This is a genomic window from Marinobacter sp., assembly GCF_048269445.1.
In the GTDB taxonomy this organism is placed as follows: domain Bacteria; phylum Pseudomonadota; class Gammaproteobacteria; order Pseudomonadales; family Oleiphilaceae; genus Marinobacter.
This window is the reverse complement of the sequence record NZ_JBLXIQ010000006.1, coordinates 170637-225487: the sequence shown is the minus strand read 5'-3', so window position 1 is coordinate 225487 and position 54851 is coordinate 170637. Positions and strand designations below refer to the sequence as shown.

Annotated in this window: 58 protein-coding genes (2 of these 58 cut by a window edge); 16 read left to right on the top strand and 42 right to left on the bottom strand. The window is 57.7% G+C overall.

Annotation, left to right across the window (positions count from 1 at the left end):
• Positions 1-85, bottom strand: partial view of a conjugal transfer protein TraF gene (gene traF / locus ACN0XM_RS14375; RefSeq protein WP_417567630.1) — the beginning only. Its footprint begins 1172 nt before the window's first position; only the first 85 of its 1257 coding nucleotides appear in the window; it begins with the start codon at positions 83-85; its stop codon lies beyond the left edge, outside the window.
• Positions 86-334: 249 nt separating this feature from the next.
• Between traF and ACN0XM_RS14370 the strand changes: the two genes are divergently transcribed.
• Both ACN0XM_RS14370 and ACN0XM_RS14365 read left to right on the top strand, forming a co-directional pair.
• Positions 335-883, top strand: coding sequence for an LPP20 family lipoprotein (locus tag ACN0XM_RS14370; protein ID WP_417567629.1), 549 nt, complete (start codon positions 335-337; stop codon positions 881-883).
• Between the two features lie 9 nt (positions 884-892).
• Positions 893-2119: a flagellar assembly protein T N-terminal domain-containing protein gene (locus ACN0XM_RS14365; protein WP_417567628.1), complete on the top strand. Its 1227-nt coding sequence runs from the start codon at positions 893-895 to the stop codon at positions 2117-2119.
• Between the two features lie 11 nt (positions 2120-2130).
• Here ACN0XM_RS14365 and ACN0XM_RS14360 read toward each other — a convergent pair whose 3' ends face one another.
• The 8 genes from ACN0XM_RS14360 to yegQ all read right to left on the bottom strand — a co-directional run bounded on the left by ACN0XM_RS14360 (position 2131) and on the right by yegQ (position 10216).
• Entirely contained in the window at positions 2131-2601 is a 471-nt protein-coding gene (locus tag ACN0XM_RS14360) for a SufE family protein (RefSeq protein ID WP_417567627.1), read from the bottom strand.
• The gene (gene sufT / locus ACN0XM_RS14355) at positions 2602-3144 is read right to left on the bottom strand and encodes a putative Fe-S cluster assembly protein SufT (protein ID WP_417567626.1); all 543 of its coding nucleotides are present in this window, start codon (positions 3142-3144) and stop codon (positions 2602-2604) included.
• A gap of 60 nt (positions 3145-3204) precedes the next feature.
• On the bottom strand, positions 3205-3558 hold the full coding sequence (locus ACN0XM_RS14350; protein ID WP_099617451.1) for a HesB/IscA family protein: 354 nt from the start codon (positions 3556-3558) through the stop codon (positions 3205-3207).
• 13 nt (positions 3559-3571) lie between these two features.
• The gene (locus ACN0XM_RS14345; RefSeq protein WP_417567625.1) at positions 3572-4825 is read right to left on the bottom strand and encodes an aminotransferase class V-fold PLP-dependent enzyme; all 1254 of its coding nucleotides are present in this window, start codon (positions 4823-4825) and stop codon (positions 3572-3574) included.
• Between the two features lie 6 nt (positions 4826-4831).
• Positions 4832-6118, bottom strand: a complete 1287-nt coding sequence (gene sufD, locus ACN0XM_RS14340; RefSeq protein WP_417567624.1) for a Fe-S cluster assembly protein SufD — start codon at positions 6116-6118, stop codon at positions 4832-4834.
• 14 nt (positions 6119-6132) lie between these two features.
• Positions 6133-6906, bottom strand: a complete 774-nt coding sequence (gene sufC, locus ACN0XM_RS14335) for a Fe-S cluster assembly ATPase SufC (protein WP_417567623.1) — start codon at positions 6904-6906, stop codon at positions 6133-6135.
• A gap of 63 nt (positions 6907-6969) precedes the next feature.
• Entirely contained in the window at positions 6970-8418 is a 1449-nt protein-coding gene (gene sufB / locus ACN0XM_RS14330; RefSeq protein ID WP_417567622.1) for a Fe-S cluster assembly protein SufB, read from the bottom strand.
• A 478-nt stretch (positions 8419-8896) separates the two neighbouring features.
• Positions 8897-10216: a tRNA 5-hydroxyuridine modification protein YegQ gene (gene yegQ, locus ACN0XM_RS14325; protein WP_417567621.1), complete on the bottom strand. Its 1320-nt coding sequence runs from the start codon at positions 10214-10216 to the stop codon at positions 8897-8899.
• A gap of 157 nt (positions 10217-10373) precedes the next feature.
• Between yegQ and ACN0XM_RS14320 the strand changes: the two genes are divergently transcribed.
• Positions 10374-10730, top strand: a complete 357-nt coding sequence (locus ACN0XM_RS14320) for a helix-turn-helix transcriptional regulator (RefSeq protein WP_417567620.1) — start codon at positions 10374-10376, stop codon at positions 10728-10730.
• Here the strand turns inward: ACN0XM_RS14320 and fabB are convergent, their stop codons facing one another.
• Both fabB and fabA read right to left on the bottom strand, forming a co-directional pair.
• Positions 10731-11948, bottom strand: coding sequence for a beta-ketoacyl-ACP synthase I (gene fabB, locus ACN0XM_RS14315; RefSeq protein WP_417567619.1), 1218 nt, complete (start codon positions 11946-11948; stop codon positions 10731-10733).
• 11 nt (positions 11949-11959) lie between these two features.
• Complete coding sequence (gene fabA / locus ACN0XM_RS14310) at positions 11960-12469, bottom strand: bifunctional 3-hydroxydecanoyl-ACP dehydratase/trans-2-decenoyl-ACP isomerase (RefSeq protein ID WP_417567618.1); 510 nt, start codon at positions 12467-12469, stop codon at positions 11960-11962.
• A 347-nt stretch (positions 12470-12816) separates the two neighbouring features.
• Here fabA and ACN0XM_RS14305 point away from each other — a divergent pair, with 347 nt between their 5' ends.
• Complete coding sequence (locus ACN0XM_RS14305; RefSeq protein WP_417567617.1) at positions 12817-13332, top strand: SRPBCC family protein; 516 nt, start codon at positions 12817-12819, stop codon at positions 13330-13332.
• 60 nt (positions 13333-13392) lie between these two features.
• Here ACN0XM_RS14305 and ACN0XM_RS14300 read toward each other — a convergent pair whose 3' ends face one another.
• Complete coding sequence (locus ACN0XM_RS14300) at positions 13393-14577, bottom strand: NnrS family protein (protein WP_417567616.1); 1185 nt, start codon at positions 14575-14577, stop codon at positions 13393-13395.
• Positions 14578-14703: 126 nt separating this feature from the next.
• On the opposite strand from ACN0XM_RS14300, the gene ACN0XM_RS14295 reads away from it, so the two are divergent.
• Entirely contained in the window at positions 14704-15081 is a 378-nt protein-coding gene (locus tag ACN0XM_RS14295; protein WP_417567615.1) for a SirB2 family protein, read from the top strand.
• Between the two features lie 16 nt (positions 15082-15097).
• On the opposite strand, the gene ACN0XM_RS14290 is transcribed toward ACN0XM_RS14295, so the two are convergent.
• Complete coding sequence (locus ACN0XM_RS14290; protein ID WP_417567614.1) at positions 15098-15925, bottom strand: ion transporter; 828 nt, start codon at positions 15923-15925, stop codon at positions 15098-15100.
• Positions 15926-16046: 121 nt separating this feature from the next.
• The gene (locus tag ACN0XM_RS14285) at positions 16047-17369 is read right to left on the bottom strand and encodes an MFS transporter (protein WP_417567613.1); all 1323 of its coding nucleotides are present in this window, start codon (positions 17367-17369) and stop codon (positions 16047-16049) included.
• 298 nt (positions 17370-17667) lie between these two features.
• On the opposite strand from ACN0XM_RS14285, the gene ACN0XM_RS14280 reads away from it, so the two are divergent.
• Together ACN0XM_RS14280 and ACN0XM_RS14275 are read left to right on the top strand one after the other, a co-directional pair.
• Positions 17668-18129 (top strand): universal stress protein, encoded by a 462-nt coding sequence (locus ACN0XM_RS14280; RefSeq protein WP_417567612.1) that lies wholly within the window; start codon positions 17668-17670, stop codon positions 18127-18129.
• A 46-nt stretch (positions 18130-18175) separates the two neighbouring features.
• Positions 18176-19678, top strand: a complete 1503-nt coding sequence (locus tag ACN0XM_RS14275; RefSeq protein ID WP_417567611.1) for an MFS transporter — start codon at positions 18176-18178, stop codon at positions 19676-19678.
• A gap of 81 nt (positions 19679-19759) precedes the next feature.
• Here ACN0XM_RS14275 and ACN0XM_RS14270 read toward each other — a convergent pair whose 3' ends face one another.
• From ACN0XM_RS14270 to ACN0XM_RS14260, 3 genes are all read right to left on the bottom strand, one after another.
• Entirely contained in the window at positions 19760-20176 is a 417-nt protein-coding gene (locus tag ACN0XM_RS14270; RefSeq protein WP_417567610.1) for a globin, read from the bottom strand.
• 160 nt (positions 20177-20336) lie between these two features.
• Complete coding sequence (locus ACN0XM_RS14265) at positions 20337-21929, bottom strand: antiporter (RefSeq protein WP_417567609.1); 1593 nt, start codon at positions 21927-21929, stop codon at positions 20337-20339.
• Positions 21930-22187: 258 nt separating this feature from the next.
• Positions 22188-23345: an NnrS family protein gene (locus ACN0XM_RS14260; protein ID WP_417567608.1), complete on the bottom strand. Its 1158-nt coding sequence runs from the start codon at positions 23343-23345 to the stop codon at positions 22188-22190.
• Positions 23346-23418: 73 nt separating this feature from the next.
• On the opposite strand from ACN0XM_RS14260, the gene ACN0XM_RS14255 reads away from it, so the two are divergent.
• Positions 23419-23982, top strand: a complete 564-nt coding sequence (locus ACN0XM_RS14255) for a Yip1 family protein (RefSeq protein WP_417567607.1) — start codon at positions 23419-23421, stop codon at positions 23980-23982.
• Here the strand turns inward: ACN0XM_RS14255 and trhA are convergent, their stop codons facing one another.
• A complete protein-coding gene (gene trhA, locus ACN0XM_RS14250; RefSeq protein ID WP_417567606.1) occupies positions 23983-24645 on the bottom strand; it encodes a PAQR family membrane homeostasis protein TrhA in 663 nt (220 codons plus the stop codon).
• A gap of 192 nt (positions 24646-24837) precedes the next feature.
• On the opposite strand from trhA, the gene wrbA reads away from it, so the two are divergent.
• On the top strand, positions 24838-25437 hold the full coding sequence (wrbA, locus tag ACN0XM_RS14245) for an NAD(P)H:quinone oxidoreductase (protein ID WP_417567605.1): 600 nt from the start codon (positions 24838-24840) through the stop codon (positions 25435-25437).
• Positions 25438-25532: 95 nt separating this feature from the next.
• Here the strand turns inward: wrbA and ACN0XM_RS14240 are convergent, their stop codons facing one another.
• The 9 genes from ACN0XM_RS14240 to ACN0XM_RS14200 all read right to left on the bottom strand — a co-directional run bounded on the left by ACN0XM_RS14240 (position 25533) and on the right by ACN0XM_RS14200 (position 33682).
• Positions 25533-26240, bottom strand: a complete 708-nt coding sequence (locus ACN0XM_RS14240; RefSeq protein ID WP_417567604.1) for a Crp/Fnr family transcriptional regulator — start codon at positions 26238-26240, stop codon at positions 25533-25535.
• A gap of 146 nt (positions 26241-26386) precedes the next feature.
• Positions 26387-27883 carry a cytochrome D1 domain-containing protein gene (locus ACN0XM_RS14235; RefSeq protein ID WP_417567603.1) on the bottom strand — a complete coding sequence of 499 codons (1497 nt, stop codon included), beginning with the start codon at positions 27881-27883 and terminating at the stop codon, positions 26387-26389.
• On the bottom strand, positions 27880-28743 hold the full coding sequence (gene cobA / locus ACN0XM_RS14230; protein ID WP_417567602.1) for a uroporphyrinogen-III C-methyltransferase: 864 nt from the start codon (positions 28741-28743) through the stop codon (positions 27880-27882). The genes ACN0XM_RS14235 and cobA overlap by 4 nt, the downstream gene beginning before the upstream one ends.
• Before the next feature lie 11 nt (positions 28744-28754).
• A complete protein-coding gene (gene nirJ / locus ACN0XM_RS14225; RefSeq protein WP_417567601.1) occupies positions 28755-29951 on the bottom strand; it encodes a heme d1 biosynthesis radical SAM protein NirJ in 1197 nt (398 codons plus the stop codon).
• A gap of 13 nt (positions 29952-29964) precedes the next feature.
• A complete protein-coding gene (locus tag ACN0XM_RS14220; protein WP_417567600.1) occupies positions 29965-30480 on the bottom strand; it encodes an Lrp/AsnC family transcriptional regulator in 516 nt (171 codons plus the stop codon).
• Positions 30455-30937, bottom strand: a complete 483-nt coding sequence (locus ACN0XM_RS14215; RefSeq protein ID WP_417567599.1) for an Lrp/AsnC family transcriptional regulator — start codon at positions 30935-30937, stop codon at positions 30455-30457. Before ACN0XM_RS14215 ends, ACN0XM_RS14220 begins: the two co-directional genes overlap by 26 nt.
• Positions 30921-31421, bottom strand: coding sequence for an AsnC family protein (locus ACN0XM_RS14210; protein WP_417567728.1), 501 nt, complete (start codon positions 31419-31421; stop codon positions 30921-30923). The genes ACN0XM_RS14215 and ACN0XM_RS14210 overlap by 17 nt, the downstream gene beginning before the upstream one ends.
• Before the next feature lie 41 nt (positions 31422-31462).
• Positions 31463-31927 carry an AsnC family transcriptional regulator gene (locus tag ACN0XM_RS14205; RefSeq protein WP_417567598.1) on the bottom strand — a complete coding sequence of 155 codons (465 nt, stop codon included), beginning with the start codon at positions 31925-31927 and terminating at the stop codon, positions 31463-31465.
• A 27-nt stretch (positions 31928-31954) separates the two neighbouring features.
• Complete coding sequence (locus ACN0XM_RS14200; protein ID WP_417567597.1) at positions 31955-33682, bottom strand: cytochrome D1 domain-containing protein; 1728 nt, start codon at positions 33680-33682, stop codon at positions 31955-31957.
• Positions 33683-33897: 215 nt separating this feature from the next.
• Here ACN0XM_RS14200 and ACN0XM_RS14195 point away from each other — a divergent pair, with 215 nt between their 5' ends.
• From ACN0XM_RS14195 to ACN0XM_RS14175, 5 genes are read left to right on the top strand one after another with little or no spacing between them, the layout of a single operon-like run.
• Positions 33898-34263 carry a c-type cytochrome gene (locus ACN0XM_RS14195; RefSeq protein WP_417567596.1) on the top strand — a complete coding sequence of 122 codons (366 nt, stop codon included), beginning with the start codon at positions 33898-33900 and terminating at the stop codon, positions 34261-34263.
• 26 nt (positions 34264-34289) lie between these two features.
• Positions 34290-35522 carry a cytochrome D1 domain-containing protein gene (locus ACN0XM_RS14190; protein WP_417567595.1) on the top strand — a complete coding sequence of 411 codons (1233 nt, stop codon included), beginning with the start codon at positions 34290-34292 and terminating at the stop codon, positions 35520-35522.
• Complete coding sequence (locus ACN0XM_RS14185) at positions 35506-36270, top strand: PhnD/SsuA/transferrin family substrate-binding protein (RefSeq protein WP_417567594.1); 765 nt, start codon at positions 35506-35508, stop codon at positions 36268-36270. Before ACN0XM_RS14190 ends, ACN0XM_RS14185 begins: the two co-directional genes overlap by 17 nt.
• Positions 36267-37055 carry a CbbQ/NirQ/NorQ/GpvN family protein gene (locus tag ACN0XM_RS14180; protein ID WP_417567593.1) on the top strand — a complete coding sequence of 263 codons (789 nt, stop codon included), beginning with the start codon at positions 36267-36269 and terminating at the stop codon, positions 37053-37055. Before ACN0XM_RS14185 ends, ACN0XM_RS14180 begins: the two co-directional genes overlap by 4 nt.
• Positions 37021-37395: a hypothetical protein gene (locus tag ACN0XM_RS14175; protein WP_417567592.1), complete on the top strand. Its 375-nt coding sequence runs from the start codon at positions 37021-37023 to the stop codon at positions 37393-37395. The genes ACN0XM_RS14180 and ACN0XM_RS14175 overlap by 35 nt, the downstream gene beginning before the upstream one ends.
• Positions 37396-37424: 29 nt before the next feature.
• Here the strand turns inward: ACN0XM_RS14175 and ACN0XM_RS14170 are convergent, their stop codons facing one another.
• Genes ACN0XM_RS14170 through ACN0XM_RS14145 form a run of 6 tightly spaced genes read right to left on the bottom strand, consistent with a single transcriptional unit; the run spans position 37425 to position 42989 of the window.
• Positions 37425-37664: a cytochrome C oxidase subunit IV family protein gene (locus tag ACN0XM_RS14170; RefSeq protein WP_417567591.1), complete on the bottom strand. Its 240-nt coding sequence runs from the start codon at positions 37662-37664 to the stop codon at positions 37425-37427.
• Between the two features lie 12 nt (positions 37665-37676).
• Positions 37677-38267, bottom strand: a complete 591-nt coding sequence (locus tag ACN0XM_RS14165; protein WP_417567590.1) for a cytochrome c oxidase subunit 3 — start codon at positions 38265-38267, stop codon at positions 37677-37679.
• Positions 38267-40090, bottom strand: a complete 1824-nt coding sequence (locus tag ACN0XM_RS14160) for a nitric oxide reductase activation protein NorD (protein ID WP_417567589.1) — start codon at positions 40088-40090, stop codon at positions 38267-38269. Before ACN0XM_RS14160 ends, ACN0XM_RS14165 begins: the two co-directional genes overlap by 1 nt.
• Positions 40091-40099: 9 nt before the next feature.
• Entirely contained in the window at positions 40100-41056 is a 957-nt protein-coding gene (locus ACN0XM_RS14155) for a 4Fe-4S binding protein (RefSeq protein WP_417567588.1), read from the bottom strand.
• A 57-nt stretch (positions 41057-41113) separates the two neighbouring features.
• Complete coding sequence (locus ACN0XM_RS14150) at positions 41114-42529, bottom strand: cbb3-type cytochrome c oxidase subunit I (protein WP_417567587.1); 1416 nt, start codon at positions 42527-42529, stop codon at positions 41114-41116.
• Positions 42530-42539: 10 nt separating this feature from the next.
• A complete protein-coding gene (locus ACN0XM_RS14145) occupies positions 42540-42989 on the bottom strand; it encodes a c-type cytochrome (RefSeq protein ID WP_417567586.1) in 450 nt (149 codons plus the stop codon).
• A gap of 193 nt (positions 42990-43182) precedes the next feature.
• On the opposite strand from ACN0XM_RS14145, the gene ACN0XM_RS14140 reads away from it, so the two are divergent.
• Positions 43183-44100, top strand: a complete 918-nt coding sequence (locus tag ACN0XM_RS14140; protein ID WP_417567585.1) for an AEC family transporter — start codon at positions 43183-43185, stop codon at positions 44098-44100.
• On the opposite strand, the gene ACN0XM_RS14135 is transcribed toward ACN0XM_RS14140, so the two are convergent.
• The gene (locus ACN0XM_RS14135; protein ID WP_417567584.1) at positions 44097-44756 is read right to left on the bottom strand and encodes a cation transporter; all 660 of its coding nucleotides are present in this window, start codon (positions 44754-44756) and stop codon (positions 44097-44099) included. The two genes, ACN0XM_RS14140 and ACN0XM_RS14135, sit on opposite strands and share 4 nt — an antisense overlap.
• 261 nt (positions 44757-45017) lie before the next feature.
• Here ACN0XM_RS14135 and feaR point away from each other — a divergent pair, with 261 nt between their 5' ends.
• Entirely contained in the window at positions 45018-45932 is a 915-nt protein-coding gene (gene feaR, locus ACN0XM_RS14130) for a transcriptional regulator FeaR (RefSeq protein WP_417567583.1), read from the top strand.
• A 62-nt stretch (positions 45933-45994) separates the two neighbouring features.
• Here the strand turns inward: feaR and ACN0XM_RS14125 are convergent, their stop codons facing one another.
• The 8 genes from ACN0XM_RS14125 to ACN0XM_RS14090 all read right to left on the bottom strand — a co-directional run.
• Positions 45995-47404 carry an aldehyde dehydrogenase family protein gene (locus ACN0XM_RS14125; protein WP_417567582.1) on the bottom strand — a complete coding sequence of 470 codons (1410 nt, stop codon included), beginning with the start codon at positions 47402-47404 and terminating at the stop codon, positions 45995-45997.
• A gap of 112 nt (positions 47405-47516) precedes the next feature.
• The gene (locus ACN0XM_RS14120; protein WP_417567581.1) at positions 47517-48857 is read right to left on the bottom strand and encodes a hypothetical protein; all 1341 of its coding nucleotides are present in this window, start codon (positions 48855-48857) and stop codon (positions 47517-47519) included.
• Between the two features lie 72 nt (positions 48858-48929).
• Complete coding sequence (locus ACN0XM_RS14115) at positions 48930-51206, bottom strand: stalk domain-containing protein (RefSeq protein WP_417567580.1); 2277 nt, start codon at positions 51204-51206, stop codon at positions 48930-48932.
• A 248-nt stretch (positions 51207-51454) separates the two neighbouring features.
• Positions 51455-51913 carry a Cd(II)/Pb(II)-responsive transcriptional regulator gene (cadR, locus tag ACN0XM_RS14110; protein ID WP_417567579.1) on the bottom strand — a complete coding sequence of 153 codons (459 nt, stop codon included), beginning with the start codon at positions 51911-51913 and terminating at the stop codon, positions 51455-51457.
• A 61-nt stretch (positions 51914-51974) separates the two neighbouring features.
• Complete coding sequence (locus ACN0XM_RS14105) at positions 51975-52595, bottom strand: SCO family protein (RefSeq protein ID WP_417567578.1); 621 nt, start codon at positions 52593-52595, stop codon at positions 51975-51977.
• A complete protein-coding gene (locus tag ACN0XM_RS14100) occupies positions 52592-53434 on the bottom strand; it encodes a cytochrome c oxidase assembly protein (RefSeq protein ID WP_417567577.1) in 843 nt (280 codons plus the stop codon). Before ACN0XM_RS14100 ends, ACN0XM_RS14105 begins: the two co-directional genes overlap by 4 nt.
• Positions 53435-53657: 223 nt before the next feature.
• A complete protein-coding gene (locus ACN0XM_RS14095) occupies positions 53658-53921 on the bottom strand; it encodes a cation transporter (protein WP_417567576.1) in 264 nt (87 codons plus the stop codon).
• Positions 53922-54025: 104 nt separating this feature from the next.
• On the bottom strand, positions 54026-54851 hold the 3' portion of the coding sequence (locus tag ACN0XM_RS14090) for a sensor histidine kinase (RefSeq protein ID WP_417567575.1). 503 nt of this gene lie beyond the right edge of the window; 826 of the gene's 1329 nt are visible here — the last part of the coding sequence; its start codon lies beyond the right edge, outside the window; it ends in the stop codon at positions 54026-54028.

Here is a 54851-nt window from a genome sequence, read left to right as displayed (position 1 = left end):
ATGACTGCGGGCTTGCCAGTGCCGCAGTGGTGGCAATGGACAGGCCAATGGCCACAGAGAGCTTGGTCAGACGAGTTCCGATCATGAAAAATCCTGTTGGGTAAAAATGCAAAATAGATATTAAGTGGCTGAGAGGTTAATGCAGAACCCTGTCCGGTACATGACACAAGGGGTAACGGTTTGTTTTCGATGTGTAAACGGAGGCAGGTTTTTGCCGCATGGCACGTCCAGGTGTGAGAATTCGGAGCCCGTTATGCGAAATATCAGACGGTTAGCAAAACTGGCGTAATTCTTTCATGCTAACCCGGAAATGACGTTTTTTTGGAGAGAAGCAATGACCCCTCGCTGGATACTCATCCCTCTGTTGGCAGCCAGTCTTGCCGCCTGTGCGCCGGTTGGCGGTTACCGGGTCGATGATGGTAATCAATCCCGGGATGACACGAAGCTGGAGCCAATCACTGTTAGAGTCAGCGGCCTGGGAACCTATGAGGATGTCGGGGCAGACCGGTCAGACACCCGTAAGCGTCTGATGGCCCGGCGGGCTTCGCAGCTGGATGCCTACCGGAACCTGGTTGAAAGAGTATACGGAACCGTGGTTTATGGCAGTTCCACCGTCAATGACTTCGTTTTGCGCAATGACACGTTTCGAACCTATGTTGACAGCTACCTCCGCGGCGCCAAGTTGGTCGCCGTCAACGAGCACAGCGACGGGGTTTTTGAGACGGTTATGGAGCTGAAACTGGAACCCCGGTTCCGGGCCTGTGTTGCCAAGGTAGCCGATGATCAGGTTAGAGACCTTTGCCCGATCCCCATGCCCCAAGAGAATGACAGTATCGGCGATGTGCAGAGCAAGGGCGTCGATTCCCTGTATTACCTTGAGTGATAGAAAGTTATGAAGCGTTTGTCGTCACTGCGTTTGTCATCATTAATAGTATTGTGCGCTCTGGCTCTGCCGCTGGTGTTTGTCACCGGGGCGCAGGCGGTGGTTCTCGAAGGTGTGGGCCACGCCAATATCTCCAACGGGGATCTTGAGGCCGCCCGCGCCGAGGCCCGCAAGGCGGCCATCCGTGATTTGTCGCTGCAGTACGAAGCACGGGTGAGCACCCAGGACACCATGGAGAATGGTGTTATCACGGAGTCGCAGGTTCGCCTGGCCTCCAGCACGCGAGCCAGAAATGTGCGGATTGTTGACGAGTACCAAAGCGGCAACCTGCTGCGGGTGGTGGTGCGGGGAGATATTAGTGAGAGTCGAGGCCAGTGCGGTGCGGGTGAAGCGAGCCGGCTGAAAAAGCGGGTCGCGGTTACAGGTTTTCCGGTCCTTTACCCGGACCAGACCCGCATCGGGAGTATTGGCGATGCCGGCGAAATCTTGCCGCAACAGCTCCAGCAGCGGTTGATGGAGCAAGGTGGTTTTCAGGTCTTTGGTGCCACCACATCACGGATGTTTACCGACCTTCTGAATGCACCCACGGTTCAGCAGGGCAATAACCAGCTGACCAATGTGTTGCAGGTGGCTCGTGAAATGGGGGTTCAGTTTGTTGTAACGGGGGTTATCCGGGATCTGGGCGTGGCAGATCCTTCTGCCTGGGGAACGTCGGTTTTGGATCGGATGCAGCGGGGTATTGGCACGGTGGATCAGCAACGTCGGTTTGCTGCAGATCTTGTCGTCTATGATGGATTCAGCGGTTCCCCGGTCTATCAGCAAAGGTTCGCCATCTCGGCGGACTGGAATGCAGGCCCCGGCAGCTCAGTTGGCTTCGGATCGGAAGGTTTCCAGAAGACCGCCTATGGACAGTCTGTGGCTGGCGTCATTGACGAAATGGCGACAGCAATCACCACGGCATTGGCGTGTCAGCCCTTTATTACCCGTATAGCACGGGTGGACGGGCATTCTGTGACGCTGGAGTCCGGCGCAACGGCAGGGCTCCGGCCTGGTGACGAATTGCAGCTTTACCGGAGTGCCGGTTATCTGGATTCGCCTGGCGCCACCCCGGAACTCACGGACAGCCGGCTCTCAGTGACCCTGGACAGGGTTCAGCCCCAGTCCAGCCGGGGAACCATGCCCCAGCTGGGTGGTATCGTGAATATTCAGAGGGATGATGTCGCCATCCTGTGGTAGGCGGGTTGTCGTCAGTCGTTCTTGCCAGCCAGCTCGGCGGCGGCTATATCCCGGATCTTTCCCACCATCGCTCGCAATCCGTTGCCCCGGGTCGGGGAGATGTGACGGAACAGGTCCAGCTTCTCGAACAGCTCATCAATATCGGTGGCTAGCAGATCCCGGGGGGCTTTCCCGTTCAGGGCGACCAAAATGATGGCCGCCAGGCCACGAACAATCATGGCGTCTGAATCAATCAGCAGGTAAAGCCGGCCGCTGGCTTCGTGGTAATGGTGAATCAGCCATACCTGGCTCTGGCAGCCGTGCACGTAATTTTCTTCAATCCGGGCATCGTCCGGAAAGGTCGGCAGCTGTTTGCCCAGGTCGATAATATAGGCGTAGCGTTCTTCCCAGTCTTCCAGCAGCTCGAAGCCGTCCAGAACGTCTTCCAGGGTAGTGTCTTTACCGAGCGGGTTGTTCAGAAAGTCCTGTTCACTGGCAGTCATTTACAGCATTCCCAGTTCAAGCTTGGCTTCGTCGGTGAGCATGTCGTTGCTCCAGGGCGGATCGAAGGTCAGTTCCACGGTCACCTTGTCCACATTGGGCACATGCTCAAGCTTGTGCCGGACGTCTTCGGTGATCACCGGCCCCATACCGCAACCGGCGGCGGTCAGCGTCATCTTGACGTAGACATGGTTGCCATCTTCGGTACCGTTTTCGATCTTGCACTCATAAATCAGGCCAAGATCCACCACATTGACCGGAATTTCCGGGTCGTAGCAATTGCGCATGGCTTCCCACACCTGGTTTTCGTTAACGGTGCCGTCTTCGGGGGTGTCGAAGCTGCTTTCCAGTGGCTGTTTGCCCAGGGCATCGGCATCGTGGCCTTCAATACGGGCAAGATTGCCGTTAACGGCGACCGTGAAGGTACCGCCCAGTGACTGCGTAATGGTCACGAAGGTGTCCGACGGAATCATAATTTCGGTTCCGGAAGGAACAAGGCGGGCTTCCACCTCGCGTTTGGTCAGGACCACTTCCCGTTCTTGCATGCCTGTATTGGCCTCGCTGTTTTCTGTCTGTGGTGTCGAATTGCGCTGCGCTACTCCGACCTACGCTACGGTAAAACTCTCGCCGCAACCGCACTCGGCGGTGGCATTCGGATTGCGGAACTGGAACATGGAGTTCACGCCCTCGGTGACGAAGTCGATCTCAATGCCGTTTACCAGTGGCAGGTGCTCTTCTTTGACGAACACGTCGACGCCATCAATGTGAAACACCTTGTCGTCGGCTGCGACGTCCTCCACCCATTGGGTTTCGTATTTGAAGCCGGAGCAGCCGCTTTTCCGGATGGCCAGCCGGATGCCTTTGGCGTCCGGTTTCTTCTCCAGTTGTTTGCGCACGTGTCTGACCGCATTGGGCGTCATGGTGACGGCGACGGTCGGGGTGAAGACTTCAGCTGTCATGATTCCATCTCCATTAGGCAAACAGGCGCTGGACTTTTTGTAGGGCGGTAAAAAATGAATCCACCTCGTCCAGTGTATTGTAGAACGCGAATGAGGCCCGGGCTGTCCCGGGGACTCCGTAGAAATCCATCAACGGCATGGCGCAATGGTGGCCAGTGCGGATGGCGATACCCTGCTGATCCAGCAGCGTACCTATATCACTGGGGTGCAGGCCGGCAATTTTAAAGGACAAGACCGGCACTTTCTGTTTCGCGGTGCCGATGATTTCCATGCCGGGGACTGTCTCCACTAGCTGGTTGGCCCGCTTCAGAAGGGCCGATTCAGCAGCTTCCATAGCATGGCGGTCCAGGCCATTGAGGTAGTCGATGGCGGCTCCCAGCCCCACAGCTTCAGCAATGGCCGGGGTGCCGGCTTCAAACTTGTAGGGCAGCGTGTTCCAGGTGGTGCGCTCGAACGAGACCCGCTCGATCATCTCGCCACCGCCCTGGTACGGAGGCATCTCCTCCAGCAACTGGGCCTTTCCGTAGAGAACGCCAATACCGGTGGGGCCAAACAGTTTGTGGGATGAGAACACGTAAAAGTCGCAGCCCAGTGCCCGCACGTCCGGCTGGTAATGGGGTACTGCCTGTGCACCGTCCACCAGGGTGATGATGCCCCGGGTCTTGGCCTGCTCGATCAGCGCCGCCACCGGATTGACCGTGCCCAGTACGTTGGATACGTGGGTGATGGCCAAGACCCGGGTTCGGTCATTCAGCAGGCTTGTGAAAGACTCCAGATCCAGCTCGCCTTCCGGCGTTACCTGGATGGGAACCACTTTCGCACCGGTGCGCTCGGCAATCATTTGCCAGGGCACAATGTTGGCGTGGTGCTCCATGTAGCTGACCAGGATTTCGTCACCGGCCTTCAGGCGCGGTGCCAGTCCGTTGGCCACCAGATTAATGGCTTCGGTGGTGCCGCGGGTCCAGATGATTTCCCGAGTGCTTTCGGCGTTCAGGAATCCGCGAACGGTTTCCCGGGCGCCCTCGAAGGCGGCGGTGGCCCGGTCCCCGAGGGTATGGGCGCCGCGGTGAACGTTGGAGTGCATTTCCCGGTAATAGCGGTCCATGGCGTTCAGCACTGCCTCTGGTTTCTGGGCCGAAGCGCCATTGTCCAGATACACCAGGGGCTTGCCGTTCACCTGCTGTGACAGGATCGGGAAGTCCCGGCGGATAGCCTCCACATCGAAGGTGGGGCGCTTGGCTGTGTTTACCACGGACAGGTCCGTCATAACCCGTTATGCCTCCTGGAATGTCTGTTCGAAGAAGTGGTTCAGGCGGCCCTGCGCCGTCTCCCGAACTGCTTCAACAGGGATCTGCTCTACCAGCTCGTTAATGAATGCCATGGTGAGCAAAACATTGGCTTCGCGCCGGCCGATGCCCCGTGAAACCAGGTAGAACAGTGAGGTTTTGTCAAGCTGGCCGATCGTAGCGCCGTGGGCACACTTCACGTCGTCTGCGTAAATTTCCAGTTCCGGCTTGGTGTCGATCTCTGCGCCATTGGACAGCAACAGGTTCTTGTTGTTCATCTCCGCGTTGGACTTCTGGGCGTCCTGATGGATATGAATCCGGCCGTTGAAAATCGCATGGGACTGGTCCGCGGCAATGTTGCGATAGGTCTCTTCGCTGTTGCAGTGGGCGGCCACGTGCTCAATGGTGGTGTGGTTGTCGTAGTGCTGTTTGCCCTGGGTTACCACCACACCGTTGAGTTTGCATTCGGCCTCTTCACCTTCCAGACGGACCTGCAGGTCGTGCCGGCGCAGTGGTCCGCCGAAGCCGACACAATGGCTTTCAAAGCGAGAGCTGCGCTGCTGCAGAACTCCGGTAGAGCCAATGTGCTGAACATTCCCGCCTTCCATGTTCAGACGGATGCTGGTGACGTTGGCGCCTTCACCAAGGTTCATTTCGGTAACTGCGTTCACCATGACTGATTCACTGCCGCTGGAGATATACTCTTCCACCAGGGTGATCTTACTGTTGGTGCCGGCGTCGACATAAATGCGAGGGTAGGCGGAGCCACTGGCGTCGGCGCTGGTCTCGTGAATAATGAACAGGGGCTGTTCCAGCACCGCGCCGGGCTTCAGGCGAATTAGCAGGCCATCCTCAAACCGCGCCGTATTCAGGCGGGAGATTTGCATGGACTGGCTATCCAGGGCGTGATCCAGGCGTTCGGCCAGCCAGGTGGCGGCGTCGCCGTCCAGGTCCTCGAAGCTTTCGATGGTTATGCCATCCAGGTCCGGGTAGTCGCTGGCTTCCGGCATCATGATGCCGTTCAGTAGCACGACCTTGTAGCCAGGCACCGCCAGACTGCTGCCGGACTTACCTTCGGCAGGCAGCGAGATGGCCATATCATCGGTCAGCTTGAGGTACTTACTCGAGTATTTCCAGTTCTCCGTTTTCCGCGTCGGCAGTGGCAGGTCCACAAGATTTGAACCCTGCTGCTTACGCAGCGCTGCCAGCGGTTCCGGCAGGGTGTGCCCGGCCGGGTGCAGGAACGCGGTAGAAAGGGTTGGTGCTGGTTTCATTCCGCGCACTCCTTTTAGTTGGCCGAACTGTTGGCGGGTTCTTCATCCTTGATACCGAGCCAGCCGTAGCCGCGTTCTTCCAGCTCCAGGGCCAGCTCACGGCCACCGGATTTGACGATCTTACCTCCGGCCAGAACGTGCACGTAATCCGGCACAATGTGGTTCAGCAGGCGCTGGTAGTGGGTCACCATCAAAATGGCGCGGTCTTTCGCGCGCAAGGCATTAACGCCGTTGGAGACCACCTGCAGGGCGTCGATATCCAGTCCGGAATCGGTTTCGTCCAGAATGGCCAGCTTCGGCTGTAGCAGAAGCGCCTGCATGATCTCGTTCCGTTTTTTCTCGCCGCCAGAGAAGCCCTGATTTACACCACGCTTGAGGAAAGCCGGGTCCAGGTCCACCTGTCTGGAAACTTCTTTGGCCAGCTTCATGAACTCGGCCGCGTTCATTTCGCCCTCACCCTTGTGGTGACGCATGGCATTTACCGCGGTACGCAGGAACTGAAGGTTGCTCACACCGGGGATCTCCACCGGGTACTGGAATGCCAGAAAAACACCTTCGCGGGCCCGCTCCTCGGTCTCCAGTTCCAGCAGGTTTTCACCATTCAGCGTCACTTCGCCTTCGGTCACTTCAAATGCCTCGTTACCTGCCAGTACCTGCGACAAGGTGCTCTTGCCAGAACCATTCGGGCCCATGATGGCGTGAACTTCCCCGGCCTTGATCTCCAGGTTGATGCCCTTGAGGATTTCTTTGCCCTCAACGGATGCGTGCAGGTTTTTGATGCTCAGCATTTGTTGGCTTCTCTCTATTTCTGAATCTGTATGAATTCGTATGCAGTCTACTGACCGGCCCGGTTAACCCACCGAGCCTTCGAGGCTGACTTCAAGCAGTTTTCCGGCTTCCACAGCGAACTCCATCGGCAGTTCCTTGAACACTTCCTTGCAGAAGCCGTTCACGATCATGGACACGGCCTGCTCGGGGTCGATACCACGCTGGCGGCAAAGGAACATCTGCTCGTCGCTGACCTTGGAGGTGGTCGCCTCGTGCTCGACAATGGCGGATTTGTTCTTGCTTTCGATGTACGGGAAGGTGTGGGCGCCACAGCGGTCGCCAATGAGCAGTGAATCACACTGGGTAAAGTTGCGCGCACCTTCCGCGCCGGGGCCGAACTTCACCAGCCCGCGATAGGCGTTGGAGCTCTTGCCGGCGGAAATGCCCTTGGAGATGATGGTGCTGGAGGTGTTCTTGCCCAGGTGGATCATCTTGGTGCCGGTGTCGGCCTGCTGGTAGTTATTGGTCAGCGCCACGGAATAAAATTCGCCCACGCTGTTGTCGCCGCGCAGCACGCAGCTCGGGTACTTCCAGGTCACCGCTGAACCGGTCTCGACCTGGGTCCAGGAGATTTTGGAGTTCTTGCCGATGCAGGCGCCACGCTTGGTGACGAAGTTAAAGATGCCACCCTTGCCGTTTTCATCGCCCGGATACCAGTTCTGCACGGTGGAGTATTTGATCTGGGCGTCATCCAGAGCCACCAGCTCAACCACGGCCGCGTGCAGCTGGTTTTCGTCTCGCATTGGTGCGGTGCAACCTTCGAGGTAGCTTACGTAGCTGCTGTCTTCTGCGATGATCAGGGTCCGCTCGAACTGGCCGGTGTTGGCCGCGTTGATGCGGAAGTAGGTGGACAGCTCCATAGGACAGCGCACACCCTTTGGCACGTATACGAAGGTGCCGTCGGAGAAGACTGCGGAGTTCAGGCCGGCGAAGAAGTTGTCACCTGCAGGTACTACGGAGCCCAGGTATTTTTTGACCAGCTCCGGGTGATCCTGGATCGCCTCTGAGATGGAGCAGAAGATCACGCCGGCCTTGGCCAGCGGCTCTTTGAAGGTGGTTGCTACGGAGACGGAATCGAATACCGCGTCAACGGCCACGCCTGCCAGCTTCTCCCGTTCGTGCAGAGGTATGCCCAGTTTTTCATAGGTTTTCAGCAGTTCCGGATCCACTTCGTCCAGGCTCTGGGGCATGTCTTCGGGGCGCTTGGGCGCGGAATAATACGAAATCGAGTTGTAATCTATTTTCGGGTAGCCCACATGGGCCCAGTCCGGCTCATCCATTTCGAGCCAGCGACGATAGGCTTTAAGGCGCCACTCCAGCATCCACTCCGGCTCCTTTTTGAGGCCGGATAGGCGGGCGATAACGTCTTCATTAAGGCCGGGTTCGAACGTGTCGGATTCGATGTCTGTTACAAATCCATACTCGTATTCCCGTTTGATCAGCTCGTTCACCTCGGTGTCGGTGGTCGCCATGATCGTCGCTCCGTATTCTCTCATCGCGGGCTTTCGCCCTTGGTGTCGCCGGCAGCCTCATAGGTGGGCTGTCGATCGGATGTCATCAGTTTGGGTGTTGCAGTGGTCGCTCATCCAATGAGTACGCCCTGCAATCGCTTTTTGGATGACGGATTTCTGGTGGCCTGATGCTGAAACATAAGCAGAAAAGCAGGCTGAATCCGTTGCTTCTGGCTGGCGATTATACAATACCAGAGTAAAATAGTCAGGTATTAATTTGTGCGTGAGGTGATTATACCTTAATCGGCCTTTGGGGCACTAAGGGGCTGGCAATGAGGCTGATAGTCTGGTTATTGCAGGACTGTGAGGTTCTAGGTTGGCGCCAGGCGGGAGTGCCTCCCAAAACACGCCGTAAACCCGTCCCTGGGGGCTCGGCATTGCCATCCCTGGCAATGCACGGTTTTGGGAGGCACTCCCGCCCGGCGCTTCATACTAATTGCTAGTCGTCTTTAGCCAGGATTCTTGTGAGGTAACTATGCTCCAGGGTCTGCGGGAGATCAGCCGGTTTCGGAATTCGAACAATATGTCCACTGCCAGGCGCATATTCCATGGCCTGGCCGTTTCGGTTTTCCATGATATTGGCCGAGAACCGGATGTTGCCCGCCGGGCTGACCAGTTCCAGTTGATCACCGGGGGCGAATTTGTTTTTCACGTCGATGGTCAGCCATTGGTCATTCGCATCGGCAATAGTGCCGACCACCTGCTGGGTGCCGAGGAACGAGGAGCCCTGTTCGTAGGTCTGGTATTCCTTGGGGACGTGTCGGCGCAGGAAGCCTTCGGTGTAGCCGCGGTTGGAGAGGGCTTCGAGTTCGTCCATCAGGCCCATGTCGAAGGGTTTTCCGTTCACTGCCTCGTCGATGGCGCGGCGGTACACCTGGGTGGTGCGGGCGACGTAGTAGGTGCTTTTGGTGCGCCCTTCGATTTTCAGGGAATGGATGCCCATTCTGGCCAGCTCGGCCACGTGCTGGACGGCTCTCAGGTCTTTTGAGTTCATGATGTAGGTGCCGTGTTCATCCTCGTAGGCGGGGATGAAGCTGCCGGCGCGGTTCGGCTCTTCCAGCAGGATTTCTTTTGGTTCGACTTCCAGGACACCGCCGCTACCGCAGGTGGCGATGAGGTCGCCGGTCTGGTCGTGGCTGTGTTGGACTTCCTTGTAGTTCCAGCGGCAGGCGTTGGTGCATGCGCCCTGATTGGCGTCCCGGTGGTTCATGTAGCCAGAGAGCAGGCAGCGGCCGGAGTAGGCCATGCACAGGGCGCCGTGCACGAAAACTTCCAGTTCCATGTCCGGGACCCGGTCTCGGATCTCGCGAATCTCGTCAAGTGCCAGTTCTCTGGAGAGAATTACCCGCCTGATGCCCTGCTGGCGCCAGAACTCAACGGTGGCCCAGTTAACGGCGTTGGCCTGTACCGAGAGGTGTATGGGCTGATCCGGCCATTTTTCCCGTACCAGCATGATCAGCCCGGGGTCGGACATGATCAGAGCGTCGGGTTTTTGTTGCAGTACCGGCTCCAGATCTTTGAGATAGCTGCGTACCTTGTTGTTATGAGGTGCTATGTTGGAGACAAGGTAGAACTGTTTGCCGAGTTCATGGGCTCTTGCGATTCCGGCCCCGAGGGCTGCAACGTCTTTGAAACTGTTGTTCCTTACTCTCAGTGAGTAGCGGGGCTGGCCGGCGTACACGGCATCCGCACCGTAAGCGAAGGCGGTTTCGAGGTGTTCGGGGGTGCCGGCGGGGGCAAGCAGTTCCGGGGTATTCATGTGGGCTCCGGGCGATTTTGGAAGTCGGGCATTTTGCGGTATGTCGGCGGTCGTTCCCTTGATCCTGCTCAATGGTTGTATTGATTATTTTCGGCTAACACATGTACGCTCACAGCCTGGCCGATGTGGCCGAAGAATGAAAAAGAAGGAGTTCCAAATGGGATCAAAGCTTCTGACGCCAGAGGTGGCGCGGGTTTCGCTGAGCTTTAGGGTGAGTTCCCTGATCAGCGTACAGCTTGCCCGTGGCAAAGTTGGTGTTGAAGTGGTGGCGTCGCAGCTGCATATGAGCCGTTACACGCTGCACAAGAAACTGAAACGCGAAGGTCTGACGTTTGCCCGCTTGCTTGAGGAGGTTCGCCGTCAACAGGCGCTGACTTACATGCAGGACAGAACCAAGCCGCTCGTGGAAATCGCTGAGCAGCTCGGGTTTTCGGAGCTGAGCGCATTCAGCCGGGCTTTCAAGCGCTGGATGGGAACATCCCCGGCTGAATATCGCTCTGTCAGGTTGTCCTGATCAGGTTCCGAACCTTTTGAACACCAGCGAGGCGTTGGTGCCGCCAAATCCGAAGCTGTTGCTCATCACCAGGTTCAGATGCTGGTTATCCATGCGTTCCCGCACGATCGGGTAGCCTTCGGCACCTTCATCGAGTGTCTGGATGTTGGCGGACGGAGCAATAAAGCCCTCGCGCATCATGAGCAGGCTGTAAATAGCCTCATGCACGCCTGCCGCACCCAGGGCATGGCCGCACAGGGGTTTGGTGGAGCTCAGCGGCGGGATCTTGTCGCCGAAGGTTTCCTTCAGTGCTTTCAGTTCGGTGATATCGCCGGCCGGTGTGCTGGTGCCGTGAGTATTGATGTAGCTGATCTCACCGTCCAGATTCTTCATGGCCTGCTTCATGCAGCGCACTGCGCCTTCGCCGCTAGGGGCAACCATATCGGCACCGTCGGACGTTGCGCCAAAGCCGACGATCTCCGCCAGTATGTTTGCGCCGCGTGCTTCTGCGTGTTCCAGCGCTTCAAGGGCCAGAACCCCGCCGCCGCCGGAAATAACGAAGCCATCGCGGTTCGCATCGTAGGTGCGCGAGGCCAGTTCCGGTGTGTCGTTGTACTTGGTGGAAAGGGCGCCCATGGCGTCAAACAGCAGGCTCAACGTCCAGTGAATATCTTCACCGCCACCGGCAAACATCACGTCCTGGCGCCCGAGGGCGATCAGGTCTGCAGCATGGCCAATGGAGTGTGCACTTGTGGCGCAGGCAGAGGTAATGCCGTAATTGACACCACGAATGCCAAAGCCGGTTGCGAGAGACGCATTAATGGCGCTGCCCATCGTGCGGGGCACGCGGTAGGGACCAACCCGGCGGATGCCTCGGTCGCGGTGAGTGTCGATGGAATCGAGCAGCTCAACCGTGGAGGCGCCACCCTGGCCGAAAATGATGCCGGTGGTGTCAGCCTTGATGTGTTGATCAGTCAGCCCTGACTGTTCAATCGCTTCAAGCATGGCCAGGTAGGTGTAGCCTGAGGCCGGGCACATGAAACGCCAGAGTTTGCGGTCAATCAGTTCCGGCAGATTCAGGTTGATCTGACCGCAGACATGACTGCGCAGGCCATTATCCCGGGCTTCTTCGCTGAAGCCGATGCCAGGACGGGAATCCTTGAGGGACTGGGCAACTTCCTTCTGGTTGGTACCAAGGCTGGAAACGATGCCCATACCGGTGATTACAACGCGACGCATCTTGTTAACTCCTAAAAATCATCGGTCGAGGTGAACATGCCAACCCGCAGGTCTTTGGCTGTGTAGATTTCCCGGCCGTCCACTTCCATCCGGCCATCAGCGATTGCCATAGTCAGCTTGCGCCTGATTACGCGCTTGAGATCCAGGCGGTAGGTCACTTTTTTGGCCGTGGGCAGAACCTGGCCGGTAAACTTCACTTCACCGGAACCCAGAGCACGGCCCTTGCCTTCACCGCCACCCCAGGCCAGGAAGAAGCCGACCAGCTGCCACATGGCGTCCAGCCCCAGGCACCCGGGCATAACGGGATCATCAACAAAGTGTACCTTGAAGAACCAGAGGTCCGGGTTGATGTCGAGTTCGGCCACGATACTGCCCTTGCCATACAGGCCATCGTCGTCCGCGATATGAGTGACGCGGTCGAACATCAGCATCTCATTAATGGGCAGGCGCATGGAGCCAGGGAAGAGCGTGCCGTGGCCACATTTGATCAGGTCTTCTTTATCAAAATGATCCGGGTTCATAGTGCCAGTGTCTCTGTTACAAAATGATTTCCTCATACTTTAGCGCGAATCTGGCGTGACGGTATTGACCTTTAGTGGATGATTGCGTTTTTTGCCGGGGTGAGGGGGTTGATGGTCGTCAAAGATCTGCAGGAGTGACGCTGGTATCGTGTGGACTGGCCCTTGAGCAGAGCCGCTGATACGCCACATACCATGGGATTCCTTGGGGAATATGCAACTCATGCTTCGGTGCGTAGGAGTTTCCAGATAAAAAAGTTTAACTAAAATATCTGTTAAAGGGCCTTTTAATTGTTGCTGAACCGCGGGTTTTGGTCAGAGTGGAATGGCATATAAAGAGGGGCGCAGTGATGGCACACGATGCTGATGACATTCAGGGAAGTCTCTGGCGTGAGGGAGAGCGGGTTGCAGCGCGGCTGCAACGGAAGATCGGTCATACGCCCGAGGTTGTCTGGAAGATGCTGACGGATTCAGTATGTCTGAGCCAATGGCTGGCGCCCGGGACTGTAGATCAAGAGCGGGGTGGCAGGGTCAAACTGGATTTTGGCAACAGTGGCACCCCCATTGATTGCCAGATCAGCGCTTGTGAACCTCATCGGCTGTTGGCGTACTCCTGGAGTGCCGGTGGGGATCCGGAACGACCTCTGGTCTGGGAGTTGTCCCCCGACGTTGAGGGGACGGTTCTTACTCTCACACTTTATCTTCCTGACGACGAGTTAATCGCCATTTCCTGTGCGGGCTGGGATGCGCATCTGGAAATGCTGATGGCTGCGCTGGAGGGTGTCAGCATTTCATTTCCCGCTGCCCGTTTTCGCGCGTCCCGGTCCGCATTTGCAGAGTTGGCGAGGAAGAAACTGGCAGCCTGAGTGGGCTGAATGGTAAAAGGCGGGCTTCCGGGCCTGCCTTTTTTCGAGCGCTCCGGGATTTCATCCCTCGCGCCCGTCAGGGCGTGGACTGGCCAGTACCCGAGTATAGCGGAACAGGAACATGCCGAACGCGAACAACCAGAGCAGCGCGCTGGCGCCGATGCCCGGATGCCAGCCGATCACCCCGAAGGCTGTCAGGACCCGGACAAGTGCGGCTAGGTGAATCGCGAAAAATGCGCTCACCATACCCTTGGGCAACACCAGTGGCCGACCGGTATGGCCGAGGGAAACCCGGGCGATAACACCGAGAATCAGGCAGGCCACTGCGCCCGTGCCAGCGGCGTGGCTCCAGGCGTTGGATGGCCAGCCAGCAAGCAATGTGCCGGCCAGCAGGAACAGTGCCACAGGCACCCAGAGGATAGACAGGTGCAGAACCCAGAGAAGGGGGTCTTTGCGAACCAGCCAGCCTTTCCAGCCGGCCAGTCGCACCAGCATCAGGGTGCCTGCAACAGCTGCCAATACGCCGGTGACGGTTTGCCAGCCCGTGACCAGTGAGGCCATTAGCACAATCAGGCTGAACAAAGTGGCCATATCCAGTGCTGGAATGGTTTTCACGGCGGTGCTGTCAAGCCCTCGCTGACGAAGCCAGCCGGTGGTGAAGGCCGGAGTGATGCGCCCGCCGATGATGCTGATAAGCGCCATGGCCATGATCAGGGCGCCGTAGCTGAAGGTCATGTCCAGCCGGGTTACGAATCCTAACTGCAGAAGCCAGAGCAGTCCCAGAACAAGAAGGATCAGCAGCTGCCGCTTCTGACGGGCATGCCAGATCCGCCAGCCGGCATCAAGCATGACAAGTGGCAGGAAGGCCAGGTTCACGCCATGCACCAGCCAGTCCGGCAGGCCGGCACCAAAGGCAAGCAAAAGACGGCCCGCCAGCCAGACGCCCCAGAGCAGTACCAGGCGCAAGCCGTGGGTGCGCTCGGTCTGGGTCCAGACACAGACGGCGGTTAGTAGGAAGCCGGCGATGGCGGCCGACAGGAAGCCGAACAGCATCTCATGTTGGTGCCAGAACAGGCCAGGCAGGGCCAGAGGCAGGTCGATGACGCCGGTGACCTGCATAACCCAGAGGGGAATGGCAAGTAGAGCCATTACCGCCATGGACAGGAAGAAGATCCGGAACGGATAGCTGAACAGCTGACTGATGCTGGCGGCTTCGGTTCGACGGGGTGTGGGGATCGCCTGCATGACTGCCTCCGCTAATACATATAATGATAATACATGTTATATGTGAAACGACAGAAAGAACATACCCGGTAAGGGGTATTTCTGCGTACAATGCCGCTATCGTTTTGATTCACAACAGGATGATTTATGAGCGGCTACCTGATTCTGAAAAGTATCCATATGACCGCAGCCTACCTCACGGTAGTGCTGTTTGCCTTGCGTCTGTTGTTGGATGCGGTTGGTAAGCCTGATTGGCGGAAAACACCGCTGCGCTGGATCCCTCACGCGAACGACACCATCCTGCTGGTGGCGGCCATCAGCCTGTTGTTTGTAACGCCCTGGATGCCGCTTGTCCACGGCTGGCTGACAGCCAAGATCTTTCTGCTGATCGGCTACATTATCGCCGGTCTTTTTGCGCTGAAAACAACGCTCGGAGCCCCGGCGCGGGTGGCAGCGGCTGTGATTGCGCTGGTACAGATCACAGCCATTTTCCATCTGGCAGTGAATAAGCCGGTCTTCTGGTAAACGCTGATTTCTGTCGCTATTCCCGGTCCCTGCCAGCAACCTGCCTCGTCAGCTCCTCCAGCTGTCGCTGCACACCCTGGAGCTGGCGGGTAATCTCGTCCCGCTCGTCATGGGCCTTCTGCGCCTCCTTGGCATTCTGCTCCTCGCTCATGACCTCAAGGATCGCACCGATCATCATGTTCAGGAACACGAAGGCGGTCAGGAAGATGAACGTCAGGTAGTAAATCCAGCTGAGAGGATATTGCTCCATGGTGGCGTACATGATGTCCGTCCAGTCCTCAAAGGTGGCTACCCGGAACAGCGTGAGCATGGCAATGGCGACGTCGCCCCAGAGCTTGTCATCGACGCTGGCAAAGAACATCGAGCCTATGGCCGCGTAGATGTAGAAAATAATGAACATCAGCACGGCAATGTAGCCCATGCGGGGAATGGCTTTTAACAGGGAGTTGATTAGAAAGCGCAGTTCTGGAACCACCGACACCAGACGCAACACCCGGAACACTCTCAACAGACGCCCCAGCAACACCGCTTCCGAGTTGTCGAGTGGAATCAGGCTGCCGATGACCACCAGGGTATCGAACAGGTTCCAGCCGTCGAGGAGAAAACGCCGTTTGACCGGGCTGGCGGAAAAGCGGAACAGAATCTCGATCAAAAAGAACAGAGTGATGGCGTTGTCCATCACCGTCAGGCTCTGTTCCGCCAGGACTGGCAGGTCGTAGGTCTTGGCGCCAATCGTCAGTGCGGACAGGATGATGATGGTTATCACCACTGTCTGAAAGACCTTGCTGGATTCGATTCGGCGCAACTGATTGAAGCCTGAGGCTGGGTTCATTTCCGGGGGCATACGTTAACGCTCCAGAGGTAGTCGGGCACCGGAGGCTCGCCGAGCTCCTGTGTGAGCGCGGATTATACGCGAAAAAAAGCCCCCGAAGATGGGGGCAGCGAGGCGAAATCCGCAATTCCGGTTACGGTTTTTTCCGATTCAGGGGGTAGAAAAGTTGGGGAGATGCCAGCTCCGGCAGATCGGTTCTCTCCTCGTTGGCAGCCCACTCGACCCGCTCTGCGGACCGGATGGCATAGTGCATCCAGATCAGGGCAGCAGCGACGATCAGGAACATCAGCATGAAGCAGCTTTGCCATATCCCGGTGAGGTCGTTCAGCACCCCAAAGGTCAGTGGCAGAATAAAGCCGCCCAGGCCCCCGATCATTCCTACCACGCCGCCGACGGCGCCCACATGCATGGGATAGTACACGGGAATGTGTTTGTAGACCGCCGCCTTGCCCAGGGACATGAAGAAACCGAGGATGAAGATCAGTGCCACGAACATTGGCAGGCTCATTGCCAGGGTAAAGCGGATATCGCCTTCGATGCCATTCACGACATACTCCGTGGGCGGGTAACTCAGTAGAAAGGTGCATACAACCGAGGCGCCAAAGGTCCAGTACATGACCCGGCGGGCGCCGAAGCGGTCCGACATCCAGCCTCCCAGGACACGAAACAGCGATGCCGGGATGGTGTAGAGCGCGGCGATGATGCCTGCGGTCTTGATGTCCAGGCCGTAGACACCGATCAGGAAGTGGGGCAGCCAGAGTGCCAGGGCGACAAAGGCGCCGAACACGAAGAAATAATACAACGCAAATCGCCAGACCCTCAGCTCACGGAGTGGCTCCATCTGCTCCATGAAGGATTTGGCCTTGGTGCCGGCCCGTTCGGCGGCCATTGGGTCTTCTTTGGCAAGAAGTATAAAGATCACGCCCATGATCGCCAGCACAGTGGCGTAGATCTGTGCCGTACTCTCCCACCCGAAGGCGACCAGCAGGAACGGGGCCCCGAAGTTGGTTACCGCAGCACCCACATTGCCGGCGCCAAAAATCCCCAGGGCGGTTCCCTGGCGTTCCGGTTCAAACCATGCCGCTGTGTAGGCCACCCCGACGATAAAGGCCCCGCCAGCCAGGCCAACGCCCAGGGCGCCCACCAGCAACATAAGGTAAGTGGTTGCGAAGGTGAGCAGGTAAACGCAGGCGGAAGTAGTGAGCATCAGGATGCCGAACACCCAACGGCCCCCGTAGCGGTCCGTCCAGATGCCCAGGAACAGCCGGCTGATGGAGCCGGTGAGAATCGGGGTGGCCATCAGCAGGCCAAGCTGAGTATCCGACAGCCCCAGATCTTCGCTGAGCCGGATGCCAATAATCGAGAAAATGGTCCACACCGCAAAGCACAGGGTGAAGGCAAACGTGGATAAACCGAGCGCACGGTTCTGTTCTGACTTTGACGGGATGTTGGCCATGCTCCGTTCCCTCCGGACTTTGATCAAATGACGTCTGAAAACACCTCTTAAACCTTATCAAAAACAGGGTCTTTCGATGCGGGGCATTGGAGGTACCTCCTGCTGGGTGCGCTGGTGGTAGGCGATTGGAGGGTTTTTCAGCCAGGGGGATAGGTCCTTGATTTCTCTCGTGGGGTACGCGCTATCAAGGTTGATTTACGTCAAATATGGCCGGCACCAAAGTGTGGGGTAATGCTGACAGATATCAATGGACGCCTCTCGCAGGGGGCGTCGAAAGCGCCTTTGGGAGAACCCACAAATGAAAATCATGATTGCCTACGACGGCTCGCGCAATGCCAGGTTGGCTCTGGCACAGACCATCACCATGTTCCGCGACCTCAAGCCCGTGATCACCCTGGTTGCGGTTGCTGAAAACCCTCGAGATATCACCTCCGGAAACGAAGACCTGTTCCAGCAAGAAGTGTCTGAACTGAAAGAACACCTCACCGAGGCTCTTGGGGTATGCGAGCAGGAGCAGATTTCCGCCGAAACCATGCTGCTGGAAGGCGATGCACGGAAAATGCTGCTGTACGCCGCCGAGAAAAAGGTCCACCCGGCCATGCTCGTTATTGCGCGCCACAGCCATGAACCGGACGGCGGATTTATCGCCCGTTCGCTGACCTATTTCGTGGACGAACTGGATTACATGACCTTCGGCAGCGTGAGCTCCTTCCTCGCTCGCCGGATCCAGTGCCCACTCCTTATTTTGCCCAGCCGTTGAGTCTGGTGCTTTACCGTTTCTGTATCTGAAAGCCCAGGAGGCTGACATGAAAGTCGCAGACGTTTTCCACGTCAAGAACCCGGAGATCAGGGCCCTGCACCTGACCTGGATTGCATTCTTTATAACCTTCTATGTGTGGTTCAACATGGCGCCGCTGGCATCCAGTATGCTCAAGAGCGTTAACTGGCTTACCGCGGACGATCTTCGCCTGTTTGCAATCTGCAACGTGGCGTTGACCATACCTGCCCGGATTATCGTGGGCATGGCTCTGGACCGTTTCGGGCCCCGGCGTGTGTTCTCTGTATTGATGGTGTTGATGTCCATCCCGGCCCTGGTGTTTGCCTTCGGTAACACCATGACGCAACTACTGGTCAGCCGCCTGGTGCTCAGCTCCATCGGTGCCAGCTTTGTGGTGGGCATTCACATGACCGCCATGTGGTTCAAACCGAAAGACATCGGCTTTGCCGAAGGCTTCTATGCGGGTTGGGGTAATTTCGGTTCCGCCGCTGCTGCAATCACTCTGCCGACTATCGCCCTGCAAATGTATGGCGGTGAAGATGGCTGGCGCTGGGCCATCGCCCAGAGCGCGATCGTGATGGCGGCATACGGCGTTTACTACTGGTTTGCGATTACCGACGGCCCTGTTGGCACTGTTCACCGCAAGCCTCGCAAGGCTGTGGCACTGGAGGTCAGCAGTTGGGGCGACATGATCAAGTTGATCCTCTGGACCATTCCGCTGGTCGGTGTGCTTGGCATCCTGGTATGGCGTATCGAGAACATGGGGTACCTGAGCGCCACCGGAGCGGCGATCTGTTACGCCGCGATTGTGGCCATTGTGTGCTACCAGATTCTCCAGATTCTCCGGGTAAACGTTCCCTTGCTCAAACAGGGCGTGCCTGAGGACGACAAATACCCGTTCAACAGTGTGGCTGCGCTGAACAGCACCTACTTTGCCAACTTCGGTGCCGAGCTGGCAGTCGTTTCCATGCTGCCAATGTTTTTCGAAGAAACCTGGAGCCTCAGCGCCACTGCTGCGGGCCTGATCGCCGCTTCCTTTGCCTTTGTAAACCTGTTGGCACGCCCGATGGGTGGCCTGGTCTCAGACCGAATGGGCAATCGGCGCTTTGTGATGCTCAGCTACATGTTCGGTATTTCTGTGGGTTTCGCCCTGATGGGCCTGATGAACTCCAACTGGCCCCTGATCATTGCCGTCGGCATTACTGTGTTCACTTCTTTCTTTGTGCAGGGTGCGGAGGGTGCAACCTTTGGCATCATCCCCTCCATCAAGCGACGCCTCACCGGGCAGATCTCCGGTATGGCCGGTGCTTATGGCAACGTGGGTGCAGTGGTATACCTGACCATCTTCACCTTCGTAACCCCAACCCAGTTCTTCTATATCATTGCCGGCGGCGCCTTCATCAGCTGGCTGTTATGCATGATGTGGCTGAAAGAGCCGGAATCAGGGTTTGCTGATGAATACCAGGTTTCCTCTGTGGATCTCCAGATCGAAGAGGAAGAGCGTCGCCGGCAGGCTGCCGCGACCGGCTGATGCACCGCCGTTGAGGAAAAGGCCGCCGAGGCATTGCCCGGCGGTTTTTTTTGTTTCAGGGATGGTCATACCTGCCTCAGGTCAGAAGTGGTCATATCCGAACTTCATATAAGTGATTCCGGGGCTGAGAACCAACCTCCAGGCCAGTTCGATATCGTCGCTGAACTCCCAGTCATAGGCTCTTACCGTATCCGTCAGGCAGTCGAGCCAGAGATCGTAGAGGTGGGGCTTAACATTGAGATAGCGGGCGCTGTGCAGGCAGGCAATTCGATGGAGGACATCGTCAACGCTGCCGCTGGCGTAGAATGCTATGAGACTGAAAAAGGATTTCTTCAGCATGCTTCGCTGAACTGCCATGTCTGTATTGCGAAACAGTATCCGGACTTCTGGCGAAGACATCAGGAATCGGCGGTAGAAGGCTTCAAAAAAGTCAGGGGCTCCAGGTGGGGGGTGAAGGACGCGTTCGTAACTTGCGTCAAAGAGCTCTTCGAAGGACATGGCAGGCTCCCTGATTCTGTTGAACTTAAAACCATCATCCTAAATCTAGCATTTGTAAGCCAATCCGTCATTTGGCAGGTGAAGGGCAGTTTGTGGTGGGATATTGCAGACAAAAAAACCGGCGCCTTTGATGGGCGCCGGTCTATACGCGAGCTCAGTATCAAGGATTCTTTATGTACGCGTTCTTGCGCAGATAGAACCACCAGTTAACCACCAGGCAGAGCGCGTAGAACACTGCAAACCCGTACATGGCCACTTCCGGAGTGCCAGCCTGAATTTCCTGGCCCATGACCCGTGGCGCAATGAAGGCACCGTAGGCGGCAACCGCTGAGGTCCAGCCCAGAACCGGCCCTTTTTGTTGCTGGTTGAAGATGAACCCGATGCTGCGGAAAGTGGAGCCGTTGCCGATACCGCTGGCCGCAAACATGATGATGAACAGGATCAGGAAGGGCGCAAAGTAGGCGTTCGGATCGGTTGAGTTATACGCCAGCATCATCACATAGCCGGTGGCCACGGAGGCTATCACCATGACCACCGAGATGATCTGGGTAACGATGGAGCCGCCGACCTTGTCGGAGATCCAGCCGCCGACAGGGCGGATGAGGGCGCCCACAAAAGGTCCCATCCAGGCCCAGGTCAATGCGCTCGGCGCATCAGGGTTTACCACTCGGGTTACGGTGCCGTCGGCAGCGACTTCCATCATGTTGCCGAAGATAACGCTGATGGACAGTGGCAGTGCAGCGGAGAAACCGATGAAAGAACCGAAGGTGAGGATGTAGAGCACAGTCATGGACCAGGTGTGCTTGTTGCTGAAGATCGCAAACTGGTTCTGTATGTTGGGCTTGATGTCGCCCGGGATCAGGCGCAGAAGAATCAGGGTGAGCACGATGGTCAGTGGCAGGGCCAGCCACATATTCAGCACGCTCAGGGCCCAGACGCCGGCGACAGACGCCAGGAGGCCAACCCCATAGAGTCCGAGGATCTTACCAAACGCTGAAAGAGGGTTGCCTGGATTTGGAGTAACCACTTTCAGGTTGTTCATGCCGAACCATCCGGCAAACGCCAGCGGAATCAGGAACACCAGCCAGATAAAGCCGGCGTTCTGGATCCAGGTGTCAGTGCCTGCCTCGATACGGCCAATGAGCGTGCCGCTCGGGCTTTGCAGTTGCATCGGATCACCTGCCAGGGCGCCGAAAATACCAACGGTCATCACCAGTGGGATCACCACCTGCATGGTGGTCACGCCGAAGTTACCCAGCCCGGCGTTCATACCCAGGCCATAACCTTGCTTGCTTTTCGGGTAGAAGGTGCTGATGTTGCTCATGGAGCAGGCGAAGTTACCGCCACCAATACCCGAGAGCAATGCCAGGGCCTGGAAAACGATGAAGGGCGTGTCCGGATTCATCAGGGCGATGCCGGTACCGGCCGCAGGGATCATCAGCAGGGCGGTGGTCAGGAACACCGTGTTCCTGCCGCCGGCAATCTTGATCATGAACGAGGCGGGAATCCGCAAGGTGGCGCCAGACAGGCCTGCAATCGCAGAGAGGGTGAACAGCTGGTCAATGCTGAAGGGAAAGCCCAGGTTCTTCATCTGGGTGGTGATCATTCCCCACATCAGCCAGACGGCAAAGCCTATCAGCAGGCTGGGTATGGAAATCCACAGGTTGCGGGAGGCGATGCGTTTGCCCTCCTGCTCCCAGAATTCTTCGCTTTCGACATCCCAGTGTTCGATGTCCGCGTTGGTTTTCGCCATGATTTTGACTCCCTCGGTTAACTTACCCATGACCGCATTCAGGGCGGCATCCGGGCTTCTCGATACCATTGTGCAAAGAGGAGCAGGGAGGCATTCTTGATATTTCTCAAGGACAAGCCGGTGTCCGGCACAGTCCGTTTTCCGGCCCTATTCCGTTTGTGTTTTTGTCCAAAAAAATATATAAAAATCAATTGGATACGAAGGTGATAATCCGAAATGGGTAGGCAGTCCGGAAGTCAGCGCAGTAGAGGTAGCCAATCATTTCCGGCGATTCTGGCTCTGCCGGAACAGGACAATCATCTGCAGGCCGACAAGAGCGTACGTGCATGACCAGCTCACAGCCGCCAGCCAGAGTAAGTGCGGGTTTGTGAAAGGTGTAATGCCCACCTCAAGTCGCGCGAGCGCCGCAATAGCCATGGCGATAGCAATACCAACAACCTGCCAGGTGGGGGGCGTGGTCCGTCTGGCGCGCTGCCAGGCTAGCCGGAGCATGACGCTTGAGGACAGGGTGCCGAGGGCGCCAATGGTGACCAGGTGCAGGGAGGGGGTTGGATCCGTTCCCCGCAAAAGACTGAGCCCGGTGGTGCCGGCACCTGCTGCCAGCCACAGATAACCAAGGGCCAGAACCAGAAGATCGGGCCGGTTTCTGCAATGCCAAAGCTTCCAGCGGATGGTCCGAACAACAATCAGAACAGCCGCGGTCAGGAGCAGGAACCCTGCTCCTGGAGCTGCAAAGGGAACAAGGGTCAATGTCAGTGCCAGCGCCAGAATGATCAGCAGCATCCCTTCAATGCGCGGTTGCACCCGCGCAGCCAGGGGAATGCCTCGCTTTTCCAGGGTTCCCGCTACCGCCGGGGCAATGAGTCTGCCCCCGATAAAGGTCATCAGCAGCAACAGGCCTACAATGGCCGCCATCATCACCTGGCGGGTTCCGGGTATTGACTGAACGTTTCCGGTCAGCGTGTTATTGGCAAGCCAGAAAACGACCGACAACAGGCAGAGAATCAGGATTAGCGGGCCTGCAATCCGGTTTCGCCATTTCTTGGCCGCCTGGAATCTGGGAACGGCGTGGCGAGCCAGCAACAGGGCAAAAGCCGGGCTGAGCAGTTGGGCGGCAAGGCTCTCCGGGGCCAGAGACCAACTGATCCGGGCGAGAAGCCACAGCAGAAACAGCGACGCAAGAATCCGTCGCGGCTGGGGGCCCAGTGTATAGCCGGCAACCAGGGCCATCGCAAAGCCGAAAATCAGTTCGTGGCCGTGTCCTGAGCCCAAAAGCCCCGGCGGCCAGCCTGAACCAGACAGGACGCCGTAAACGGATAAAGGCACCGCCAATGCAGCCAGAAGCGAGGCGGCCGGAAAGAACAGCCAGAATGCATGGATGTTTGGTCGGAGTCTGCCCGGGTTGTCCGAAGTCATTTCGTATCCTTGACCAGCTCGCGTCCCGGAGCTATTTGTAAAAGTATCACGGGATACATTGTAAAGGTGCATCATGAATATTACACAACTTGCCCGTCTGCCCTTTTCTGGCAATGGCGCCTGGTCTGAGCTTCGGCGTCTGGATCTATCCATTCCGTTCCTGGCGTGGGTTGTCGTGGTACCTATGTCGTTTCTGCCGCCGGTGCTGCTTTACTACGCGGGAACCCAATATGGGGATGGTTTTATCGAGGGATTCGGGGACAAGCAATGGCGTTTCATCACCACCATTCTTTTTCTGGCCGAACTGCTCACGTTTTTCGTCATGGGGTGGCTGATTCATGCGGTCATGAACAGCCATCAATTGAAGATGAGTTACCAGGATGCCTATCTGCTGGCCGCGATTGCTCCGCTGCCGCTTTGGCTGTCGTCATTGGCGCTATTGGTGCCAGCCCTGGCGGTGAGTGTGGTTGCCGTATTTGCCGGGTTATTCCTGTCCTGCGCCCTGGTCTACCAGGGAGTTCGGTCCCTCTGCGGGCGAGCCGATAACGATGTGGAGGCCATGTCTGCCACCTACACCGTTATGGCGGCGTCCTTGCTTGCGTGGGGTGTGTTGATGGCAATGGTGTGGGGCTTCTGATCAGGCGGTGTAGGGCAAAACGCCGAAGTAAATGGCGCTGAAATGGCAAGCGCTGCCGCCGATCACGAACAGGTGCCATACGGCGTGCATGTAAGGAATCCGGTCTGCCAGATAAAAAGCGACGCCGACGGTATACACAATGCCGCCGGCGATGGTGAGGTGCAGAGCCGTCTCGCTCAGGCTGGCGACCAGATCTGAGGAAGCAAAGGTAATCAGCCAGCCCATGGCCAGGTAAATACCGACACGCGCCAGTTTGAAACGATTCTTGAAAATCACCTTGAGCACCACGCCTGTGATGGCCAGTGACCAGATCACCGCGAACAGCGTCCAGCCCATGGTTCCCCGCATATTTACCAGCAGGAAGGGCGTGTAGGTGCCAGCGATCAGCAGAAATATGGCGCAATGATCAAGGGTTTTGAAGGCTCTCTTCAATTCCGGGCGCCTGGCTCCGTGATAAAGGGCAGATGCCAGATACAACAGAATCAGAGAAGCACCAAAAATACCGAAGCTGACAATTTTCCAAGCGTCACCGAGCTGACTGGCCCCCACGATCAGAGCAATGGTTCCGACAACGCTGAGCAGGGCGCCCAGGCCATGGGTGGCACTGTTCAGCCATTCCTCGATACGATGATGGACGTTTTGTGCAGGGGGAGCTGTTGTCATTGGAGGGCTTTCCGATTTAGTCATGCCGATAAAGTACTTGAGCGTACAGGTGTACGCAATGGCCGGGAATGAAGATCCTGTGACTCTGTTCAGAAAAACTGAATGACCTGCCGGAAAACTTCCGGTTTCTCTGTAACTCGTCGGTGGTTATGCTCGTTTGATCAGATGACAGACAGAGGAGGTTTTTTCCCGATGGCAAAAGTACTTGTCCTTTACTATTCGATGTACGGCCATATTGAAACCATGGCGAACACAATTGCCGAAGGTGCCAAAGGCGTAGACGGTGCCGAGATCACCGTAAAACGAGTCCCTGAAACCATGTCAGATCAGGCGTTTCTGGGTGCGGGCGGCAAGGCGGAACAGGAAGCGCCCGTGGCAGATCCGAAGGAGCTCGCGGATTACGATGCGATCATTTTCGGCACGCCGACCCGCTTCGGTAACATGGCCGGCCAGATGCGCACCTTCCTGGATCAGACTGGCGGTCTGTGGGCCGAAGGCAAACTTCATGGCAAGTTGGCCAGTGTCTTCACTTCCACCGCGACCGGTGGCGGCCAGGAGCATACGATCAGCTCGTTCTGGACCACCCTGGCCCATCACGGCATGGTGATCGTGCCCCTGGGTTACGGGATCCCGGAGTTTTTTGATGTCTCGGAAATGAATGGCGGGACGCCCTACGGCGCGTCGACCATCGCCGGAGGCGACGGCTCGCGCCAGCCCAGTGAGAAAGAGCTGACGATCGCCCGCTATCAGGGCAAGCATGTGGCTGAGCTGGCGGTGAAACTGCGCGGCTAACAGCAAAGTAGTGATGAAGCGTTGAGTGTTTTTCAGGGCAGTGGGCGAGAGCTTGCTGCCCTTTTTTTGTATTGTATCCGGCCTTGATCGGAAACTTACACCCGGTTGCCGGCAGCGCCGGTTTTCAGCCGTGAGAAGGTTGCAGGCACAACGCCCAGCCACGATGCCAGCTGGTTATCGGGCACGCGCCTGACCAGCTCCGGGTATTCCTCAAGCAGCAGCCGATAGCGCTCCCGGGCTGGCATGGTGTGCTTCCGGAATTCCCTCATGCTGGTCAGCTCCGCCATCTCCTCGGTGAGGGCCAGCGCGAACCTGGGCCAGAGTCCTTCACCGTGAGACTGGATCGCGGATCTGAAGGCGGAGAAATCCGCCACCCAGAGTGTCGCCGGCGTGCTGGGGGTCAGGCACAGGGTGTTGCGTACGGTGCGGGTGCGGCCAAAAACCGGCCATACCATATCGCCCTCGGAGAAAAAGTGGTGCACAGAGATTTTGCCGTTGGGCGCTTCCCGGAACAGCCTGAGGATACCGTATTGGATCAGGTAGACGTTGGCCCAGGGCGAGTCATGCTTTTCCAGGTTGGTTTCTGCATCGACCCGGCGCTGATGGAACAGGCGGGCCAGGTCTGCGAGAAAGCGTGCATCCGGATCGTTTTCATGGCCTGCCAGACGGATACCGAATACCCGGCTCAGGCCGTTCAGCAGGGCCGTCGACTCCGGGGCGGCGTCATGATTGATGATGTCCGGATTGTTTTCTCCCAGCATGCAGGGAGCGGAGGAGACGTCTGGCCTGAGGATGCTGTTCATGGCATTGACCCTGTTTTGAGTGTCAGGGTAATTATCGTATCAGAAAAACATCTTTTGAAATGACTTAAATCATTAAGGCTTTTTCACTGAGTCGATAACCGATAGGAGAATGACTTCAGTTCCGGGCCAGCCCTCAGAGTCAGCCCTCAGTGACTGGTTCCCTCTTCGTAATTGATCTTGTTCCAGACGTTGTATTTCCCGGAGGGCTTATTCATGGGAATGCGCTTTTCCTCCTCCAGAGTATCAGCGTCGTAAACGATTACAGCTCCTTCCTTGTCCCAGATGCTCAGTAGAAGCTTCTCGCCATAGCGATCGAATTCCACGTGGGCGGCGACCTTGCCCGGAGCGGGCTGCAGTGTTTTGACGATTGCCAGGGTCTGCTTGTCAATGACGTGGACCTTGTCCTTGTTGGGACCGAAGAACACGTCGACCCAGGCGTAGCGGGAATTTTCATGGCTGCGCATGAAGAAGCCGGGGCCCTGGGTTTCCAGGGTCTTGATGACTTCCCAGTTGTCCATGTCGATGATGGAGACCGCACCGGTGCGGAAATGGGGCGTGGCCATGACCCGCTTGCCCTGGTATTCCCAGGTGATGCCGGAGCCAAGGTGAGGCATGCCGGGGAGGGGGAGTTTGGCGACGGTGTTGCCGGTATCGAGATTGATTACGTAGCCACGCTTGCCGTCGCGGGCGGCGCCGATGACGTGTTTGTAGCCGGGGTCGAAGAAGAAGTCGTCCAGCAGAGTGTCGATCTGCATCCGGCGGATAATGGGCGCGCCGTGTTCCACAGTGATCTCCCAGGCTTCCGGGATATCCTTGAGGGCGGCGATGAAGCTGGCCCGCGGTGGGGCGGCATAGACGGCGCTGACCCGGGAGCTTTCGCCGGCGTTATTTTCCACCGGGATAACGCCCATCAGTTCCAGATTGTCGGCATCGAACAGTACCAGGGTGTGGGGCAGATAGTTGGCGGCCATCAGGTGTTTGCCATCAGCGGACACGGCGATGTTGCGCATGTTGATGCCGGCGCGCACTTCCGCCACCACTTTCAGGTTGTACAGGTCGTACTTGGTGATCCAGCCGTCCCGCGAGCCAAAGTAGACGTAACGGCCGTCCGGGCTGTATTTCGGACCACCATGCAGGGCATAGCGGCTCGGGAATCTGTGGATAGGCTCCATCTTGTCGCCATCCAGGAGGGTGACGTGGTGGTCACCGATTTCTACCACCAGGAACAGGTTCATCATGTCGGCTTCGTACCCCGGCTCGTCGGGTAGCGTACCTTGGGGGTGGGGTAGCAGATGGCTGTCGAGGATTTCTGCCTGGCCCCAGGTGGGCGTGCTGGCGGGTGGGCGGTAAATATAGTCCGCCAGGGCGGTGATGGATTCGCTGGCAAGAGCATTGGCAAAGGCCGGCATCTGGGTTGCGGGCCGGCCGCTGCGGATGGTGGCTTCTGCCTCGGGCTTTTTGAGCCTGGAGAGGTTTTCCGGAAGCAGGGCGGGACCCATGCCACCCAGACGGTCAGAGCCGTGACAGCTGGCGCAGTGTTGCTGGTAGAGCGCCTCGGTCTCTGGATCCGGGCTGGCCAGCAGCGAGGCCGGGAACAGCAGGCTGGCGGCAAGAATTATCAGGTTTTTTTTACAGTTCATCATGCCGGTCCGCCTCCTGCCCGGGCTGCGATTGTCTCATTCTGGCCGGAATACCAGCCGGCTGCCGCGGGCTGTGCCAGCTTGTCTGCGAGGCGGACGACCTCACCCACTATAATCAGTGTCGGAGGCTGGAAGCCTTCACGAAGGATAGTGGCTTCAAGTTCCGCCAGCGTGGTGACCGCCATGTGTTGCTGCGGCGTGGTTCCCCGCTCGATGAGGGCCACCGGGCAGTCCCCCGGCAGACCATGCGCCGTAAGTTCCCGGACTATCGTCGGAGCATTGTGAAGCCCCATATAGAACACCCGGGTCTGGCCCGGCGCTGCCAGCACGTCCCAGTTCAATTCCAGGGACTGGTCGGCCTTGCGATGGCCGGTTACAAAGGTCACGCTCTGGGAGTAGTCCCGGTGGGTGAGCGGGATGCCGCAGTATGAAGCACAACCGGCGGCAGAGGTGATTCCCGGAACCACCTGGAAGTCGATGTGATTGTCCACCAGAAATTCCGCTTCCTCGCCGCCACGGCCGAAAATATACGGGTCGCCGCCCTTGAGCCGGACCACCCTGCGCTGTTTAACCGCCAGCTGCACCAGCAGTTCATTGGTGTCTTCCTGGGGTACGTAATGGCAACCGCTGGCCTTGCCAACGTGAATTCGCTCGGCCGCGGGGTTTACCAGTTCCATGATCTGGGGCGATACCAGGCGGTCATAGACGATGGCATCGGCCTGCTGAATCAGCATCAGGGCCCGTAGGGTCAGCAGGCCGGGGTCTCCCGGGCCGGCTCCCACGATGGCCACCTCTCCGGCCCGTAAGGGTTGTTCCGCCAGCTGGAACTCCACCAGGCACTTCTTCCTTTGGCTGGTTGTCATGATGCTTGTCCTTACAGGTTGTGAACCGGGATTTCGGTAACCGGGGCGGCAACGCGCCGGGGCTTATCGAGAACACCAATTTCTTCATTGGTGAGGTAGCAGCCGGGGTCTTCCTCCCAGAAGTCACCGGAAATGTTGTAGGCCCGAACCCGTGTATTGCCGTTGCAGATGGCCAGGTATTTACACTCCGCACAGCGCCCCTTGACTGGTCGCGGGTGCTGCCGGAAGCCCTGCATCAGCGGGTCGGTGGTGTCAGCCCAGATTCTGGAGAACGGAGTTTGGCGAACGTTACCCAGGTCATGGTTCCACCAGAAGGTGTCCGGGTGGACCACGCCCAGGTTGTCGATATTGGCGATGTTGACGCCTGAGGCGTTGCCGCCCCAGTTTTTCAGGCGCTGCTCTAGCGCGCCGACCTGACTTGGGTAATGCTGTTTCGCCCACTCAATCAGGAAGGGGCCGTCGGCGTCGTTGTTACCGGTCACATACTCCCGCTCCACGCCCCGCTGGAGTTCCTGGTGACAGTGGTCGAACATCAGGTCCATGGCTTCCCGGGTCATGTCGTACCAGGCATCCCGTTTCCGGTTCCGGCCGCCACGGCCGGAGTAGTTCAGGTGGGAAAGATAGAACTTGTCGATGTCGTGCTCATCGAGCAGGTCCAGCATGGCGGGCAGTTCCGGGAAGTTGTCCTGGGTCAGGGTGAAGCGCAGTCCTACCTTGATGCCGGCCTGCTTGCACAGGGCAACCGCATGCATGGAGTCCTTGAATGCGCCTTTTTTCTGCCGGAATTCGTCGTGGGTTTTTTCCAGGCCATCGATGCTGATGCCGACATAGTCATAGCCTGCCTCGGCAATCTTGCCGATGTTGTCTTCGGTGATCAGTGTGCCGTTGGTTGACAGCCCCACATAAAAGCCCATTTCCCGCGCCCGGTGAGAGATGTCGAAAATATCCGGGCGCATCAGTGGTTCACCGCCGGAAAGAATCAGGACCGGTACACCGAAAGTCTTGAGATCATCCATCACGGTATAGACTTCCTGGGTGCTCAGCTCGCCCTTGAAGTCGATATCGGCAGAGATTGAATAGCAATGTTTGCAGGTCAGATTACAGCGGCGGATCAGGTTCCAGATCACCACGGGGCCGGCCGGTTTCGGAATCGGGTGCACCGGGGCCGGACTCATAAGGCTCTTGATGTAGCGGGTCATTCTGAACATGGTGCTTCCTCTCTCATGATTTCCGCAGCCGCAGACCGGTTTTTTTCAGAATGGCTGTGCTGTAAAGAATGGTGTGGTGCTGGCAATGGTCCCCGAGCAGGGACTGAATCTGCGAAGCCTTGGCTTCCACCTCTTCCCGACTGGTGCCATGCACCATCGCAAACAGGTTGTAGCTCCAGTAGGGCAGGTGCCGCGGGCGCCGGTAGCAGTGGCTGACAAAGGGCAGTTCGCCCACCTGCCGGCCCAAGTCGGTGATGGCGTCGTCGCGGACATCCCAGACCGTCATGCCGTTGAAGCGATAACCCAGGCGATAGTGATCGGGTACGGCGGCGATCCGACGGACTACGCCCGCATCCTGCATGCGTTGGAATCGGGCCAGCACTTCGTCCGCCTGCAGTCCCAGTTGCTTGCCCAGAGTGCCCCAGGGATCCGGGTCCAAAGGCAAACCGTTCTGGGTGGCCAGAATCAGTTTGCGGTCGAGTTGGCAGAGCACATAACTCTGTTCAGACCGGGAAGTGGAGATGGACATGGAACTCTTCCTCCTTGGGCATGTTGTAAACGGGATAGCCGGTGGCGGATTCGATGGCAGCAATAACCCGGGCGATGTCTTCCGGGGCTTCCGTGGCCAGTACAAACCACATATTCAGTTCATGTTCCCGTCTGTAGTTGTGGGCCACTTCATCGAAAGCATTGACCGTTCGGGTAACGTCCTCAAAGTCCTGCTCCGGGATGCGTAGGGCGGCAAGTGTCAGGCCACCGCCCATTTCCCCGGCGTGAAACATGGGGCCAAAACGCGTGAGAATGCGACGGGCCAGAAGGTCCTTGAGGGTGTTCAAGAGCACCTGCTCGGTCATGCCAAGTTCGTCGGCCACTACGGCATAGGGCAAGTGCACCAGTGGTAGCCCTGTCTGCAACCGGTTAATGACGGCCCGCTCCACCTCTGTGAACTCGGAGTCTGCCCGAGGGCGCTCAGTCGCGGCTGACATAACGGCCTCCCCGTTGCCGGTAGGCTTTGGTGCTGAACAGCACGGCATGGGGGATCTGTTCCAGGCCAAGATCGGCCATCAGTGTTTCCAGCTGGCTCTGGACCCGTTGCCGGTCAACGCCGTGAATCATGCAGAACAGGTTGTAGGGCCACTCGGGGAGTCGGCGCGGACGCTGGTAGCAGAGGGTAATGAACGATGTGCGAGCCAGAGCGCGGCCCAGATCCTGAACCTGATCGTCCGGGACATCCCAGACCGCCATCGCATTGGCTGTGTAGCCCAGTGTCCGGTGTTTGATAACCAGACCCAGCCGCTTGATAAGTCCCCGTTCCTGCCACTGCCGAATGGCCGACATGACTTCCTGCTCCGAAAGTCCGGTACGCTCTGCCAGAGTTTGATAGGGCTGAGGGGTGAGGGGTATGCCCAGCTCCAGCTGTTGCCTCAGTCGCAGCAGCCCCCACGCACTGGTGGGCCCCGCGCCGGCGATTTCCGGTACGACGGCCAGATACTTTGGGGACTGGCGAAGGTTCACGGCAGGGCCTCCCAGTCAATATCGAAGCCCAGGTCGATGTGGTAGGCCTCCACCATCGGTAACCGAAGCATGGGGAGCCTGAGCTGGTGTTCCAGTTCGTCCAGCCGCTCTTCAAGGACGTCTTCATCGGGCGCGGTCATGACAAACCAGAGGTTGTAGGTGTGCTCCCGGGCGTAATTATGGTTTACCCCGGGGGCAAGATTTACCCGGGCGGCCACCAGGTCGATCTGTTCGTCTGGTACCGCCACAGCAGCCAGCAGACTCGCGCCTGCCCGGCTGTGTTCAAAAATCGGCCCGACCCGGCTGAGAACCTGGCTGTCCTGGAGCGACTGAAGGCGTTCAATGACCTCCTCTTCGGTAATGCCCAGTTGGCGGGACATTGCTTCGTAGGGCCTGTCACAGACGGGGAGGTCCCGCTGAAAAAGGTTGATCAGTTGTCTGTCAGTGGTATCCAGTCTCATCAGTGCTCTCCTCCGGGCCGGAACCGATCAGTACACGTCGTGCTGGGTGTTGTAGACGTTGAACTTGCCGGTAGGCGTTACCAGTCGCTCGTCCCTGATCACCTTTTTCAGCTCGCGGGTTTTGTCATCAACAACCACCAGGGCCGAGGTCTGTTCCTTGCCGTTCCAGACCGAGAACCAGACTTCGTCACCGGCGACGTTGTATTCCGGCTGAACCACGCGCTTGGGCCCTTCGCCCAGATCCGCCCATTCGGCGATTGGCAGCACTTCATAGCCGGCATCGAGGTTGTCGATGTCATACACGGCGATGCTCTGACTAACCGCCTCGGCCGGGTTCAGTGCGGTATCGACCCACAGGTTGTCGGATTTCGGGTGAGTCTTGATGAACAGCGACCCACCGCCCTGGCCGTTGAGCGTACGGACCACTTTCCAGGCCTTGTCGGGATGGCCTTCGGGGTCAGTACCAATCAACTGGATAGTGGGATCACCCAGGTGGCTTGTGGCCCAGACCGGCCCATGCTCTGGGTCCACAAAGTTGGCGCCACGGCCGGGATGGGGGATCTTGCCAACGTCGACCAGAGCCTCGAGTTCCCGTTCCTTGGAATCGACCACCGCGATCTTGTTGGACTGATTGGCAGCGGTCATGAAGTACCGCATGCTGCTGTCCCAGCCGCCGTCGTGCAGGAACCGGGCGGCATCAATGGTGGTGATGCTCAGGTTGTCCAGATCCTCGAAGTTGACTAGCTGGATCTTGCCGGTCTCCTTGATGTTGACAATAAACTCCGGGTGCTCATGGGAGGCGACGATGGCTGCCACGCGCGGTTCCGGGTGATATTCCTGGGTATCCACGGTCATGCCCCGGGTGGAGACAATTTTCTTCGGCTCCAGGGTCTGGCCATCCATGATCACGAACTGTGGCGGCCAATAGGTGCCGGCGATGGCGTACTTGTCCTCGTAGCCCTTGTACTTGGAGGTCTCCACGGAGCGGGCTTCCAGGCCGACCTTGATCTTGGCGACGGTATCGGGATGCTCCATCCAAAGGTCTACCATGTTGATCAGGGCATCACGCCCGATAACGAACAGGTAGCGTCCAGAGGCTGACATCCGTGAGATGTGAACTGCGTAGCCGGTATCAATCACCTCGACGATCTCCTTGGATTCGCCATCGATGAGTGCAATCTGGCCGGCATCCCGCAGGGTCACGCTGAACAGGTTTTTCAAGTTCAGGTCGTTCAGCTGTTTCTTGGGCCGGTCTTCAGGCTGGACAACAACTTCCCAGGTGGCCTTCATGTCGGCAAGGCTGAACTCGGGTGGCTCCGGTGGCTCGTGCATCAGGTACTTGGCCATGAGCTCGATTTCAGCCTCGGTGAATTCACCGGACGTGCCCCAGTTGGGCATGCCCGCTGGTGAGCCATAGGTGATGAAGGCCTTCAGATAATCCAGACCGCGCTCCTGGGTGATGTCAGGGGTCAGGGGTTTGCCGGTGGCACCTTTACGCAGGACGCCGTGACAACCGGCGCAGCGCTCGAAGAAGATTTTCTTGGCTTTCTCGAATTCGGCTTCGGTCAGATCCGGAGCGCCCGGACTGCGAACGACCTTGGCTGACTCCGGAGCAATCGCACTCGCAGTACCTTCATAAGCTGTTGCGGCCGGGTCGTCGGGATGTTTGGCGTCGTCAGTGGCCGCCAGGGCGCCGAACGACGCAACGGCAACCGCCAGCGCCAGGGGTTTGAAAAACAGATTGGTTACTCTCATCGGGTTCTCTCCTTGGATTTAAGAGTCCCTCTAGGTTTCGCTTCTTTACTCTGTTGAACATTGATTTATATCAGATGTCTGTTTTTTGTCCGGCGTCTACCTAACGATGGGTATAACCAAAGAGTCCTGGTGTTGATGGTCGATTTTAACCAATATCAAGGATGAGCATTATGGGTGTCGTCACGATGCTGATAACACATGGGAGGACGTAGCGGTTGAACGGTTTCTTGCGGGAATGGCAAAGGCGGAGTCTGGTTTGCGCTGCTCTGTTGTTCGGGCTGGTTATGGCGCCGGGTGCGGTGATCGGTGATGAGTCCGGAACTCAGACTGCGGATCAGGCCCGTCTTGCCAACCTGGTGCTCCAGGATTGTGGCTCCTGTCATGGCCTGACTCTCCGCGGTGGCCTCGGACCACCCTTGCGGCCAGAGGATTTGGGAGGTCTTCAGGTAGAGGCCATTGCCGCCATTATTCGCGAAGGTGTTCCGGATACCGCTATGCCGCCCTGGAAACCACTGTTGTCCCCCGAAGAGATTCACTGGATCAGCAAGCAGCTGAAATCCGGTGCATTGGTTTCGCCCTGAGGGCCAATCTGGAGGAATGATCAATCATGGATCCTGCGCTTAAGCGGCCCGCACATCTGATAGTTGCAGTGCTTCTGGCTATCGCCTTGGGCGGCTGCCAGGCATTTCCCGGATCGGAGATTTCTGAAAAAGAGTCCCGGCCGGAAATCATGGGCACTGGCGATCTCGGTCTGATCGTTGAGCGGGCAAGTGGCTCAGTGCTGGTTATCAACACGTCCCGCCATGAGGTACTCGGGCGAGTCAAAGGGCTGGGGGATCTGTCCCACGCGTCTGTGGTCTATTCCCGGGACGCCCGATATGGCTATGTATTCGGAAGGGACGGCGGCCTCACCAAAGTCGATCTGTTAACCCGAACCATCGTCGACCGGGTTATCCAGTCGGGTAACAGCATTGGCGGCGCTATCTCCCAGGATGGCCGCTACGTGGCCGTTTCCAACTACGAACCGGGTGGCGTGAAGGTGTTCAACAGCCAGACACTGGAGCTGGTAGCGGATGTGCCCGCGAACTATACCAGCGGGGATGGAGAAACGGATCAGTCCAAAACGGTCGGGCTGGTGGATGCGCCGGGGAACCTGTTTGTGTTCAGTCTGTTTGAGGCGGGAGAAATCTGGACCCTCGACATGAGTGACGAGTCGGCGGCGATCACCCGCTTCGAGGCGGGCAAATCGCCGTACGACGCGCTGATTACTCCGGATGGACGGTACTATATTGCCGGCCTGTTTGGTGAGGATGGCCTGTCGATGCTGGATCTGTGGCACCCGGGGCAGGGTGTGACTGAAATCCTTCCGCATTATGGCAAAGGGGAGCAGGCCTTGCCGGTATACAAGATGCCCCACCTGGAGGGCTGGGCCATCGCCGATGGGCAGGCCTTTGTGCCGGCGGTGGGTCACCACCAGGTGCTGGTGGCCGACATGAGCGACTGGTCCCTGGCCGATCGTATCCCGGTGCAGGGCCAGCCCGTGTTCGTGATGGCCAGCCCGGACAATCGCCGAATCTGGGTGAGCTTTGCTCATCCGAACAACGATGTAGTTCAGGTGATCGATTCACAGACCCGGGAAATTATCCGCACCCTGGAACCCGGCGATGCGGTTCTGCACATGGAATTCACGCCCCGCGGCGAAGAGGTGTGGGTCTCGGCCAGGGACAGCAACCGGGTGACCGTTTACAACACCCGCACGCTGGAGCCGGTCGCAACGCTCAGTGCAGAAAAGCCGAGTGGTATTTTCTTTACCAGCCGGGCCCATGCTCTCGGCCTTTGAATTACGGCAGGCATGGTCAGGGGCCGTGCTGACGGGCTTGCTGGTTACAACGGCTGCAAGTGCCGAGGACACGCGGATTCTGATCGGTATTGAATCCGCGACCAGTTCGACAGCGGTAGCCCGCTATCGGCTCACGGAATACCTGCAGTCTCAGGGTTGCGAAGCCGATATCCGGTTTAACGCCAAGGCTCCTGGTCTTGCCCTGGCGTTTCTGCCAGGTATGCCAGGGAATTCCTCGCCGATTCTGGTCGCGGTTAACCGGGGTGGCCAGCTGCCGGTTCCGGTCTGGGTAACCCGCGGGACGGCCGGTGTGAGGCATATCCGGGAACTTCAGGGTCGTGACCTGGCAACGGTTGCCGGTACGGATCCACTGGGCGCCAGCCTGCCGCTGGCTGCGCTACAACAACAGGGCGTCACGCCCAAACCTGGGCAGCTTTATGAAGCCGGTGACTACAGCTCTGCCCTGGGGTTGCTTCTTCACAACAACACCCATGCGGCGGCTTCCGAACTGGGGTTTGTAAAGCCGTTTCTGACCGGCAACAATCTGGTAGTGAGCTGGCAGGGCGAACCGGTGAAGGCTGCAGGTTGGTACCGTCGAGCCGGTTGGAGCCGCGCTGCAAAGGCCTGTGAACAGGCGTTGGCCCGGAAGCAGCGGTCAGATGATCCACAGATATTTGTGATTTTTCCCGAATGGGTAAACGGCTTTGCCTTGCCCGACAGTCAGAATTCAGAGGATTCAATGCAATGACGTTTTACCAACCTGCAGGCAACGAGATAGAACTGTTTCAGGCTGCGGCGGATAACGGGCTACCTGTGCTTATCAAGGGGCCAACGGGCTGTGGCAAGACCCGGTTTGTCCGATACATGGCCGAGAAATTGGGGCGGCCGGTCTACACTGTTGCCTGCCACGATGACCTGACTGCCGCTGATCTGGTGGGCCGCCATCTGATCGGGCCGGAAGGCACCTATTGGCAGGATGGGCCTTTGACCCGGGCAGTGCGTGAAGGGGGCATCTGCTACCTTGATGAAGTAGTGGAGGCCCGCAAGGACACCACGGTGGTACTGCATCCGCTGGCGGATGACCGGCGGGAACTGCCGATTGAGCGTACCGGCGAGGTGCTGAGCGCAGCGCCTGGATTCATGCTGGTGGTGTCCTACAATCCGGGTTACCAGAGCCTGCTGAAGGGGATGAAACCGAGCACCCGACAACGCTTTGTATCAATGAGTTTTGACTACCCGGACGCGTCGGCGGAACAGACCATCGTAATTGAGGAATCCGGTTGTGACCGGGAGCTGGCGGAACGGCTGGTAAGCCTGGCCCGATCAATTCGTAATCTGAAGGATCACGATCTGGAGGAGGCAGCATCGACACGGCTGCTGATTCACACCGCTCATCTGGTCCGGGCTGGCGTACCGGTTACCGAAGCCTGTCGGGCGGGGATGATAGAGCCGTTGTCCGACGATGAAGAAACTGTCAGCGCACTCATGGAGGTGGTGTATGCCGTATTCGGGAAGTCAGTCGAAGGTCAGTAGTGGCGCGATTGTTCCGGTGATCTGGTACTTGCTGAACCTGTTGGCTTTGCCGGTTTTCGGTTTTGCGGTGCTGGTTTGGCTATTCACGGGGTCTGATCAGGCACCGGCGTTGCGGCGGGCCCATACCCGGGCGGCGGTTTTTATGTCGATGATCGGTGCGGTGGCGATCTTCTCCGGAGTGGCAGTATTCTGGCTGTTGTTCGGCAATACGGGCAACTTCTGGACGGGTGCGATTGTCTGGGCCATCGTTCTGCACACGTCGTTTGTATTATGGGGAATTATTTCGCTGGCTCAGGCGGTCAGTGACAAGCCACCGTATTTTCCCCGACGTTTTCTCTGAACTTTTAGCCTGGGTGGAGTCGAGGTCGGTCAGTTTACCCAGTGAATGACGGCCAATGCTGAGACAATAACCGGTGCCCATGCCTGGGCGGCAAAGCGCCAGCCCGGGGGTGCCTTGCGCATTTCCATGAAATGATCGACCAGCAGAACCGCTTTCACGATCACCAGTGCAAAAACCAGCCATATCAGAACGGAAGCATCAGCGCCTGCCTGCAAGGCAATCACCGGCGCCATCGTGCAAACCATCAAGGTGATGTAAACCGCTAACATGGGAACTCCTCTTTACGCCAGAACGTACAGCATCGGGAAAAGCACCAGCCAGACCAGATCCACCATATGCCAGTAGGAGGCGCCGGACTCCATGCCGTTCATGTCATCTCCGTTGTAGTCGCCCCTTTTAACCTTCACGGCCAGAATCACCAGGATGATTTGGCCCAGTACCACGTGCATGAAGTGGAAGAAGGTGAGGAAGAAATAGAACATGAAGAAGGTGTCGGTACCCAGGTTGTAGCCGTTGCCATAGAGGTCTGCGTATTCCCAGAGTTTGCCGAAGGTGTAAACAGACGATGCTCCGATGGCGCTCCAAAGCAGCAGGGCGACGCCCGGCCGGCAGTGTCGCAGGCGGTGGACGGCGGTGGCTGCCAGATAGCTGGCGGTGATCAGGCCGATGGTGTTGATCAGGCCGGTCCAGGGGTGCAGTACCTGTCGGCCGGCAGCGAAGGTGTCCGGGTCGAGGCTGCGGGCGACGCCAAAGCCGATGAACAGGATGCCGAATACCGCCAGTTCCGCGGAGATGAAGAACCAGACAGCGAGGTCGCCGGGCAGGTGGCGGGGTGTTATGGAGGGTGTCGGGGCGGATACTTGCATGGGCATCAGCGGGTCAGGTTCATGTAGAGCTTTGGCAACTGCAGCGGCAGCTGTGCCGGGTCCTTGATCACCACGAACTGGTTGCTGCCGAAGATATAGGGCAGGTATTCGCTGGCATCGTCGTCGATGGTGACACAGAAGGGGGTCAGGCCCGCTTTATTGGCTTCCTGAACGGCCATTCGGGTGTCTTCCACGCCATACCGGCCTTCGTAAAGGTCCAGGTCATTGGGTTTGCCATCAGTGAGGAGGAGCAGGATTTTCTGATGTTCGTGTCGGCCCTTCAGCAATCGGGTGGCCTGCCGGATGGCGGCGCCCATGCGGGTGTAATAGCCCGGCTCCAGTGCCTGGATCCGGCCCCGGCTGATATCGTTATAGGGCTCGTCAAAGGACTTTATGTGATGGAAACGCACATGGTCCCGGCGGCGTGAGGAGAAGGCAAAAATCGCAAAAGGGTCGCGGCTTGCTTGCAGGGCCTCGCTCAGCAACTGCAAGCCGTCCCGGACGATTTCGATTACCCGCTGGGTATTGTTGATGAAGGTGTCCGTGGACATGGAGGTGTCCGCAAGAATCAGGCACGCCAGGTCCCGCTGATTCTGTTTGCAGCGGCGAAACAGCTTTTGGTCGATAATACCGGTGCCCCGACGGTGCTGGACTTCCCGTTCCATGCAGGCGTCCAGGTCCAGTTCCTCGCCTTCCATTTGCCGGCGTTCCCATTGCCGGAGTGGCTTCAGAGCGCTGAACTGGCGGCGCAGTCTCATGGCCGGACGGGACAGGTGGTTCGGCAGCCGGGTGGGCGCGGAGTCCTTGCTCAGCATGGGCTGCAGGCAGCAGAAGCGTTCCCGGTAACTCTGGCTGCGCCAGTCCCATTCCGGCAGGTGGATGCCGGGGCCCAAATGCAGGTCGTCGTTTTCTTCCGAAGGCAGATCCAGATCAAACTTGATGGCGGAGGACGCTTCCCGGCGGTCTTCGGAAACCGAAATCATGTCCATATCATCGGCCACGGCGTCGGCATCCTCTTCCTCGGTGTCATCACCGGCCCGGTCGACAGGGATAAATTCACTCCAGGAAAACAGGCTTTCCAGTCGGAACAGCATCAGGCCCTGATCCTTGTCGAAGGCGTCCACCCGCTCGGCCCGCCGGCGTTTGCGCTTTTTCGCCAGGCCGCCCGGTGTTGAGGTTACTTCATCGTCTCCGGTGGTCTGGCCGGTTGCCTTGCCGGGCGTGGTTGTGGGGTAAAGCCAGATCACAACCGGCCAGGGATCGGACTCCGCACGAGGCAGGGTTTCCACGCTGCCAGGGTCAATCAGCGCCTGGCGAATGGCTTTCTCACGGCGACCTTCGGCTGGCGGCAGGGTGGATGGATCCGGGCGCCATTGCAGCGTATGGCGCACCAGGCGCTGGTAAACCGGTTCCAGCCCCGGCCATTTGACCAGTAGGGCCTGGACCATGGCCTGGTTGCCGGTCAGCCAGTCGGAGTCCGTCAGTTCACCAAGGGAGGCCAGGGCTGCCAGCCAGAGGTACAAATCCCGGTTCACCGGTTTGGAGGGGAACAGCGCCAGGCGCTCCGGCAGCCGAAGGCTCTGTTCATCCCGCCAGGCCAGTTCGAACTTTTTATGGGTGCCCGCCAGTTTCTGTAAAAACCGGCGTCGGGTGCGGAAATGTCGTGGTTCTGCGGTGACGAGGCTGAGGGCCGGGTCACCGCCCAGGGCGCGGAACAGCACGCCCAGGGTTCGAGCCTCGTCTTTCAGGTGCACCGCATGCTCGGGGAATTCGCCCACAGCCTGTCGGGTGATGTACTCGTGCCATTTGAAGCCTACCCACTCTTCCATTTCAACCCCTCAGGCTCCGCCCCGTTGCTTGCGTGGTGGTGGATCGACCTGGCGAACCGGAATCAGCACGGTCTGTTTACCAGGCTCACCGGGCTCCCAGCTCAACAGGGAGCCTTCCGGATTGTTTTTCTGCACCTCACGACAGGCGCTCACGCACTGCAGGCACTGGGTACAAGTGAATTTTGCCCGCTTGTGGCTGCGGGTAGGCAACCGCATCGGGCAGGCTTCATCACAGGCCTTGGTACAGTCACGGCAGGCTGCCGCCCGTTCAGTGTCAAAGGTGACGACCTTGCCTTTGCCGTTGGTCATCCAGGCAATGCTCTGCACCACCCCGAAGGCGCAACCGTATTTGCAGAACAGGTGCCGGGCGAACAGGAAATCCAGGGTGAACAGGGACGTGGCTACAGCCAGAAAAATAGCCGGATGCAGTGCCAGGTTGCCGGTGACCAGGTCGGTATACAGCGGGATGGGCGGTAACAGGTAAGACAGCATCGCAAGAGCCCAGGAAAAGCCAATCAGTGCGCACGCCAGCGCCAGCCCGGCCCAGTGCAGGGCCTTGCCCCGTCGGCCTTTTCGGAGTGCTTCGTAGAGCGTGGGCCGGCCGGTAACCCGGGTCATCAGGTGGTTGATGGTCTCCACCACCGAAAAGTGCGGGCATAGCCAGCCACAGTAAATTCGCCCCCATTTCCAGGCGATCCAGAGTACCAGTGGCACCAGAAGGAGGAAGGGGAGTATGAACCAGACGAGGATCTGGCCGGCCACTTCCGTCGGTGAGCTCTGGGTAACCCAGGCCAGCTCGAGATTGAATGACAGGGGGAACCCGAAAATGACGAAGTGGGTCTGCGTGAGATCGTATCGAAAAATATTGAGTACCGGCGCAAGCAGAAACAGCCCGAAGAACGCGGTGCGGGTCAGCAACCGTTTCCTCTGTAGGGTGTCCTTGTTCGGGAGAGTTTGCTCATGCACGGCAAATGTCCGTTGGAGGTTGGGCAGGCCGGAGCGATTCGCTCCGGCCTGCGGTTGTTATGCGTCCTGAGTCGCAGGGCCACGGACTTCCTCAGCCGGGGACGCCTGCCCCTTGATGAAGAAGCTGCCGAAGTACACGGCCAGGCCAGCCATGAAGAAGCAGCCGGCGATCAGTCGCATCCAGTAGAACAGGGCGATGTTGTCCTGGGTTGCCATGAACGACAGTGCGTCACCGCTCTCCGGAATCCGTTGCAGCCAGATCTGCAGAATGCCGGCGCCGGTCAGGAACAGGGTAATGAACACCATGGAGATGGTCATTAGCCAGAAGCCCCACATCTCCACCACCTGGGCAGTATTGCTGTTGCCGTAGGGGCGACCGCGCATGATCGGCATGGCATAGGAGATGATGGTCAGCACGATCATCACATAGGCGCCGTAGAACGCCATGTGGCCATGGGCTGCGGTGATCTGGCTACCGTGGGTGTAGTAGTTCACCGGGGCCAGGGTATGCAGGAAGCCCCACACGCCGGCGCCCAGGAACGCCATCACTGCTGTTCCCATGGCCCAGAGCATGGCAGCCCTGTTGGGGTGGTTGCGCCGGCGGCGGTTAATCATGTTGAAGGCGAACAGCACCATCATGAAGAACGGCAGCGGTTCCAGGGCAGAGAACACGGAGCCCAGCCACAACCAGTACTCGGGCGGTCCGATCCAGAAGAAGTGATGGCCGGTACCGATAATGCCGGTAATCAGCGCCATGGCGATGATGACGTACAGCCATTTCTCGATGACCTCCCGGTCGACACCGGTAACCTTGATCAGCACGTAGGCCAGGATGGCCCCCATGATCAGTTCCCAGACACCTTCAACCCACAGGTGAACCACGAACCACCAGAAGTACTTGTCCAGGGTCAGGTTGCCCGGGTTGTAGAAGGAAAACATCCACAGCACGGCGAGGCCGATCAGACCGGTAATCAGGACGATATTGACGACAGTCTTGCGACCCTTCAGGGCGGTCATCAGGATGTTATAGAGGAATCCGACCACAACCAGGGCTATGCCGATCTTGGTAATGGTCGGCTGTTCAAGGAACTCCCGCCCCATGGTAGGTAGCAGTTTGTTCATGGTGACATCGGCGAGGGTGGCGTAGTCCACAAACAGGTAGCCAAGGATAGTCAGGGTGCCGGCAACGGCAAACACCCAGAACAGGATCCAGGCCAGCAGCGGGCTGTGCAGCTCGGTTTGCGCCTCTTCCGGAACCATGTAGTAGGTTGCGCCCATAAAGCCGAACAGCAGCCAGACAATCAGCAGGTTGGTGTGAACCATCCGCGCCACGTTGAAGGGAATTTCCGGAAACAGGAAGTCACCTACCACGTACTGAAGCCCCAGGATCAGGCCGAACAGAATCTGGCCGGCAAACAGAACCAGTGCAAAGATAAAGTAGGGCATTGCCACTCTTTGAGATTCGTATTTCATATTGATTCCCTCAGCCTTCGATGTTGGGTGGCCAACCGTTGTCGTCAATCTTCGATGTCCATTCCAGGAAGGTGGCGAGATCCTCGATTTCCTGGTCGGTCAGATTGAATTGCGGCATTTGGCGGCGGCCGGGCACGCCGGTGGGCATGGCGTTCATCCAGGCGTTCATATAGGCCTTGAAGATGTCGCTGTCACCGGCGCCGCGGCGGTCGAATACATTGGCGAGTTCCGGCGCAAAGTACGCGCCTTCACCCATCAGGGAGTGGCAGCCAACACAGTTGTTGTTCTCCCATACATGTTTGCCACGAACCACCTGGTCGGTGAGTTGGTCGCGATTGTCCCGCTCGGGCATTGCCCGCACCTGAGTATCAAAAGTCAACGCCAGAAACAGCAGGACGAAGAATGCACTTCCTCCCAGATATATGTTTCTGGCCATGCTTTTGGTAAAGCGCTCGGCCATGGGTCTCTCTCCTCGGTCTTTGTGGAATACCTGACTGCCCTACTAGGATATAAAGATGCATCTGCAATGCTGTTGATCATTGTCAAGCATGGTGGGCTATTTCACCATTGCGCCGGGGAGTTACCTCCGGAGGGGTAGGTGGTAGACTTCGCGGCCGGTCCGTTCAGAAACGTTTTGCTCACATGGAGTGCCGATGGCTGCCGCGTTTGCCCTTTTCTTCAAGCTGATTCCGCTCTATGTAACGGTTGTTCTCGGCTGGATTGCCGGTCGCTATCTCGAGGCCAGCGGCCGGCATATCGCTGGCATCATGCTGTACATCGTGACCCCATCGGTGGTGTTTTCCGGCGTTATGGTGGCGCCGTTGTCGCCGGAGGTCATCCTGCTGCCCTTCCTTGTTTTCGGAATCTCATCCGTACTGGGCTTTGTCCAGATGAAGCTGGCCAAAAACGTTCTTACCGATGGCAGTGCCAACATCATTCCCCTGTGTGTGGGGTCCGGGAACACCGGGTACTTCGGGGTGCCGGTCGCGCTGTTGTTGTTCGGAGAAGAAGGTCTGGGCCTCTACATTGTGTGCATGCTGGGCACGACGCTGTTCGAGAATTCAGTGGGCTTTTATCTGGCTGCAAGGGGACGGTATGGCATCAGAGATGCTCTGATGCGGGTATTGAAGCTGCCTTCGGTGTACGCCTTTCTCGCAGCGGTGGCACTGAATCTGGCGGGCGTGGGAATTCCGGATATTTTTGTGCCGCTGTTCGACAACCTTCGAGGGGCATACAGCATTCTGGGCATGATGATTATTGGCATGAGCATCACCAGTTTCCGGGGACTGGCCGGCAATGTTCGATTCACGGCGCTGGCGTTCTTCGGGAAATTTGTGGTCTGGCCGCTTGTGGCCATCGTGTTCTGGTGGGTGGATTCAACGCTTCTTGGTATCTACGAGCCTGCGGTGCACAAGGCCATGTTCCTGATTTCGATCACGCCGATTGCCGCCAATACGGTGGTCATTGCCACCCTGTTGGATACGTCGCCAAGGCAGGCAGCGGGTACGGTGCTGCTGACTACGCTGTTCGCCCTGGCATTTATCCCGGTGATGATCTCACTGGCGTTTTAATGGCTGTGTGAGGATGACACTGCCGGTGTCGTTTCCATGGAGAGGGCTTTGGCCTCGGCAATGTCACTGCGGGCATGGCGCACCACGCTGATTCCGGCGGTAATGGCCAGGGTCCCCATGATGGCGGCAACGAACAGATCCGGCCACGCGCTGCCAGTGCCGAAGACACCGAGTGCAGCTGCCATCACGGCGATGTTGCTGATGGCATCGTTGCGGCTACAAAGCCACACTGAGCGCATGTCGGAATCGCCTTCACGGAACCTGAACAGCAGCGCCGCAACACTCACGTTGGCGGCCAGGGCCAGCAGGCCAACCGCGCCCATGGTCAGCGGTTCCGGTGTAATGCCAGTCTCCATCACCCAGACCGCCCGTCCCCAGACCAGCAGGCCAAAAATGGTCATGGTGGCGCCTTTGACCATGGCGGCGCGGCCCCGCCAGAGCATGCCCATTGAAAGGACTGTCAGGGACAGAATGTAGTTGGCGCTGTCACCGAAGAAATCAATGGCATCAGCCATTAGTGAGACTGACCCGGACGAGAGACTGGCCAGCCCTTCCACCACGAACATGGCCAGATTGACCCACAAGGCAATCCACAACGCCCGGCGGAAGCCCGGGGCCGGGGATTTGGGCTCTGGAGCAGAGCAGCTGCACGCCATAAAGACCTCCTTTGTTCAGTTGTTTTATTTAAAACCCTGTAGTTGCTACAGGGTCAACCCTCTTTGTAAATATTCTTTGAAGGCAATCGATTCCGGAATACAGATAATGCGATTCTAAAAAATATTATGCGGGTAAAATTTAGGAATCGTATTTGATGCTGAGTGCTCTCAATGCTGCTGTGGGTGCGCTCTTGACATATACGTAGTAACTGGTCAATCTCTATACAAACAATCATAAAAGCCGATTTCGGTAGGCCAGTTATGCTTCAAAGCGCGTTATCAACGGCAGGGTTTGACCGCTGGATCAGTGATGTAAATCAGATCTGTGGACCTTTTTCGGCAGAACCTCTTGAGCAGGAATTCTCCGGAAATATAAGCAAGATGGGATCCAGCGCCCTGGATATGTCCCGCGTTACCATCCGGGGGGCTCAACTTGTTCGTGGCCGAAGCGAAATCCGGCGTTGTGTCGCGCCTGAGTTCTTCTGCGTGTTCCAACTTCGGGGGAAGTCTCGGGTTGAGCAGGCCGGAAACAGGTCCATTCTCCAGACCGGCGATATTGTTCTGGTGGATTCGGCGCTGCCGTTCAGCTTTACCTATGACAACGAGTCGGAGCAGATTTCGCTGATCCTGCCACGTCCTATCATAGAGCGAACCCTGAACCTGTCGGGGTTCGAGCTTGGTGTCCGCATTCCCTCCGATAGCCATATTGCCCGTGTCGCCAATTTATTGATTGGCGGAGCTGCGAATTATGACAGTCTTGATGAGGAAGAAGGCGCCGCAATCATTGACTCACTGATCATGCTGATCAAACCTTCGGTCATTCGCAGCGTCGGGCAGCACAGTCCCAGTGAGCGAGTGTTCCTGCAAGCGGCCTCATTTATCGAGGAAAACATCGGTGAGTCTGAACTAAGCGTGCGGATGGTGGCGAGTGCCACGGGGACCTCGGTCCGTGGCCTCTATCGGGCGTTTTCCGCCCGCTCGTTAACGGTGTCGGATTACATCAAAACCCAGCGCCTGGAAATGTGCGCCGATTACCTGAGAACGTCGAAGGGCAAGGTGAATCTGACCGAAGTCGGATACCGTTTCGGCTTTGCCAGTCCCAGTGCATTTTCGACGGCTTTCAGGCAACACTTCGGCGTAACACCATCCAGTTTCTGCCAAGGCCGTCTTTCTTAAAGGCGAGGCCTGCCGGACGATACGCCAGGCGGCCCCCCAGAAGGCTCAGGATCACCGGCACTTCATTTTTTCATGCTAATGACTCTGGGCTGTGTGACGGCTTTCAGCCCGTCCAGACCAAACTCGACCCCATAACCGGAGGCCTTATTGCCGCCGAAGGGCACCATGGGATGGATTGCGCCGTGTTGGTTGATCCAGACGGTTCCGGCTTCCACCCTCATGGCGATGGGCTCGGCTTCCTCCGGGCTGTTGGCCCAGACCGAGGCACCAAGGGCAGACGACAGGCGGTTGGCGGAAGCGACTGCGTCGTCGAGGTTCTGGAAACGGACTATGGGCAGGGCCGGGCCGAACTGCTCCTCATCCACCAGCCTTTGGCCGTCCCGGATGTTTCCCACCAGGGTCACAGGCAGGAAGTAGCCGGTTTCAGGGACATCGCCGAATTCCATGATCTCGCAACCATTGGCTCGCGCATCGTCGACCAGCTCTTTCACCTTGTTATATTGCATCTCGTTCTGAAGCGGGCCGATCAGGTTGTTCTCGTTCATGCCGTCGCCAATGGGCATCTGGCGGGCAAGGTCGCTGAGGGCGGCGACTACCGAGTCATAGTCATTTTCGTGAACATACAACCGCTTGATGCACGCGCAGGTCTGCCCCATGTTCAGGAAAGCGCCCCAGAAAAGACCCTCTGCGATAGCCGTGGCGTCAGTGCCCGGAATTACGATTGCAGGGTCATTGCCACCAAGTTCCAGCGTAATCGGCGCGAGGTTTCGTGAGGAAGCTTCGATAATACGGCGGCCGGTCGCCTCACTGCCAGTGAACATGATCTTGTCAATGTCCGGATGGCAGGTGAGCGCGGCCCCAATGCGGCCATCCCCGGAGATGGTGTTCAGAACACCCGGGGGAAGTACCTGATTGATCAGCCGTACCATTTCCAGGGTTGCGATGGGAGTGTACTCGGACGGCTTCAGAACCACCGTATTGCCCATGCGGATTGCAGGAATGATTTGCCAGATGGCAATCATCAGCGGCCAGTTCCAGGGTGCAATCGCTGCCACCACACCCAGTGGCACCCGGTGCATTACGTCCTTGCGTTCGTCGTCCTCATGGACGGTTTCCGGAGGCAATGCCAGTGCTGCAGGCACCTGTGTCCAGCCCACGCATGCCTGCACCTCGAAGCGGGAGCCCGGGCCGGACAGAGGTTTGCCCTGCTCCCGGGTGATCAATTCAGCCAGGTATTCCGAGTTATCCTGGAGTACCTGGGCAACGCGGGCGACCGTTTCCTGGCGCTCCCGATCGCTGACCCTGGCCCAGTTGCTCTGGGCGTTGCGGGCGGCCATGACAGCGTCGTTTACGTCCTGCTCTGTACTGATCGGCGCTAACCCCAGAGAATCACCTGTGGCGGGATTGAAAATTTCCTGGTGATCGGTCGCCTCAACCGGTTTTCCGTTCACCAGATTGCTGAAGGTTTGCATGACAATGCTCTCCTGAGACTGTTTGTTAGAGTTGGGCTGGAAAGCCCTTTCAGCCGCCCAAGGCCAGGGCCATGGGCGGCTTGCCCTTAATTAGTGGGCTGATCGAGATGGTTCAGAACGGAACGATGGCGATGACCTGTGCGTAAACATTGGTGTCGGCATTGCCAATCTGGCTGCCGCCGTCGGAGGCGCTGTTGTCCGGCATATAGAAACCCACTAGAGGACTGATAATCAGGTGTGGTGCCGCCACCCATTCGGCGTAAACATCCACTTCCTGTGCGTTCAGGCCTCCGGTGCCGCCCCTGGTATCACTGAAGTCAAAGAAGAGCGCGCCGATACTGAGCGTTTCCGACGGGGCTGCCTTCAGGCTCACGTGATGCACGGAGGCATCGGAGTTGAACGGTCCAGCGTAGTTGGCAGCGACTTCACCCTGGAACCAGGTGCCGTAGCCCCGGTTGAAGCCGAAGAACAGCGGATCGAAACCCTCATCAAAGCTCGAGTACCGGTAGTTGACGCTGGGTGACCAGGGTGTCTCGCTGAAGGTCCAGCCGGCCTCGGTGTACCACGCCTTGGCGTTCTCATCAGAGCCTTCTCCGGCTTCCTGATTGACAAATTCAGCGGACAGGAACAGGTTTTCGACACCCGCATTGCCCTGATAACGGAGGCTCGTAGTTTGTTGCCCGTCTCTTGAGCCATACCCCAGGATGGGAGCGAAGGTGTCATCAACGTCCAGCCCTTCGATATAAGCCAGACCAAAGGTGCCTTGGGGAGTCACATACTCGGTATTCAAGCCCGCCAGCTCCATCTTCGCCTGGGCTTTGTTGTCAGAGGCCAGCCAGAACAGGTCGGAGCGTAGTCCCTCCGAACCTCCGATACGGGCAATGGCGGTCTGGTCAAATGCCTTGCGGGCTGCGAGCCAGTAGGCACCACCACGGTCAAAGTCCAGTCCCCCACCATTCAGTGCGTCGCCAAAGTTCAGGGCATCGCTGTTGATCAGGAAACCGTCACCGATAGTGAATTGCTGACGCCCAAGAGAAAGATCCAGGCCGTTCTCCCCGAGCGCCGGGATCAGGTTGCCGGAGCGCCAGCCGAGGTAGGCGTCTTCCAGATCGGTTTCCCGTTCATTCCCCGAGGTGATGCCACCGGCATCGCCATCCCCCCAGGTTCCAGATGACACGAGATTGATTGCGCCGTAGACACGGCTGCCTGAGCCGACCCCCTGACTTCCGGAGAACCCGTACTTGATGTAGCCCTCCTGCCATTCTGATTTACCGGCAGACGTTTTGGCGCCGAGGTTGTAGGTTTCCTGGCTGGAAAAAACACCCAGAACCGCTTCCAGATCGGCGTTCAGTTCGGTGCCTTTTTGATCATATAGGTTGTAGGCCGAGGCGGGGGCCGATAATCCGGCCACGGCCAGACAGATAATGCTTTTTACAAAATGCTTGGTTTTCATCTTTGCTGATTCCCGTGTTTCTGAGTTTGTGGCCAGGCTTCCCTGCCTGAGATATCCCTCGTTCCGTGCGAATCAGTTTTCCGGCTTCTGTTGCTCGGGCAGATTCAGGGTTGGTGTCTGGTCAAAAAAGTTCCAGGGTTTCAGCAGCGAGTGGACGTACTCAGTCGGCATCATGGGCCATTCCTCCGCTCGGGCTACGTGGGTCGCACCGGTGGTCATCCAGAGCACGGTATCGACGTTTTCGATGGACTCGTTATCTGCGACGAAGGTTTTCAGGCCCGTATCGGTTTTGGCCCGGTTCGGGTATTTGCCTTCCGGAAAACGCTCCTCGGGCTTGTACTTCGTGACCCAGATCTGTTTATCCATGAAGTTGACACGCTTGAACAACCATTCGTCCTCACTGAATAACGCGCCTTTGGCGATCGGGTGGGTGCCACCGGCGAACGGTATGATCTGATAGCCAACCGGGTACCCCATGCGATTTTCTTTGTTGGGATTTGTCATAAGGCGGACAGTGGACGGATCGAACTTCTGGACCGCCTCCTGTTCCGTGGTCACGACCCGCTCATTGGTGATCATGACACTGGTGCGAGGGCCTCCCGCTGTGTTTTTCGCGACAACCGGATCAATTTCCTTGAGGCTGTTCCGGGCGCCGTCAACATCCAGATCCAGGCGGAAATTGTAGATGTGCTGGTGGGTGGTACCCACGATGTTGTGGTCAATCAGGGTGCCGTAGCGAGTGTCTTCTTCGGCAGTTTCGTCGTGAACCGTGCGGGACTTCACGGCTTTGACAGCCTCGATGCCCGACGCTCCGACGGTCAGCCTGATGTTGCCATTGGCCATGAAAACCCAATCGAACATGTAGTCGTAGTTGCCGATGGTGCTCACCCAGCGCACAACCAGCTCCCTTCTTTCGCGGCTTTCATTGCCTGGGCTGCTGCCGAGCATTTCCGTGTGCTTGAATTCCGGACCGGCATAGCGCTCGAATACGGCGATTGCGTTTGGGATGGTAAAAGGCTCACCACCGTTATCGACCAGGGTCGCTGACAACAATGTGGCGTTATTAGGTGCGTCGACACCGCCTTCCAGGGGCGAGGTGAGGTTCCCCATCCCGTAATCGCCTGAGTCGAGATAGGACTTGAAGTACCAGCCCACATCCGGGTCGCCGTAAGGCACGATCATGCCACCCAGTGATCCCTCGTACATGACTTTCCGCTTTTCGCCTTTGTCGTTATAGGTCAGTGTCGAAATGACGGGGCCGACACGGGAATTCAGCTTGAGATGGAAGTCCCAGTTCTGCCACTGAATGGTATGTCCGGACATCGAGATATTGGACCCTTCCGGCTGCACCACCATCAGCGGTTTTACGTCAGCGATCTTTTCCTGATCCCGGCCATCATAGGGACGGGGTGCCATCGGTACCGGTATGACGCCGTCATCCTCGATCTTCAGAATGCTCTTTTTCTCAAGGTCCACGACGGCCACAAGGTTTTCGATGGGGTGCGCCCAGTAGTTACCATCCCCGACCTCGAGGTAAGACACGACTTTCAATAGCTTCAAATCGTGCTCAAGGCCATCATCTCCTCCGAAATACCCCACGGTAAGTGGCGTCGCGACAACGTTTTCGACACTCTCAATGCCTCGTTTTTTCAACGCTTTTTTGTACGCGTCACTGTTCGAGACGATTTCCTGTACAGCCAGGAAATCATCGAAGGTCACCATCCCATGGGCATCTTCGATGTGTTCCCAGCCGAGAACAGATCCGGACTCGATATCCACAGTTCCTTCAATGACCTTCCTGCCATCCACGAGAGTAAAAATGGCTCGACGGGAAAAATCGTGATCTTCACCAAACGCCCATTCCCAGACGTCGTCTTTGTTGGGATCGGCAAGTCTTATTTGGGTAAAGCGGAGAGTATCCTTCCAGTGTTTGGACTCCTTGACCGCACTCGCAGCCCTGGTGATTTCTTCCGAGGTTAACGGATCCAATGGATGGGTTTTGTTGCCAATGCTAACGTTTTGGGAGACCCGATCCGCGAACAGGTCATGGGCAAAGCTCCGGTCGACGAATACTTCACCTTCATGCATTTTGGCAGGCGCTGACAGCTCAATAGCCTCTCCGTTGAGAAAAGCCCGGGTTTCTCCCAGAGGCACCCTGATTGTCGTGTCTCCCGATACAATCAGCAGTTCGCCTTTGTCCTCGCTGAGTTTGAAGCTGGCCCCTGAGGAGCTGAGCGCCTGGGCGATCGGCAGATAATCCGGAGAACCGCCATGGGCCAGGATCGTTGGACTGGCAACGAACAATGACGAGGCAAGGGCGGCGGAGAGTACGAGTTTCTTTTTGTACATGATGACTCCTGACAATGTTTTCTTTGTGCGTGAGAAACGATTCAGCCGAGCGGGAGATACCAACCCAGCTGTTCCTGGCGCGGACGCACCTGACCGTGCTTGTGAAGTCATAGGAATACCATTTCAGGGGGGCGGGGGCTTTTGCATGACTGCCAGACTTTTCTTGAATCGTGCCGCCAGGACATGCGGCACGATTCTTGTTTTCTTGTTCTCGAGAGGGGGGGGGGAGCTAGAGGAAGGGAAACGTGTCAGTGCTGGCCTGGGCCATGGGTGCCCGGCACATGGTTGTCGCGATCCTCCGGTTTCGGTGTCTCAAGCTCGGAACTCAGCCCGCCCAGAATTCCACATTCGCGCACCGTGCGGCTATCGGAGCAGGCTTCCTGAAGCTGCACCAGGGTCTCTTCCAGGCTCGACAGTTCCTTCAATCGCTCACGAACGTGAGTCAAATGTCGTGCCAGCAGGGCATCCACTTCACTGCAATCCGCCTCCGGGTTCTCGGCCAGCCGGATCAACTCGCGGATTTCGTCCTGGGCCATATCGAGGTTGCGACAGCGTTTGATGAACAGCAGTCGCTCCAGATGACCCGGGCGGTAGGAGCGGTAGCCACTGTTGTCCCGGTCTGGCTCCGGCAGCAAGCCGATTTTTTCGTAATAACGGATGGTTTCCGCGGGCACCGCCGTTGCGTTTGCAAGTTCGCCGATCTTCAATGGGTATCCTCTCAGTAACTCCGTTAGCCGGGTCGGGCTCAGTCATCATTTTGACCGATTGTTACGTGTCAGCTTTGGCGAGGGCGATCAGGTCCTCGCGAATCTCTTTCACGCCAAGATCCGGCCTGATCAGAAGCCGCGCTTTTCCCTCGCGGTCAAACACGTAAACCGCACTGCTGTGAGAAACGGCATAGTTGCCGTTTTCGTCAGGCTCCTCATAACCGAAGGTTGTTCGGTACCGTTTGGCAAGCTCGCGAAGCTGCGGCTTTTTTCCGGTTAACCCGATGATCCCCTCGCCAAAGAAATTGACATAGGCCGCCAGACGCTCCGGCGAATCCCGCTCGGGATCAACGCTGACAAAGAGTGTCAGGACATCGTCCCGCAACCCCGGTGGCAGGCCGTCAGTGGCCTGGTGGAGTTTTTGCAACGCAGTGGGGCAGACGTCCGGGCATGAGGTAAAGCCAAAAAACAGCAGCCTTACCTTGCCGTCAAACTGCTCGGCGGTTACCGATCGTCCCTGGCCGTCGATCAATTCAAACTCCAGGCCGGGCATCAGACCACTGATGTCTTTGCCGTTCCAGCTTTCCGCTTCGCCTGAACAGCCGCTGAGAATAAACGTCATCAGAATCAGGGCGGGAAGCGACAGCTTGCCGGTATGTCGTCGGAAAGGCATGAAGTTCATGATGTGGTCTCCCCCAGTTGGCTGGAACGGCTGGTAAAACTCCCATCCTCACGCATGGCACGTCTCAGGATAATCAAAATACCGAGGATGCTCATCATCGCAGGTGGTATCCAGGTCAGCATGCCGCCGAGAAGCTGGTCGGTTTCCGGCGCCATGGGCCAGGCCCGGCCACAGACCTCGTAAACGTCGTACACCATGCCTCTGGAAAACACGATCATGGCTCCGAGTATCATTTGCGGTATTGCCACCAGGGCCAGCAGCAGTATGCGCTTGCCATACCCCAGAGAAGAGGTGATGGCCGGTGGGCGAGGATCGAAAATCAACCACCAGAAGAGCATCCCATCAATCAACATGCTCCAGTTCATGACCCAGTACAGGTTTCGGCTGAGCATGGCATCGAAATGAATTGGCGGCCACAACCAGAAATAGATGAGACCCACAAACAGCACGGAGGCAATCAGAGGGTGTTGCAGAACTCGATACACCCATCCCAGGGGCCGAAGCCCGCTCTTCCATCCAGGGCTCATTTTGCCGTACCAGAACCGCATCACCGGCAATGGATTGGACAGGGCAATCAGAATCGGACCTAGATGATGGAGAATGAGGTGCTGGCCGCGGTGGACGAAAAACATGTACTGGGAGTAGTAATCGAAACGGGTCTGCATGACCCCGTAACAGATCAGGACGCCCAGAACGAAGATGACGATTCTCAGTGACCCGGGCCTGTCGACTTCCCGCATCCGTAAGAGGCCGACGCCATAAAACCCCAGTACGAGCATAAAGCTCAGTACAGTCAGCGGCGAGAAATCGTAAGGTCTGAGGTAATCGAGCAGTGACATAGAGTTGCCGGGTCGGTTGTTATCTGTTGTTAGCTTGCACGCACTGGGTCTGGATATTCCAAGAAAATCTTTTCCAGCTAAGCATACATCGCCCGGCAGCCTTCGCAAGAAGCGGCTGAAAATTCAGCCATGGCCAGCTGCATTGAGTGGATCATTGGCGGTTTTTCATGAGGTGATTGGGCCTCCACCTGAGGTGTGCCATCATTCCAGAAAGTTCCAGGGCCTAGATGTGCAGATGTTGGGCGGAGCTCACCCCGGGAAGTTGCTCAAGAAATTGCTGAACAGCCCGCGGGTCGATACCTTTTGGAACGGCATCCACGGCCATATTGGCCGAGTCCTTCAGCAGCTGCCAGGTGCCTAGGAATATCACTGCGGCAATGACCAGGCTGACCACCGGGTCGATCCAGGTCAGGTTGGTGAAGATCAGTATAGTACCGGAGATTACGACGCCAATCCCGGCAACGATGACCACAGTCAGGCCTGCCACATCAGCTGGGGCAGTCGTTGTGGCTGTGCATGTTTACCTCGGTTGCAAGGAGCTTGGGTGCACCCTTTAAAAACTTGTAGTTACTACAAGGTCAACAGGGGCCTTTAAAACTCAACGATGACTCGTAAACCGCCCTTGGCCCCCGTCGAAAAGGTGGTTTGTCCTCCATAGCGAGCGACTATGTCCCGGACAATGGCAAGCCCCAGCCCGTGACCGGGTGTTTGCTCATCGAGCCTCAGCCCCCGTTGGCCCAGGTGGGCCATTTCGGCCTCCTCAACGCCGGGCCCATCGTCTGTCACAACTATTCGTGTCAGCCCACTGTCTTGCTCTAAAGAGAGTTCCACGCATCGTGTGGACCATTTGCCTGCATTGTCGAGAAGGTTTCCCAGTATTTCGTTGAGATCATGCTCTTCAATTGGCCAGCGGGTCTCCTCAGGCAGAGAGCTCGACAGTTCAAACGATTTTCCCGTGTATAACCGGCCCAGCATCCAGAGAAGATCCCGTGCCTGTTTCACCGGGTAGGCGAATTTCCCTACCTGCGGACCGGCGAACCGGCTACGTCGCATTTCCCCTTCAAGCTGCTTGTCGATGTCATCGAGTCGCGATGCCATCTGATGCCTGAGGTCATTACTGAGGGGGCGATCGCTGTCCGCCAGTATCTGCCGGACAGCGGCGATGGGAGTTTTGACGCTGTGAGACAGGTTGGCGAGGGCGTCTCGAGAGCGCTCAAGCCTCTGGTCCAGGGAGTCCAGCAACTGGTTAAGTTGCAGTACGAGGGGGCGGAACTCCTCGGGGGCCTGGACGTCTATGCGCGAAATCTCGCCATCCTGCAGTCGCCTCAGGGCTGCTTTGAGGGTTACAACGGGCCGCAGGGATAAATTAATACCGAACCAGATCACGGCAACCAGGAGCAGGATCAGCAAAATGGCG

What these genes read in the sequence shown, in the direction of transcription:
- ACN0XM_RS14370 (WP_417567629.1), top strand. Translation starts at nt 335, where the DNA reads ATGACCCCTCGCTGGATACTCATCCCTCTGTTGGCAGCCAGTCTTGCC.
- ACN0XM_RS14365 (WP_417567628.1), top strand. Translation starts at nt 893, where the DNA reads ATGAAGCGTTTGTCGTCACTGCGTTTGTCATCATTAATAGTATTGTGC.
- ACN0XM_RS14360 (WP_417567627.1), bottom strand. Translation starts at nt 2,601, where the DNA reads ATGACTGCCAGTGAACAGGACTTTCTGAACAACCCGCTCGGTAAAGAC.
- sufT (WP_417567626.1), bottom strand. Translation starts at nt 3,144, where the DNA reads ATGCAAGAACGGGAAGTGGTCCTGACCAAACGCGAGGTGGAAGCCCGC.
- ACN0XM_RS14350 (WP_099617451.1), bottom strand. Translation starts at nt 3,558, where the DNA reads ATGACAGCTGAAGTCTTCACCCCGACCGTCGCCGTCACCATGACGCCC.
- ACN0XM_RS14345 (WP_417567625.1), bottom strand. Translation starts at nt 4,825, where the DNA reads ATGACGGACCTGTCCGTGGTAAACACAGCCAAGCGCCCCACCTTCGAT.
- sufD (WP_417567624.1), bottom strand. Translation starts at nt 6,118, where the DNA reads ATGAAACCAGCACCAACCCTTTCTACCGCGTTCCTGCACCCGGCCGGG.
- sufC (WP_417567623.1), bottom strand. Translation starts at nt 6,906, where the DNA reads ATGCTGAGCATCAAAAACCTGCACGCATCCGTTGAGGGCAAAGAAATC.
- sufB (WP_417567622.1), bottom strand. Translation starts at nt 8,418, where the DNA reads ATGGCGACCACCGACACCGAGGTGAACGAGCTGATCAAACGGGAATAC.
- yegQ (WP_417567621.1), bottom strand. Translation starts at nt 10,216, where the DNA reads ATGAATACCCCGGAACTGCTTGCCCCCGCCGGCACCCCCGAACACCTC.
- ACN0XM_RS14320 (WP_417567620.1), top strand. Translation starts at nt 10,374, where the DNA reads ATGGGATCAAAGCTTCTGACGCCAGAGGTGGCGCGGGTTTCGCTGAGC.
- fabB (WP_417567619.1), bottom strand. Translation starts at nt 11,948, where the DNA reads ATGCGTCGCGTTGTAATCACCGGTATGGGCATCGTTTCCAGCCTTGGT.
- fabA (WP_417567618.1), bottom strand. Translation starts at nt 12,469, where the DNA reads ATGAACCCGGATCATTTTGATAAAGAAGACCTGATCAAATGTGGCCAC.
- ACN0XM_RS14305 (WP_417567617.1), top strand. Translation starts at nt 12,817, where the DNA reads ATGGCACACGATGCTGATGACATTCAGGGAAGTCTCTGGCGTGAGGGA.
- ACN0XM_RS14300 (WP_417567616.1), bottom strand. Translation starts at nt 14,577, where the DNA reads ATGCAGGCGATCCCCACACCCCGTCGAACCGAAGCCGCCAGCATCAGT.
- ACN0XM_RS14295 (WP_417567615.1), top strand. Translation starts at nt 14,704, where the DNA reads ATGAGCGGCTACCTGATTCTGAAAAGTATCCATATGACCGCAGCCTAC.
- ACN0XM_RS14290 (WP_417567614.1), bottom strand. Translation starts at nt 15,925, where the DNA reads ATGCCCCCGGAAATGAACCCAGCCTCAGGCTTCAATCAGTTGCGCCGA.
- ACN0XM_RS14285 (WP_417567613.1), bottom strand. Translation starts at nt 17,369, where the DNA reads ATGGCCAACATCCCGTCAAAGTCAGAACAGAACCGTGCGCTCGGTTTA.
- ACN0XM_RS14280 (WP_417567612.1), top strand. Translation starts at nt 17,668, where the DNA reads ATGAAAATCATGATTGCCTACGACGGCTCGCGCAATGCCAGGTTGGCT.
- ACN0XM_RS14275 (WP_417567611.1), top strand. Translation starts at nt 18,176, where the DNA reads ATGAAAGTCGCAGACGTTTTCCACGTCAAGAACCCGGAGATCAGGGCC.
- ACN0XM_RS14270 (WP_417567610.1), bottom strand. Translation starts at nt 20,176, where the DNA reads ATGTCCTTCGAAGAGCTCTTTGACGCAAGTTACGAACGCGTCCTTCAC.
- ACN0XM_RS14265 (WP_417567609.1), bottom strand. Translation starts at nt 21,929, where the DNA reads ATGGCGAAAACCAACGCGGACATCGAACACTGGGATGTCGAAAGCGAA.
- ACN0XM_RS14260 (WP_417567608.1), bottom strand. Translation starts at nt 23,345, where the DNA reads ATGACTTCGGACAACCCGGGCAGACTCCGACCAAACATCCATGCATTC.
- ACN0XM_RS14255 (WP_417567607.1), top strand. Translation starts at nt 23,419, where the DNA reads ATGAATATTACACAACTTGCCCGTCTGCCCTTTTCTGGCAATGGCGCC.
- trhA (WP_417567606.1), bottom strand. Translation starts at nt 24,645, where the DNA reads ATGACAACAGCTCCCCCTGCACAAAACGTCCATCATCGTATCGAGGAA.
- wrbA (WP_417567605.1), top strand. Translation starts at nt 24,838, where the DNA reads ATGGCAAAAGTACTTGTCCTTTACTATTCGATGTACGGCCATATTGAA.
- ACN0XM_RS14240 (WP_417567604.1), bottom strand. Translation starts at nt 26,240, where the DNA reads ATGAACAGCATCCTCAGGCCAGACGTCTCCTCCGCTCCCTGCATGCTG.
- ACN0XM_RS14235 (WP_417567603.1), bottom strand. Translation starts at nt 27,883, where the DNA reads ATGATGAACTGTAAAAAAAACCTGATAATTCTTGCCGCCAGCCTGCTG.
- cobA (WP_417567602.1), bottom strand. Translation starts at nt 28,743, where the DNA reads ATGACAACCAGCCAAAGGAAGAAGTGCCTGGTGGAGTTCCAGCTGGCG.
- nirJ (WP_417567601.1), bottom strand. Translation starts at nt 29,951, where the DNA reads ATGTTCAGAATGACCCGCTACATCAAGAGCCTTATGAGTCCGGCCCCG.
- ACN0XM_RS14220 (WP_417567600.1), bottom strand. Translation starts at nt 30,480, where the DNA reads ATGTCCATCTCCACTTCCCGGTCTGAACAGAGTTATGTGCTCTGCCAA.
- ACN0XM_RS14215 (WP_417567599.1), bottom strand. Translation starts at nt 30,937, where the DNA reads ATGTCAGCCGCGACTGAGCGCCCTCGGGCAGACTCCGAGTTCACAGAG.
- ACN0XM_RS14205 (WP_417567598.1), bottom strand. Translation starts at nt 31,927, where the DNA reads ATGAGACTGGATACCACTGACAGACAACTGATCAACCTTTTTCAGCGG.
- ACN0XM_RS14200 (WP_417567597.1), bottom strand. Translation starts at nt 33,682, where the DNA reads ATGAGAGTAACCAATCTGTTTTTCAAACCCCTGGCGCTGGCGGTTGCC.
- ACN0XM_RS14190 (WP_417567595.1), top strand. Translation starts at nt 34,290, where the DNA reads ATGGATCCTGCGCTTAAGCGGCCCGCACATCTGATAGTTGCAGTGCTT.
- ACN0XM_RS14185 (WP_417567594.1), top strand. Translation starts at nt 35,506, where the DNA reads ATGCTCTCGGCCTTTGAATTACGGCAGGCATGGTCAGGGGCCGTGCTG.
- ACN0XM_RS14180 (WP_417567593.1), top strand. Translation starts at nt 36,267, where the DNA reads ATGACGTTTTACCAACCTGCAGGCAACGAGATAGAACTGTTTCAGGCT.
- ACN0XM_RS14175 (WP_417567592.1), top strand. Translation starts at nt 37,021, where the DNA reads ATGCCGTATTCGGGAAGTCAGTCGAAGGTCAGTAGTGGCGCGATTGTT.
- ACN0XM_RS14170 (WP_417567591.1), bottom strand. Translation starts at nt 37,664, where the DNA reads ATGTTAGCGGTTTACATCACCTTGATGGTTTGCACGATGGCGCCGGTG.
- ACN0XM_RS14165 (WP_417567590.1), bottom strand. Translation starts at nt 38,267, where the DNA reads ATGCCCATGCAAGTATCCGCCCCGACACCCTCCATAACACCCCGCCAC.
- ACN0XM_RS14160 (WP_417567589.1), bottom strand. Translation starts at nt 40,090, where the DNA reads ATGGAAGAGTGGGTAGGCTTCAAATGGCACGAGTACATCACCCGACAG.
- ACN0XM_RS14150 (WP_417567587.1), bottom strand. Translation starts at nt 42,529, where the DNA reads ATGAAATACGAATCTCAAAGAGTGGCAATGCCCTACTTTATCTTTGCA.
- ACN0XM_RS14145 (WP_417567586.1), bottom strand. Translation starts at nt 42,989, where the DNA reads ATGGCCGAGCGCTTTACCAAAAGCATGGCCAGAAACATATATCTGGGA.
- ACN0XM_RS14140 (WP_417567585.1), top strand. Translation starts at nt 43,183, where the DNA reads ATGGCTGCCGCGTTTGCCCTTTTCTTCAAGCTGATTCCGCTCTATGTA.
- ACN0XM_RS14135 (WP_417567584.1), bottom strand. Translation starts at nt 44,756, where the DNA reads ATGGCGTGCAGCTGCTCTGCTCCAGAGCCCAAATCCCCGGCCCCGGGC.
- feaR (WP_417567583.1), top strand. Translation starts at nt 45,018, where the DNA reads ATGCTTCAAAGCGCGTTATCAACGGCAGGGTTTGACCGCTGGATCAGT.
- ACN0XM_RS14125 (WP_417567582.1), bottom strand. Translation starts at nt 47,404, where the DNA reads ATGCAAACCTTCAGCAATCTGGTGAACGGAAAACCGGTTGAGGCGACC.
- ACN0XM_RS14120 (WP_417567581.1), bottom strand. Translation starts at nt 48,857, where the DNA reads ATGAAAACCAAGCATTTTGTAAAAAGCATTATCTGTCTGGCCGTGGCC.
- ACN0XM_RS14115 (WP_417567580.1), bottom strand. Translation starts at nt 51,206, where the DNA reads ATGTACAAAAAGAAACTCGTACTCTCCGCCGCCCTTGCCTCGTCATTG.
- ACN0XM_RS14105 (WP_417567578.1), bottom strand. Translation starts at nt 52,595, where the DNA reads ATGAACTTCATGCCTTTCCGACGACATACCGGCAAGCTGTCGCTTCCC.
- ACN0XM_RS14100 (WP_417567577.1), bottom strand. Translation starts at nt 53,434, where the DNA reads ATGTCACTGCTCGATTACCTCAGACCTTACGATTTCTCGCCGCTGACT.